The following is a 55,851-nucleotide window of genomic DNA, read 5'->3' as shown; positions in this document are numbered from 1 at the left end:
GTCTTGACTGCGGTGGCATCGCGGGCGGACGACTCGCCGGTCGGCCTGCCGGCAGGAGTTTCGTCGGATCCCGTGTGCTCGCGCCCAGGCTCGGAGCCCTCCTCCTTGATGACGTCCTCGCCCCTTCGGGTGGTGCTGACACCGACGTCGGCGGGAGCCGGTGCCGCGTCCTCCGGGGTTTCGTCCGCTCCGGGCTGGGCGGGTTCCTTCAGCGGCGGTTCACTGCCGAAGGCCCGCGCCGTACCTGGTGCGGTGCCCTGAGGGGTGCCCTGTTGCCTGTCGTCGGAATCAGGCTGGTTCGTGGGTGACATGCTGCCCTCCTTGGGGTGGTTGTGCCGGCTGGGATCCGGGTCCGCTGTCCGCCGGGCGGCCCATCAGTTCCAGTCCGTCCATGGCCTGTGCTGCGCCCGCGGCGTCCACGCGTTCCAGCGCGAAGCCCATGTGGATCAGGACCCATGTCCCGGGTTCGAGAGGGCCCTTATCCAGCAGCCCGATGTTGATCTTCCGCTGCACTCCGGCTACGTCCACGAGCGCGAGCTGGCCGCCGTAGCCCTCGAGGAGTTCAACGACCCTGCCGGGTATTCCGAGGCACATGTACGGACACCGCCTTAGCTTGGAGTGGAGGAGCTTGGAGTGGAGGAGCTTGGAGTGGAGATCTGCCGGCCGAGCAGGGACCCGACGGCGGCGGCCGCCTCGGACACCGCCGCGGCCACTGCTGGCGAGAGGCCGATGCCCTCGGACAGGTCTGCCGGGACACAGCCCACCACATACGTGGCAGGCAGGCTGCCGCCCATGGACCGAAGCCTGCCCAGCACGGCCGCCGGGTCCATGCCGTGCGGATCGAGCACGGCCCTGCCGTCCAGGTCCGCCGCGCTGACCTGCAGCACGCGGATACTGCCGGGGGCCGAGTTCCCGTCCGCGGGCACCGTATCCACGAGGACCAGGACGTCGACGCCGGCGAGCAGGTCATAGGCCAGGTGCATGCCGCGGATGCCGTAGTCCACCACCCGGACGCCGGGGTCCAGCGGCTGCGGGCGGGCGGCGAGGTGCCGCGCCACCTCGGGACCGAAACCGTCGTCGTGCAGGAACATGTTCCCGACGCCGGCCACGAGGACGCAGCCGGTGCGCTCGCCGGAACCCCGCGGGACGGAACCCTCAGGGACGGAACCCTGCGGCACTGTCCCGACCCTGCTCGCGCCGCTCACATCCGCCGCACTTTCATGTACCGGCGGATGTCCGGAACCGCGCGGATCCCGATGTAGATGCCCCAGAGGGCCATCGCTGCCAGCACTGACACAGTGGCCATTCCTATTGCCTTCATTGCGGGTTTTCCTTTCCCTCCAGCGGTTCCAGTTCGTCGGGCGCGTAGTAGAAGGACCGGCCGTAGCCCTCATGGAGATCGGCCGCCGGATCCTGCTCAAGGACGAGCCCGACGTGGGTACTGCCGTCGACGTCGAAATGTACGCTGGTGACCCGCCCGGTCTGTCCGCCGAAGAACAGGTCCTGGGCGTCGGCGCGCCGCTTCGGGTGCACCTTCACCCGGCTGCCGCGCGCCACCGCCACGCCGTTGATCACGACGGCGTCCTCGTCCGGCCGGACACTGGCCTCCGCCTCAGGATTCCACCAGGGAACGTCCTGGCCGGCTGTGGTCCATGCTTCCGCGGGTTCCGCTGCATCGGCGGGATCCGCGGCGAACGCGTGCGGGTTCCGCAGAGCGCCGTGCAGCTGCTGGAGGTCCTCCGGCGACATCGCCTCGCACCGGTCGATGACGGCGGCCGCCCGCGGGTCCGTCGCCCGCGCTTCGGCCTTTTCCTCGTCGGTCAGCGTCAGCACCCGCAATGTGAGGATCTCGTCGATCTCGGTGGAGTCGTACAGCGCCACCGAACTTTCCGGGGCGACGGCGGGGTGGTCGTACAGGATGATGGGTGAGATCAGCAGCACGTCGGTCTGGCCTTCCGGGCCCGCCAGCACGGGCCAGCAGCGGTGCTGGGAACACCGCCGTGCTGCCGGCTGCGCCCACCCTGGCGGGTCCAGCAGAGAGACGAAGTCCCCGTCCCGCACGCAGAGCAACACGTGTGCCCCGATGAAGGAGACCGCGGTGGCGTCCTGCCGGTTCCCGGCAGGCAGGGGATGGGCAGGCAGGGGATGGGCCGGCGGGGGACCTGCCGTGTTGGCAACGGTGACGCTGAGCCGCAGCCCGCCGGAATCTTCGGCGGCGCTTAGCCGCAGTTCACCGCGGAGAGCACGACGGCGGCGCACCAGTCTGCCGGCCGGCCTCCCGGCGTCGTCCTTGAGTTCCTCTACGTCGAGTCCCTCCGGGACCTCCACGGGCAGGACCTGTCCGGCCCGGAGCTGGGCCACGGAGAAAGGCCCGAACGACGTTTCCTGTTCGACGGCCTCGTCCCAGCTCAGCCAGTTCGCACCGCCGACGGCGAGGCTGTCCACGGGAGTGAACCGGCCGCCGTCGTCCGCTTTTTCTGCCGTGCGCGCCTGCAGCTGCAGGAAACGGAAGTGGATTTCGAGCCCGGACTGGGCTCCCGGGGCAAGCAGGCAGTCGGCTGACATGGACGGCTCCTCTCCGCTGCCGTCCTCGGCGGCCCCCGGCGGACCCAGGATCCCGAACTGCCAGCGGGCCTGGTTCTTCTGGGCGGAGGCACGGTAGGGGTAGAGCAGGTAGCCCTCATAGAGGACGGCGTCGGCGACGGCACGGGCAAGGGCCAGGCTAGTGTTCATGGCCGGTCCCCGGATGCATCGGCGGTGACCTGGGCGAGCAGTTTCTCCACCGCGGCCTCCCAGGACGTGAGGCCCCGTGAGGACTTGTACTGGGCGAGTGCTGCCAGGACGTCCCGGTCCAGACGGATCCATCCGGCGTTGGGGAAATACTGGTCCATGAGGCTGCGCCAGGATGCGACGGGCAGCCGGTAGGACGCCTCAAGGTCCCAGGGCACCTGTTCCACGGTGAACCCCGTCTGCCCCCTGGTGAACACCGTGCCGGAGAACAGCAGCTCCAGTGGTATCTCGCCGTCGTGCAGCGCATGCAGGTATTTGGCGGCGGCAACGTCGAAATCAAACGTGCAGGGCAGCGGGAGGTCCACCTCGGTGCTGCCCGTGAAACCCTGCACCATGGTGCTGCACTGCATCCAGACGAACGACTTGAGGGTGGTGGGCCAGCGCCCCCGGTCGCCGAAGAGGTCCAGCAGGCCGGCCTCCTCCTCGGGCGCGTAGCCGCGGCGCTGCGGCAGGATCCGGACCTGGCAGCGCAGCGCCACGGCGTGCACCACGGCACCGGTGCCTTCCGACACCTGCAGCCGGGCCGTCAGCTGCGGGGCGGCGGCGTAGGGTTCGGGCCGGATCTCCAGGACGGCGAAGGAAAGGTCAGTCACCGGAAGCCTCCCGTGCCGGACGCGCGGCTGCCGGACGCCGTGCCGCGTGACGCCGTGCTGCGTGATGCCGCGCTCGCAGATGCCTCGCCGGCGGGGTCTGCCGGTGCCGGAATGCTGCGGCGGCCGATCCGGTCGAAGAAGGCGGTGAGCTCATCACGCGCCTCCTGGCCGCCGTCGAACCCGCGCCAGAGGCGGCGCAGCCGGCCCACCAGCTCGTAGCAGGCGTCCACCGGAACGAGGTGGCAGTCCGCGGCGGCCCTGCCCGGACCCGGGCCGCGGATCAGCAGCGCCTCGGTGTCCGGCGCCGCGAGGCCGAGGGCAGGGTTGCGGGCCAGCACGCCGTCCCAGGCGGCGAGGGGCAGTTCCGATTCCGTGGCCCCTGCCGGGCCAGGGTAGAACGCCACCGTGCGGCCGAGCCTGGAGCTGCGGAAGAAGAATGCGAGGCCTACCGGGATTTCCAGTTCGTCCCACTGCCCCGGGCCGAGATCGAAGTCGGGGAAGGAGAGGTATCTGTCCGGTACGGAGCGGTAGCGCATGTGGGCGGTGGCATCGGTGAAGAGGAGGTAGCAGGGCCGGCAGGTGCACATCATCGCGTGGCTCTCCAGGTCCACCACGTGCTGGTGTGCGTCGGGGATCGGTTCGCCGCACATTTCGCAGCATTCCCCGGCGGCGGGAGCGGGCCGGTTCGCGGAAATCCGCCGCAGCAGGGCCACCGGCAAGGCGCCGCTGGCCTGGCCGTTCCCCGCGCCACGCCCTGTACCTCCTCCGTTTTCCGCGTTCATGTCAGCTGTCCTGTCCCGCGGCTGCCTGCAACGCCGGTGCCATGGCGGCCGCCGGCGCAGGGGCAGACACGGCCGGTGCCATGGCGGCCGCCGGCGCAGGTGCGGGCACGGCCGGTGCCATGGCGGCCGCCGGCGCAGGTGCGGGCACGGCCGGGATGTCCAGGCTGGCCGGTGTCACCAACGGGAGTGCTTGCACCGGCGTTACCTCTGCCGGGGCCACCGGTACGGGTGGAACCGGCAACGGCGGGGACTGCACGGACACTGTCGGGACCGCCACGGACATGACTCCGCTACGGACCAGCAGCGGTAGCGGCTCCAGGTGCAGGTCCTTGTCCTCGAGGCAGGCGCCGGCGCGCCGTACGTCAAAGTGGCCGCGGCAGGTGGGGCAGGTGAGCAGGCCTCCGCCAACGGGTGCCGCGAGGGCGCGTTGCAGCACGGCGCCGGCCATCGAGCCGGTGCAGCGGGGGCAGTAGTCGCGGTAGGCGTAGATGTCCTGTCCGGTGCGGCAGGCCAGCACCGGGTAGCCGCCGACGAGGAAACCTGCCACCTCGCCGGGTTCGAGCCCGGCGATCTCCGGAACGGGTTCCCACGTGCCGCCGGACATGTCGTGCCAGGCTTCCGCGGGCGTGCCGCCCGCCGGGTTGTTCACCCGGACCAGCAGCGAGTCCACCGGAATCAGCGCCGGCGCACCCGGCTGCTTTTCCGCCTCGACGACGTCGATGGCCGTCACTTCGGGGGCGGCGTTCTGGATTGCCTCCTCAACGGCGTACTTGAGGGTGACGGACGACGACGGGCAGCCCTGGCAGGTGCCCAGCAGCTTGAGCCGCACCACGCCGTCGGGGCTGATGCCTTCCAGTTCCACGTCACCGCCGTGGGAGCCCAGGTAGGGCCGGACGCTGTCCAGCGCCGCGGCCACCCGTGCCTCCAACGAATGGGGGTGCAGCCCGTGGATGACCAGGATTCCGGCCACCAGGCTGTCAGCGGTCAGCGCTTCCAGAGTGGCGCCGTCGAGCTTTCCCTGGTCCTGCAGGATCTCCATGATCCGCTGCAGCCCGGCGCCGTAGAGGTCTGTCACCTGCCGGACCAGGTCCTCGGCACGGCCGCGGGCCACCGCCCCACCGGCGCCGAGGGCGTCAAGGAGTGTGCCGATTTGGTCGCCGTTCTGCAGCGGCGGCCGGTCCCCGCCGAGCATGGCCTACTCGCCGGTCAGGGTCTGGGTGGGGGAGTGCAGCATGTCCAGCGTCTGCCCGTTGCCCAGGTACATGTGGACACCGCAGGGCAGGCAGGGGTCGAAGCTGCGGACGGTGCGCATGATGTCGATGCCCTTGAAGTGCTCCCGGTCGTTCTCCTCGAAGATCGGCTGCCCCTGGACCGCGTCCTCATAGGGGCCGGCCACGCCGTTGGAATCGGTGGGACTGGCGTTCCAGGGGGTGGGCGGGTAGGGGTGGTAGTTGGCGATCTTGCCGTCGCGGATCACCATGTGGTGGGACAGGACCCCGCGGACCGCCTCAGTGAAGCCGCAGCCGATGCCTTCATCGGGGACCTCGAAGGTTTCCCACGTCTTGGTGCGGCCGGCCCGGATTTCCTCGAGGGCCTTTTCCGCGAAGTGCAGCGCAGCGGCCGCGGCGTAGGCCTGGAAGTAGGTGCGGGCGCGGTTGCGTTCGAGCGTGTTGCTCCACTGCGGGATGTTCCACTCGAAAGTGACCGGTCCCTTCAGCGCGGTTTTGGGCAGATTGATCTGGACACTCCTGCCGGTGGCCTTGAGGTAGCCGATGTCCAGGAGTCCGGCGAGCGCCGTGGCCCAGAGCCGTGCCAGCGGGCCGCCGCCGGTGTCCAGGGCGAGGTTGTTTTCGCCGTCGAACCACCGCGGGGACATGACCCAGCTGTACTTCTCCTTCAGGTCACGTTTCTGCGGCCGCGGGTTGGTGTGCTGGTTCCAGGGATGCCTGCGGTCCACCGGGTTGCCCAAGGGATCGTGGGTGACGAACATTTCCTGGTCTTCCCAGTCCTCGTAGTACGAGGAGCCGAGCATGATCCGCAGGCCCAGGTTGATCCGCACCAGGTCGGTGGTGACCAGCTTGCCGTCCACCACCACGCCCGGGGTGACGAACATCTTCCGGCCCCACTCGGTCATGTCCTTGTACTCGAAGTTGCAGTAGTCCGGGTCCTGCAGCGATCCCCAGCAGCCCAGCAGGGTCCGGCGCAGCCCCACCTGCTCGTAGCCGGGCAGGGCTTCGTAGAAGAAATCGAACAGGTCGTCGTGCATCGGGACGACCTTCTTCATGAACTCGACGTAGCGCATGAGCCGGGTGAGGTAGTCCGTCATCAGCTGGATGGTGGCCACTGTCCCCACGCCGCCCGGATAGAGCGTGGAGGGATGCACGTGGCGTCCCTCCATGAGGCAGAACATTTCACGGGTGGCGCGGCTGACCTGCAGCGCTTCCCGGTAGAACTCGCCGGTAAACGGATTCAGCGAGCGCATGATGTCGGCGATGGTCCGGTAGCCGTGGTCGGCCTCGTGCGGTGCCCTGGTGTTCTCGGCTTTGGCCAGGACACCGGGGTTGGTTTCCGAGACCATCTTTTCGCAGTAGTCCACGCCGACCAGGTTCTCCTGGAAGATGTTGTGGTCGAACATGTACTCGGCGGCTTCGCCCAGGTTGACGATCCATTCGCCCAGGTTCGGTGGCTTGACGCCGTAGGCCATGTTTTGCGTATAGCAGGAGCACGTGGCGTGGTTGTCGCCGCAGATCCCGCAGATGCGGCTGGTGATGAAGTGGGCGTCCCTGGGGTCCTTGCCCTTCATGAAAATGGAGTAGCCGCGGAAGATCGAGGAAGTGCTTTTGCATTCCACGACTTGGTTATTCTCGAAATCGATCTTCGTGTAAATGCCGAGGCTGCCGACGATTCTGGTGATGGGATCCCAGTTCATCTCCACCAGGTTGTTGTTGCCCGTTCCGCTTCCGGAACCCATGGGAATTGTTGACGTCATTGTCTTCGCCTGTCTGGAATGGGGTGGATTACCAGGTGCGCCGGGCCCCGGTGAGGAGCTCGGTTCCGGGCCGGCGCCACTTGGGCTCCTGGTCCAGCGTGTGCGTCGTGATGCCCCGCAGGGTCCGGATGGCGGAGCCGTAGGGCCGGATGGTGCTGGTGGAGAACTTGCCGCCGGGCGGCTCATCCATGAAGGGCATGAACTTGTCCGGGAAGCCCGGCATGGTGCAGCCGATGCAGATGCCGCCGACGTTGGGGCAGCCGCCGATGCCATTCATCCAGCCGCGCTTGGGCACGTTGCATTTCACCACGGGACCCCAGCAGCCGAGCTTGACGATGCACTTGGGGGAACCGTACTCGGTGGCGAAGTCACCCTGCTCGTAGTAGCCGGCCCGGTCGCAGCCCTCGTGGACCGTCTTGCCGAACAGCCATGTGGGACGCAGTGCCTCGTCCAGGGGAATCATCGGCGCCTGGCCGGTGGCCTGGTACAGCAGGTAGGTCATGGTTTCGGAAAGGTTGTCCGGCTGGATCGGGCATCCGGGCACGCAGACAATGGGAATGCCGGCCTTGGACTTCCAGTCGTAGCCGAGGTAGTCCGGCACGCCCATGGCGCCGGTCGGGTTGCCCGCCATGGCATGGATGCCGCCGTAGGTGGCGCAGGTTCCGGCGGCGATGATGGCGGTGGCCTTCGGGGCCAGGCGGTCCAGCCACTCGCTGGTCGTTATCGGCTGGCCGGTCTCGAGGTCATTGCCGAACCCGCACCAGTAGCCGCCGGGGTCATGGAGTTTTTCGTTGGGGATGGATCCCTCGACCACCAGCACGAACGGTTCCAGTTCGCCCCGGTCCGCCTTGCGGAACCATTCCAGGAAATCGTCGGCCCCTTCCTGCGGACCGCATTCAAAGTCGATCAGCGGCCAGTGCATGGCGATCTTCGGCAGCCCGGGCAGTGCGCCGAGGGCGATTTCCTCGACGCTCGGCTGGGTAGCCGCCGTCAAGGCGACCGAGTCGCCGTCACAACTGAGCCCTGCATTGATCCACAGCACGTGGATGAGGGCTTCTTCGGCCTTTAGGGAAGTTTCCGTAGGCATCGTTGCCTCTTTCGGTGGCCCTTGCGGGGCTCAGTGTGCTTCTGTCAGGGAGCCGGCCAGTGGAACTGACCGGGATGTTCCGGAGGCGGGCGCCGCCGCCGGGGAGGTGGCGCCGTCGAGCCAGCCGTACCAGCCGGCGAGGCCTTCGCCGCTGGTGGCGGACAGGGTGAGGAATTCGGCCCGCGGATTGATCTGCCGGATGCGGCGCAGGCACTCGTCGACGTCGAATTCGACGTAGGGAAGCAGATCCGACTTGTTGACGATCACGAGGTCGGCTGCCATGAACATGTGCGGGTATTTCTGGGGTTTGTCATCACCTTCCGTTACCGAAACGATCACCACCTTGGCTGTTTCGCCGAGGTCAAAAAGCGCGGGGCACACGAGGTTGCCCACATTTTCAATGAACACCGTCGAGCCCGGCTCCGGGGACAGCGCATCGAGGCCGTGCCGCAGCATGTCGGCATCGAGATGGCAGCCGGCTCCGGTGTTGATCTGGATGACCGGGCGCCCCGTGGCGCGGATGCGGTCCGCGTCGAGGGACGTCTCCTGGTCCCCCTCGATGACGCCCGCGTTCAGGCGCCCGCCAAGCTCCCCCAGGGTGCGGACCAGCAGGGTGGTCTTGCCGGCACCCGGTGAACTCATGACGTTGAAGGCACGGACTCCCCGGCCCGCGAGCCAGCCGCGGTTCGTCGCGGCCAGCAGGTCATTCTTGGCCAGCAGGTTCTGCTCGAGCAGGATGGTCTCCTTGCCCGGATCCGCATGGTGATGCCCGTCGGAATGCCCGTGATCGTGCTGATGGGAGTGCTCATGAGTGTGCCCGTGCGTGTACGTGCGCCCGTGCTCATCGGTATGGCTGTGCAGGTGCCCCTGCCCGGGCGTCTGCAGTTCCCCTGCGAGGTTTGAAATGCGGGTGCCGGCCTCGTCGCCGCAACCGCATGTTGTACACATGTCCTATGCCACCTCCACAGACATCAGCATGAGCTCGCGGCCGCTGAGGACTTCGACGTCCGCGCTTCCGCAAGGGCACAGCAAAATGAGATCGCTCAGGGTGAATTCGTCCTGGCAGCTGCGGCACCGTCCGCGGCCCTGCGGTTCCTCGATCCGCAACCGCGCGCCGGCCAGCGGGGTGCCGGCCGTTGCCACGTCAAAACAAAAGCGCACGGCATCAGCCAGTACGCCGGAGAGGGGACCGATCCTCAGGTTGACCGCCGTGACCGTCCGTTCGCCTGTGCGGTTGAGAACGGCGTCGACAAGGCCCTGCGTGATGGAGAGTTCGTGCATAATCGCGCCCCTTCCTGCCAAGATAGGCTCGCGCCAGACAAAACGCAACCGTCCCAATACCCGCCCGCCGTTCCTCGGCGCGAACGGACGGTTAAGGCCCTGCGGGGCCTGAATTAGGGCGTCAAGTGTACGTTCACGCAGTGTCCTTCGCGCCGGCGCTAGGGTGGGATGATGCCGTCCTTCCAGACCAGACTCAAGATCACCGGGCTGAAGCCGGGCAACCCTCCGGAGGCCGTGATGGACACCGCTGTCGAGGCGCTGCGGTCCCGGCACCACGTGGAGTCGCACCAGCTGGAACTGGCCGGCGGCGTGCCGCAGCTGAACCTGCGGTTCCTCGTGGAGGCCACCGAATACAACAGTGAGAACAGCGCGGCCCGGGAGTCTGCAGCAGTGATGCGCGACGCCGTCGAACGCGTTGCGCTGACAGGCTCGCTTTCGGTGCTCCGCCGCAGCCGGGGCCGCTGGGCGCCCGTCTAAGGTTCGGGGGGCAGGGCTTAGCCGGGCGGACCTTAGTCGCCTGGGCCAGGGACATCGCCCGGTTCGTCCACGGGCGAGCGGTCGCCGCGCCGGCGCGTCACGATCAGACCCACGACGGCGCCGATCACCAGGCCAACGGCAACACCTATCAGCGAACTCGCCCAGAAGGGCAGCCGGGTGGTGGAGCCGGTGAAGTAGCCAAGGCCGACGAGCCACGTCGCCCACAGGACACCCCCCAGCCCGGCACACAGGCTGAAGCCCGGAGTGGAAACGTCGGCGATGCCTGCGGCCGCGGACGTGGCAAGCCTTCCCCCCGGGATGAAGCGTGCCCCGATGATGGTGCCGTAGGTGGAGGACCGTCCAGCCTTGGCGATGGCCTCGTGGATGCCGTGGTGGATTTTCCTGCCCCATGTCCAGCGGTCCAGGATATGGCTCAGCCGCCGCTTGAACAGCTGGAACACCACCACGTCGCCCAGCCATGATGCGGTGGCGGAGAGGATGCCGACCAGGAACAGGTTGGCCCGCCCTTCGGCGGACAGCGCACCGCCCGTGATCAGGACCATCTCGGACGGAATGGGCGGAAAAATGGCATCGCCGAGGACAGCGGGAATGATCCAGAAATAGATTGCCGTGCTCCAGGTGTCCGGATTACCGAAGTCCATCTGCACAAGGTACCGCACCTCCAACGGGGAGCGCCGGGAAACCTCCGCGCCGGACGGAGCCGTTCGCCGGCCCACCCCCTCCACCGGCCCGAACCTCTACGCCTGGCCGTATGAGGGTGCCACACTGGCTGCATGCGGATAGAGATCGTTGAGGGTGACATCACCGGGCGGCCGGTGGACGCGGTGGTGAATGCGGCCAATTCATCGCTGCTGGGCGGTGGTGGCGTGGACGGGGCGATCCACCGGGCCGCGGGGCCGGAACTGCTGGCCGCCTGCCGCGAACTGAGGGCAACGACGCTCCGGGACGGGCTGCCGGTGGGCGCTGCCGTGGCCACCCCCGGGTACGGGCTGCGGGCTCAGTGGGTCATCCACACCGTCGGCCCCAACCGCCATGCCGGGCAGACCAATCCCGCATTGCTGGCGTCCTGCTTCACCGAGAGCCTGCGGGTTGCCGAGGGCCTGGGTGTCCGGTCTCTGGCCTTCCCCGCTGTGGGCGCCGGGGTCTACGGCTGGAACGCCGGCCAGGTGGCGCAGGTGGCCTTCGACGCCGTCCGGTCGTACGCCGCCGCCCGCTCTGCCGAGGGCGGGGTGGAGCTGGTGGAGTTCGTGCTCTTCGGCCCGGAAACCGTGGCGGTCTTCCGCAGCGTCCTTGAGGGTGCTTCCTAGCGGACGTCGCTCTGGTTAGCGGACTTCGCTCAGCTGGAGGCGGCTGCGGTACTCGACGGGTTTCTTCGTGATGGGGTCCACGAAGCGGATGCCGCGCGCCAGCAGTTGGAGCGGCCTGGTGTAGTCGTCCGGGGCCTTGTCCAGCAGCTCCGGGTAGAACGAATCGTGCAGGATGCCCAGGCCCAGCGATGCCATGTGCACCCGGAGCTGGTGGGTTTTCCCGGAGTGCGGTTCAAGCCGGTAGAGCGCGCGCCGTTCCGGGGCACCTGACGGAGTCCCGGCGTCGAACGTTCGCAGCAGGTCCATGCGCGTCTCCGCGTTCGGCTCGCCGTCGATGACCTCCGCCAGAAGATAGCTGCGGGACTTGGTCATCCGGTTGCGGACCACCACCGGGAAGTCGACGGCGGGATGCCCGGCAGCCGGTTCGGCGGCGGACACACATTCGTATTCCTTCTGGACCTGGCGCTTCTCGAATAGCACCTGGTACTTGCCCCGTGTCTCGGGGTTGGTCGAGAGCAGGAGGATGCCTGCGGTCATCCGGTCCAGGCGGTGCATGGGTATCAGATCCGGAAGGTTCAGCTGGTTCCGCAGCCGGACCAGCGCCGATTCCTGGATGTACGTTCCGCCGGGCGTGGTGGGCAGGAAGTGCGGCTTGTCCACCACCAGGATGTGCTCGTCCTGGTGCAGGATGTTCAGCTCCACGGGCAGCCGGGTTTCCGGCGGGAGCGTGCGGTAGTACCAGATGAAGGTGTGGTCCTCGAGCCTGGTGCCGCGGTGCAGGGGGATGCCGCCTTCGCCCACGATCTCACCGGCGTCGAACCGGTCCTCGATGCCCTGCGGGTCGATGTGCCCCCAGCGGTGCATCATGTAGTCCATTGCGGTGTCCCAGGGGCCTTCGTCCGGGAGGCGCAGGCGGGTCGCGTTCACGCCGTCGCGCACGGGAAGGGGGGATTGCATCACCGGTCCATTCTACTTTGCCCATGCCGGCGTCGAGTTCGCCGGAACCGTGCGAGGTCGCCGGAACGTTCCGGCGACTCCGCACCATTCCGGCGAACTCGGTGACGGACGAGAAAAAAGTTCTTGACAAATAAAATTGTCGGTGAAGATACTTGAAGCATGTTGGACATCGAAGTGATCGAGGACCCGGCGGCGGCCGAGGCTTCGCTGGATCCGATCCGGACCCGCATACTCCAGGAGCTGGCGGAGCCCGGGTCGGCCACACAGCTCGCCGCGAAGGTGGGGCTGCCGCGGCAGAAGGTGAACTACCACCTCAAGGCACTCGAGCGGCATGGCCTCGTCGAGCTGGTGGAGGAGCGCCGCAAGGGCAACGTCACCGAACGCGTGCTTCGGGCCACGGCAGCCTCCTACCTCATTTCCCCGGTGGCGCTGCAGTCGGTGGCACCGGATCCGCACCGATTTGCGGACCGCTTCTCCGCCTTCTGGCTGCTGGCGCTCGCCGGCCGCATGGTCCAGGAAGTGGGCAAGCTCATCGCCGGTGCCGCCGCCGCGCGGCAGAAACTCGCCACGTTCGCGATCGACGGCGAGATCACCTTCCGCACCGCCGCGGACAGGGCCGCGTTCGCCGAGGACCTCGGCGTGGCGGTCACGCGGCTTGTGGACCAGTACCACCACGGCGGTGCCGGAGGGCGGAAGCACCGGCTCGTCGTCGCGCTTCACCCCGCACTCAAGCCGGAAGCACACGACTCAACCACAACCATCCCAGCCAAGGAGCAGGACAATGACTGACGACAGGGAATTCGAGATCGTTTTTGACACCGAGCTGCCCGGCACCCCGGAGCGGGTCTGGGAAGCCGTAACCAAGGGCACCCCGGGCTGGATGTTCCCCACGGACCAGTGGCCGGATGTGAAAACCGTGGAGGAGTATCCGCAGCACCTGGTGTCGCGCATGGACGGTCCGGATGGCTGGTTCAACCAGCTCGAGCATGTACTGGAGCCGGTCGACGGCGGCCGGGCCAGGCTCCACTATGTCCACAGCGGCATCTTCGCGGACAGCTGGGACCAGCAGTACGACGGTGCCAGCAAGCACACGGAGTTCTACCTGCACACCCTGGGCCAGTACCTGAGGCACTTCGACGGCCAGCCCGTGGTTTTCACGGACGTCCAGGGGCCAGCAGAATCGCAGACGCCACATGGCTTTGTGCGGCTCAAGAAAGCCCTGGGCGTGGACAATGCGTCGCAGGGCGAGAGTTTTGATGTGGAGGTCGACGGCGTCGGGCGGCTTAGCGGGCAAGTGGACTTCTCCAACGAGAACTTCCTGGGCCTGCGGACGGCGGACACCATGTACCGGTTCTTTGGCCGCAACGCGTTCGGCGCACCCGTGGGCATGACCGTCCACGACTTCGGCGGCAGCGGGGATTCCGTGGCGACTGCCAATGCCTGGGGTTCATTCCTCGGAAAGGTCTACGCGTAGACCAGCCCGGGACTCGTCGTCTGCCTGACGACGCGCAGTCGTCGTGGAGCCGCCAGGCGTTAGGCGATGGCGGCGGCGGGGGAGTCCCTGAGCGTCCGCCTAAGCTGCGGGGCGGCCTCCAGCCTGTCCTGGGCGGCCCGCAGTGCGAGGACAGCCGTCTCCAGCTGGTCCGGCGGCAGCGTGAAGGGAATGCGAAGAAAATTCTCAAACACGCCGCCCACACCGAAGCGCGGGCCGGCAGCTAGCCTGATGCCGAGTTCCGGGGCGATCACGGTCAGTGCCGTGCTGCTCGGGGACGGCAGCCGGCACCAGACGGCCAGGCCGCCGTCGGGCCGTTCCGCCTCCCACTGCGGCAGGTGGACCTTGAGCAGCTCCAGCAGTGCGGAGCGGTTCTCGCGGAGCGCGGACAGGCGGGCCGGCAGGGGATCGGCAAGGCTGCGCACCAGGTGGGCTGCCGCGAGCTGCTCCACCACCGGGCCGCCAAGGTCCATCGTGGTCCGGACGGCTGCGCATCGCTGAATCAGGCTCTCCGACGCGCGGATCCAGCCCGTCCGCATGCCCGCCCAGTGGGACTTGCTCAGCGATCCGATGGACACCACCGCCGGACTGAAGGAAGCCAGCGGAGCCGTTGTGCCGCCGTCGAGGTTCAGCTCACGGAGCGTCTCATCCACCACCAGGACCGTGCCCGACGCCGCGGCCGCGCGGACCAGCCGGCGGCGCTGCGCGTCGGGCATCAGCCGGCCGGTGGGGTTGTGGAAGTCGGGAACCGTGTAGGCCATGCGGGGACGGTGCTGCACCAGGGCGGATTCGGTCGAGTCCAGATCCCAGCCCCGCACCGACGCAGGGGGAAGGGGGACCGGAACGATGCGGCATCCAGTGGCACGGATGGCGTCGAGCGCGTTCGGGTAGGTCGGCTGCTCCACGAGGACCTTGTCCTGCTTGCCGACCAACGCCCGCAGCACGATGTTGAGGGCATGCTGCGCGCCGGACGTCACCAGGATCTGTCCGGGCGAGGTGGGAACCCCGGCGTCGGTATAGTGGCCGGCAATCGCTTCCCGCAGGGCCGGCACGCCCAAGGCATCGTAGCCGAAGCCGGGCAGCAGGGCGGGAAGCTCGGTGAGGGCGGCTGCGAAGGCCTGGTGGACCGCTTCACCGCTGGCCGGGAGCGACGCGTACGCGAGGTCGATGACGCCGTCGGGAACCGCCAGGCCCGGCGCCCCCGACAACCCAGCCTGGGAATCCCGCTGTTTGCCTGTGCCGTACGCCGTTCGCGGCAGGCACGTGCGGCCACGCGTGCCCTGGCCGCTGCTCAGGAACCCCTGCTCGCGCAGGCTGGAATACGCCGCTGTCACCGTGGTGCGGCTGACCGCGAGGGTGGCGGACAGTGTCCGTTCGCTGGGCAGTGCCGTCCCCAGCGGGATGCGCCCGTCCAGAACCAAAAGGCGCACGACGTCGGCCAGCTCGCGGTAGGCGGGAGCGTTGCCGTGGTGCCACTGGCCCAGGAGGCGGGCGAGGGCAGTGGGGGAGAGTGATCCGGACATGAGGCCAGTATTTCAAACTGGCCATGGAAAATAAGGCCAGTTCTGCTTCAGGATGGTTCAATGATGACTCGCAGACTTGTACAGCTCTTCACCGGCCTCGCCATGTACGGCATTTCGCTGGCCCTGTTCATCCGGGCCGGGCTCGGGCTGGACCCCTGGGACGTGTTCCATCAGGGCGTTGCCGGCAGGACAGGCCTGAGCATCGGCGCGGTGGTCATCATTGTCAGCTTCCTGGTGCTCCTGCTGTGGATTCCGCTGCGGCAGCGGCCGGGCTTCGGCACGCTCTGCAACGCCATCCTGGTGGGCGTCTTTGCCGACGTCGGGCTCGCCCTGATCCCCCCGTTCTCCCACCTCGGGGGCCAGATCGCGCTGCTGGGCGGTGCAGTGCTGCTCAACGGGATCGCCTCAGCGTGCTACATCGGTGCCCGCTTCGGCCCAGGTGCCCGTGACGGGCTCATGACGGGCCTGGCCCGGCGCACCGGCTGGTCCGTGCGCGTGTCCCGCACGCTGATCGAAGTGGTGGTGCTCGCCGCGGGATGGCTCCTCGGCGGCTCGGTCGGCGTAGGCACGGTTGTTTACGCCCTGGCGATCGGACCGCTGGTCCAGCTCCTGCTGCCGTACTTCCTGGTACCGGCCGCCCGCGGAGGCGCCCGGCAGGCTGCCGATTCACAATCCGAGGACCGCGAGGACCGCGAGGACCGCGAGGACCGCGACGACCGCGAGGACCGCGAGGACCGCGACGGCCAGTCCGCGGCACCGGCGGCCGCATCCTGACACCGCCTACCTGTGTCCGTCTTTCCTCTCAGGCGTCGGAGCCGCCCAGCAGGGGCTGGCACGTCGGACAGAAGTAGATGTCGCGTTCTTCCGTGACCGCCGCGGACACGCTGCCGGGGCTGCCCGCCGCAGGCATTCCCGCACCGCTTTTGCCAAGCACACCCTTGCCCGGCACACTCTTGCCCAGCACGGCGTGACGGATGGGGGTCCGGCAGCGAAGGCACGGCTGGTGCTCGCGCCGGTACACCCAGTAGCCGGGGCGCCCGGCCGCCCGGCCCACCGGAGTTCCACGGGCGTTGAGCAGTGTGGTCCGGCGGCCCGGTCCGAGGTTCGCCTCAAGGAGCTGCTTGGCGTCGGCAAACATGGCGGGCCAGTCCCTCACCGCGGCAACGGGCGACGCCGGATGGATGCCGGCCAGGAAACACACCTCGCAGCGGTAGATGTTCCCGATGCCCGCGAGGTTGCTCTGGTCCAGCAGCGCCACGCCGACCGGCACGTCCGGCCTCGCCGCCACGCGGCGCTCGGCCTCGGCCGGGTCCCAGTCCGGGCCCAGCAGGTCGGGGCCCAGGAACCCCACAGCCTTGTCCTCTTCGCTGGTCTTGATCACCTCAAGCAGGCCAAGGGAAAATCCGACGGCGTCGGCAACGGCCGTGCGGAGCACGCACCGGGCCGTGAATCCCGGCTTCCGCCACCTGCCACCGGGCGGGTAGACCTGCCAGCTGCCCTCCATTTTCAGGTGTGAGTGGATGGTCAGGCGCTCGTGGGCCGGGCCGGCGAGCCGCATCAGCAGGTGCTTGCCGCGGGGGACAACCTCCTCCATGGTCCAGCCGGCCAGGTTCAGCGTGGCGAAGCGGGGCACCCGGAAGTCGGACGCGAGAAGTTTCTGCCCGGCGAGGGCAGTGTGCAGCTGGTTGGCGGCGCGCCAGACGGAGTCGCCTTCAGGCACGGATCCTCAGTCCCTTCGGTGTGGAGTAGGCGCCGGCGGCCGTCAGCGCCGATGCCGCAGGGGTATCGAGGATGCCGTGGCCGTTGACCTTTTCCATGACGAGCTTGTCCACGGCCCCGCGCTTCACCACGTCCACGAGAGCTCCGGCAGCGGCGGCGAGGACGGATTCGTCCTCCGTGAAGACCAGCAGCGTCTTGCCGCCCCGTTCGACATACAGCACCAGGGCGCCGTCGACCAGCACCACCAGCGCGCCGGCTTTCCGGCCCGGGCGGTGCCCGCTGCCGGCTTCGACATTGCCGGCGGGCCACGGCAGGGCGGCGCCGTAGGGGTTGGCCGGATCCGTTGCCGCCAGGGCCAGAGCCACGGGTTCCGGCTTGGCCAGCTGGGCGTCCTCGGTATATGTGCGCAGCCGGTCGACGGTGGCGGGCACGGCGAACTGGGCAGCACCGAGATGCTCGATGAAGTACCCCCGCCTGCACCGTCCGGCCTCCTCCAAGCGGGCCAGGACCTTGTACATGAGCCCGAACCCGCCCAGGATGTTCTCGGCCATGACGGATCCACGGGTGACCACCCCGTACCTGTCGAGCAGAAGCTCCGCGGTGGCGCGGGCGTGGATGGTGGGATCGAGCTCGGGCATGGGCAGCGCGGACCAGCGCCCGGCCGCGAGGGGCGGGGTGGGGACGGCGCCGCCGACCGACCCGTATCGTCCGCCGGACAGTCCCGGCGAGCCAAGCAGGCCCGTGCCGTGCGACCGTCCCAGCCGGCTGAGGCGCGGCGCCCTGGCCCGCGGCGCGCGGGCAACTTGCCGGTGGGCGGTGTGCCCGCCGGCGATCAGGGACCGGACCGGGGCGAACGTGTCCCCGGTGATCCGGCCCGCCCAGGCCAGATCCCAGATGGCGGACACGACGTCCTGGTCGCCCAGTACCGCGTCCATGCCGCCGGCAATGTCCGTCAGCTGGCGGAAAAAGTAGCCGCCTCCGTTGGCCTGCAGGTGGTCCAGCAGCCTGCGCTGGGCGTCACCCGGTTCAAAGTCAGGGGCCGGGTTCAGCGTCAGTTCCACTGAATCCGCCAGGTGCAGGCTGATCCAGCCGTCGTTGCCCGGCAGCGCACCGGCACCTGACCAGAGGACCTCCCCGGCGGCCATGAGTTCGTCGAGCATGGCGGGCTGGTAGTTGGACACCCGGCTGGCGAGCACCAGCGGTTCCCAGGCCGACGCGGGTATGGGCACGCCGGAGAGTTGGTCCACGGCGGTGATGATGCCGTCGAGTCCGCGCAGCGCCGGCTGTCCCCGTCCCGCGCCCGGCGTGCGGACATGTTGCCAGGCCGGCAGGAACCTGCCGTAGGCGGTGATGTCCACGGGCTCCACCTCCGCCCGCAGCGCGGCGAGGGAGCGGCGGCGAAGCTTGCGGAGGACTTCGGCGTCGCACCATTCGCTGCCGGCCAGGGCCACTGCGGCCGAGGCAGCGGCCGACGCAGCCGCAGCTTCCGCGACGGGGTCAAGCCCGGAACCGGCATCGGAATCGGACAGAGCGGCTGCCGGGCTTTCGCCGGCAGCGGACTCGGCGTGGGGCCGGAATTCACCTTCCACCACGCGGCCATCGGCTGCCAGCCGCTTCAGGGCAGTCCCGACGACGGCGGCACCAAGTCCCAGCCTGGCTGCGGCTTCGGTGGCGGTGAACGGACCATGGGTGCGGGCATAGCGCGAGACGAGGTCGCCCAGCGGGTCCGCCACAGGCTCGATGAAGGCGAGGGGAACGCCCATGGGCAGCGGGACACCGATGGCGTCGCGCAGCCTTGCGGCGTCTTCCACCGCGGCGAAGCGTTCGACGCCGGCGAGGGTCACCTTGATGGCCCGGTTCGCCCGCTGGAGGGCTGCGAGGTGGGCGGCGGCTTCGGCCGTTGTTGCCTCGGACGGCGGGGTTTCGACGGGCTCAGCCGGCGGGGCTTCCGCGGTTTCGACGGGCTCAACCGGCGGGGTGTCGACGGACTCAACCAGCGGGGCTTCCGCGCGTTCAGCCGGTGGGGCAAGCCTGGCGGCGACCTCCCCGGGGTCCAGCGGTCCGAGCAGCCGGAGAAGATCGGCCACACCTTCCACGCCCCGGACTTTCCGGTCCGGGGCAAGGCGCTGAAGTTCGCGTTCAGTGGCGTCGATGACCCTGGCGTCCAGGAGCTCGCGCAGTTCCACGCGGCCCAGGAGTTCGTTGAGCAGCGTGGAGTCCAGGGCCAGCGCGGCTGCCCGGCGTTCGGCGAGCGGGGAATCGCCTTCGTAGAGGAACTGTGCCACGTAGCCGAAGAGCAGGGACTTGGCGAACGGGGACGGCTGCTGGGTGGTGGTCTGCACAATCCGGAGTTCGCGCCGTTCAACCGAAGCGGCGATGTCCTTCAGGGCCGGCAGGTCGTACACATCCTGGAGGCACTCACGGACGGTTTCCAGCACGATCGGAAATGCTGGGTATTTCCGCGCCACGTCCAGCAGTTGGGCGGACCGTTGCCGCTGCTGCCACAGCGGCTGCCGCTTGCCGGGGGTCTGCCGGGGCAGCAGCAGGGCACGCGCAGCGCACTCGCGGAACCGGGAGGCGAACAGGGCACTGCCACCCACCTCTGCGGTGACAATCTGTTCCAGTTCCTCGGGGTCGAACAGGAACAGCTCGGCGCCGGGCGGTTCGTCCTCCATCATGGGGACGCGCAGCACGATGCCGTCGTCGGCCGCCATGGCGGAGCCGTCCAGGCCGTAGCGCTGGTGCAGGCGCTGGCCCACGGCCAGCGCCCACGGCGCGTGGACCGGCATGCCGAACGGGCTGTGGAGAATGACCCGCCAGTCGCCGAGTTCGTCGTGGAAGCGTTCCACCACGAGCGTCGTGTCGCTGGGAACCACCTCTGTGGCCAGCTTCTGTTCCGACAGGTACTGCAGCAGGTTGTTCGCGGCGAAGTCGTCCAGGCCGCTCGCCTTGCAGCGTTCGGTGGCAGGGCCGACGTCGGACGCTGACAGTTCGCGGACAAACGCGCCGAGGGCGCGGCCCAGGTCAACCGGGCGTCCCAGCGAGTCGCCCTTCCAGAACGGGAGCTTCCCGGGCTGGCCGAAGGCGGGCGAGACGAGCACGCGGTCGTGCGTGATGTCTTCGATTTTCCAGCTCGTGGCCCCGAGGGCGAAGATGTCGCCCACGCGGGATTCGTAGACCATCTCCTCGTCCAGCTCGCCGACCCGCCGGCCTCCCTTGGCCGGGGCCGCGCCGGATCCCTTGCCGTCACCCGCTCCGGCCGGGGACGCCGATCCCTCGGTCTCCGTGCCGATGATGTAGACGCCGAACAGCCCGCGGTCCGGAATGGTGCCGCCGGACGTGACGGCCAGCCGCTGGGAGCCGGGCCTGCCCTCGATGGTCCCGGCGTTGCGGTCCCAGACGATCCGGGGGCGGAGCTCGGCGAATTCATCCGAGGGGTAGCGCCCGGCCAGCAGGTCCAGCGTGGCCTCGAACGCGGACCGGGGGAGCGTGGCGAACGGAGCCGAGCGGCGGACGGTAGAAAACCATTCCTCCACGTCGATGCTGCCGAGCGCGGTGGCCGCGACGGTCTGCTGGGCCAGGATGTCCAGGGGGTTGGCCGGGACACTGAGCCGCTCGATCTTGCCGTCCAGCATCCGCTCAACGGTGATGGCGGTGTGCACCAGGTCTGCCCGGTGCTTGGGGAACAGGTAGCCCTGGGAAATTTCACCCACCTGGTGCCCGGCGCGGCCCACCCGCTGCAGCCCGCTGGCCACGGAGGGCGGGGACTCGACCTGCACCACGAGATCCACGGCACCCATGTCGATGCCGAGTTCCAGCGAGGATGTGGCCACAACGCAGCGCAGCCGGCCGGACTTGAGGTCGTCCTCGATGAGGGCCCGCTGGTCCTTGGATACTGAGCCGTGGTGGGCCCGTGCCAGCAACGGTTCGGCCCCTGAGGTGCTTCCGGCCTGCGCCATCATGTGGGCAGGGGTGCCGGTGGACGTGGGCACGCCTCCCTGCGCCGGCGGAGCAGGGTCATCCCAGCCTCCGCCCACCGTCAGGAGTTGGCGTTCCGCGTGGATCTCGTTGAGCCGCGCGGTCAGGCGTTCCGCAAGCCGCCGCGAGTTGGCGAAGACGATGGTGGACTGGTTGGCCAGCACCAGGTCCACGATCTTTTCCTCCACATGGGGCCAGATGGAGGCCTGGGGCTGCAGTCCCGACGCGGGCCCGGAATCGAAAGCCCCGGCGGCGCCCTGAAGATCGGACATGTCCTCCACGGGTACAGACACCGTGAGGTCCCAGTTCTTCCGCGAGGGAGGGGCCACAATCTCCACCGGGGCGGAACCTGCCAGGAACTGCGCCACGAGTTCCCGCGGCTCCACGGTGGCGGAGAGCCCGATCCGCTGTGCCGGCGCGGGCAGCAAAGCATCAAGGCGCTCGAGTGAGACGGCGAGATGTGCCCCGCGCTTGGTGCCGGCCACGGCGTGGACCTCATCCACGATGACGGTGTCCACCTCGCTGAGCGTTTCCCGGGCCCTGGAGGTCAGCATCAGGAACAGGGACTCGGGGGTGGTGATCAGGATGTCCGGCGGGTTGCTCAGCAGGGCACGGCGGTCGGAGGCGGGGGTGTCGCCGGACCGGACTCCGACGGTGATCAGGGGAGCCGGCAGGTCCAGCCGTTTGGCAGTCTGGGTGATGCCTATGAGGGGAGCGCGTAGGTTGCGTTCGACGTCGACGCCAAGCGCCTTGAGCGGGGAGATGTACAGTACGCGGGTTTTCCGCTTGGGCTTCCGTGCCCGGGGCTGTTTGGGCTTGGCGCCGGCAGCAGGCTCTTCAAGGCCCGGCAGCACCTCAGCGTCGGGCGAGACTTCAGCGCCAGCCGCGGCGGCCTCGGGTGCAGCGGATCCGGACACCAGGAGCCGGTCCAGCGCCCAGAGGAACGCGGCCAGGGTCTTGCCTGAGCCGGTGGGCGCGACCACCAGGGCGTGTGAACCGGATGAAATCGCGTTCCAGGCCCCCTGCTGAGCGGGGGTGGGCTCGGAAAACGCACCGAGGAACCACTCCCTGGTGGGCCGGCTGAACTGGTCCATCGAGTCCCCGGTGGACGTGCCGGTGGAGGTACCGGCGGGCTCCTGCGACTGCATGCCTCCATCATGCCTCACGGGACTGACAGCTATAGGAACATCAGGTATGCCCTACCCGGCCGGGGGAAGGTCGCGGGTGGCCGGCCCCTCAAGGACCTGCCCGTCGCTGCTGAACCGGGAGCCATGCAGCGGGCAGTCCCAGGACTTCTCGTTGTCGTTCCAGTGCAGGATTCCGCCCAGGTGCGTGCAGACCGCGGACAGGCTGCACGTCGTTCCGTTAACCGTGGACGTGGCCACGGGCTTCCGGTCGCGCAGCGCCACGGTGCCCGTGCCCTCGGCCGGCGCTGCGCCGTCCGCCGGGGGAAGCTTTTTCAGTCTGCCCCAGTCCTTTGCCAGCGTGGCGGCCACTCCGGCATTCAGGGTCACGGCCGAGGCTGCTCCCGGAGGCGATGTCACCCGGCGGTGGATGGTGTTGGCCCACGGCAGTTGGCCTCCGAGGATGTCCGCGGCGATGCCCAGGGATGCGGCCACCGCGTTGGTCATGCCCCATTTGTTGTAGCCGGTGGCGAAGAAGATGCGCCCGCGGCCGCGGGGGAGCTTGCCGAAGAACGGCATGAGGTTGGTGGCCTGGTAATCCTGCGCGGACCACGTGTGGGTGACGGCGGCAACGGGGAAGTGCTGCCGCGCCCAGGACAGGACATCCTCCAGGTGCGCCTGTTCCGAGCGCGCCTTTCCCACCGGGTGCCCGTTGCCGCCCACAAGGAGCAGATTCCGGCCGTCCGCCGGATAGTCCCGGATGGAACGCACGGGCTGCTCGACGGACAGGTACATGCCTTCGGGCGGTGTCGCATCTCCGGTCAGCTCCAGGGCTGCGGCGTAGGAGCGGTTCGGCTTGAGCTTGGCGAAGTAGAGGCCGCGGTTCAGGATTGGGCTGCCCGTGGCCAGCACAACCGAGTCGGCCTGGACCGAGCCCCGGTCAACGTGGATGGTTGAGGGCCCCGCGCCGGTGACGTTCCGGACCCGCACCCCTGTGACAATCCGGCCCCCGTGGCTCCGGACGTCCTCGGCCAGTGCAGTGAGTACATCCATGGGGTTGATCTGGGCCTGACCGCGGAGGCGCACGGCTCCCCGCACGGGAAACGGCAGGCCCGCATCCCGGACGTAGTCCACGTCCAGGTCGGCGCTGAGGGCCGCGACGAGCTCCCCGCGGACCGCTTCCGTGCCCTGCGGGGTGGCGGCGTACGTGTAGGCGTCGCGCACCTGGAACGGCACGCCCCGCTGTTCCATGTACCGCAGCAGCCACGCCTGCCCCTCCCGGTTGCCGGAGACGTAGGCGTCCACCACCTTCTGGGGGTACTGCTGCCGGAGGGCGGACAGCACCGTGCCCTGCAGCAGGGTGACTTTGGCGGTGGTGTTGCCGGTGGCCACGGCGCCCAGCCCGCGTGCCTCCAGGACAAGCACGTCCTGTCCCGAGCGGGCCAGCAGCAGCGCCGTGGTCAGGCCGGTCAGTCCCGCACCCACCACCACGGTGTCAAAGGACTCGCCGGGGGTGAACGGATCGCCGGTGAAAGTATCGGTACGGTCCAACCAGAGTGACGTCACGTGTCTCAACCTGCCTTTGGCCTGCGTCTTTGCCACGAGGCGTTCCCGCGGCAGGCCCGGTGCTGCCAGCCAGGACCCCGACGTAATCGCAAGTGTACTTACGGAGTTGGGGGCCGAACAGGCTTGGAACGGGGCAAGATGCTCCCGGCAAGCTTTGCGTCAGCGGGCCTGGAATGCCCCGATGCTCAGGAGCTCAATGGAGGCATTGCTGCAGGCATCCGAGGGGCGTGCCACGAACAGCGATGCGGTGTCCTCCGGCGGGTAGACCCGGAACCCGGCGGCAGCGGTCTTCTTGCAGTCCGGGTAGTTCCCGGCCTGCGTGTAGCGGAGCACCGCCGTGCCGGACTTCCCGGGGGCCAGCAGGACGTCCTGGACGGCGACGGAGGTGTCGCGCTGGGCCGGCGCTCCGATCGGCTGGCCGTTGGGCCCGGTGGTCAGCGACACGCCGGCGAACCCCTTCAGGTGGCAGGCGGCCTTGCCGGTGTTGGTCAGGATCAGTTCCATATAGACGCTGCCGGCCGCCCCGCCGCCTGTGGCGTCGGTGGTGGCTTTGAGGCCCGAGGCCTTGCACAGCTGCATGCCGGCGGCAGTGGACTGCGGTGCTGCCGAAGTCGGAGCCGGCGAAGCCGGTTGCGATTGGGAAGGCGAGGCAGAGGACGACGGCGGCGCGGAAGTTTCGGGGGCGGCCTGCGTGCTCGGGGTGGCTGGGCCCGTTGCCGGTTCGGTTGTCCCCTGGCTGGCGGGCTGGCTTGGTCCGCAAGCGGCGAGCAGCAGCGCCAGTGCGGCAGCCGCCGTCGTACCTATTAGTCCGTTGGTGATTCGCTGAGGCCTCATGGCTCTAACATTGCGGGCGTTTCCGCCGGAGTCAACGAAGGCGCGGCGGACACCCTGATTTGATGCTCGGATTGTGACATCAGCCCGCAGACTCCGTCCGTTCGGCTCAAACCCGCTTCTGCCGACGGTGATGCAACGATAAACCTGTTCTGTCGGGCAAAATTGGCTAATTTCGGAATAAATGTTGCGTTGATCTGCAGATTTCGGTGTGCCAAACTGATCTTGGTCTCGCACGTCCATATTTGCGTAGGAATCGAAAAGCCGGCAGGAAATCCGGCAAGGAAATAACGCTCATACTCTGGCCGCGGTCCATCATCATTCCCGTGGCCAGAAGTGTCCTCCGCTAAGGGGGATGCGCAGGGTTGAGGGGAGACAGCTCGGCATTCGTCCACGGCAACGCCGCTGCGGACGTTCCTGAAGAGGCGCATCAGTCATTGGTTTCCGGCAACGCCGCCGAAGCCAATAACGATGGGGGCTGAGGTTATGACCGGTTGGCTTGTCCGCTGGAGTCTAAAGTTTCGATTGATCGTTTTAGCCACTGCTGCCGGCATTTTGGGGCTCGGATTAACGAGCCTGCCGTCAATGTCAGTGGATAATCTTCCAGAATTCTCTCCACCGCACGTGGAGATACAAACCGAGGCACTGGGCCTGTCCGCCGTAGAGGTCGAACAGCTTATTACCTCGCCCATGGAGGCCGACCTCCTGAACGGGGTTGCCTGGCTCGACGAAATACGTTCGAAGTCAGTCCCGGGCCTGTCCTCGATTGAGATGGTTTTTGAGCCCGGCACCGATCTTCTCCGCGCCCGGCAGCTCGTTGCAGAGCGCCTGACGCAGGCTTTCGCGCTGCCGAACGTGTCGTCTCCGCCGGTACTGATGCAGCCCCTCTCCTCGACGAGCCGCGTCATGATGGTGCAGATGACCTCCCAGGACGTGTCACCCATCGACATGTCCGTCCTGGCCCGCTGGGACGTCAAGCCGGCACTCATGGGTGTCCCGGGGGTGGCAAACGTCTCCATCTACGGCCAGCGCGAACAGCAGCTGCAGGTGCAGGTGGACCCGAAGCAGCTCCGCGCGAAGAACATCACCCTCAACCAGGTGGTCGAGACCGCCGGCAACGCGGTGTGGGTGTCCCCCCTGAGCTTCCTGGAAGCTTCAACCCCGGGCACAGGCGGTTTCCTCGAGTCCGCCAACCAGCGCATCGGCATCCAGCACGTGCTTCCGATCCGGACCCCCGAAGATCTCGGCAAGGTCAGCGTTGAAGGCGCCTCTGACAAGACGCTGACGCTGTCCGACGTCACCACCCTGAGCGAGGACCACCAGCCCCTGATCGGCGACGCCGTCACCGGCAAGTCGCCCGGCCTGCTGCTGGTCATCGAGAAGTTCCCGGATACGAGTGTTGGGGACGTGACGCAGGGCGTCGAGGCGGTACTGGACGGGCTGCGTCCGGGCCTTTCCGGCATCACTGTGGACTCCACTGTGTTCCGGCCGGCCTCGTTTGTGGAGTCCGCCGTAGGCAGCCTGGGACTTGCCCTGCTGGTCAGCCTCCTGGTGGTCACCGCGGCGATCGGTTTCGCGTTCCGCTCCTGGCGATACGCCCTGCTGGCCTTCGTGGCCATCTCCGTGGCGGCAATGGCTGCTGCGCTCGTGCTGCAGTTCCAGGGAGCGGTCCTGAACATCATGGCGTTCGCCGGTCTGGTCCTTGCCCTGGTCCTCGTCATCGGCGATGTCATCACCGACCTCCACAGTTTCCGGAGGGAATCGGCCGACGACCGGGTGTCGCGTGAAGCCCTCCTTGCCCACGGTCTGCAGCGATCCCGCGTGCCGGTCCTGTTCGCCGGCCTCACCGCGCTGCTTGCCCTGGCACCGGCGCTGTTTGTTCCCGGCGTGGAAGGGGCGTTCCTGAAGCCCCTGGTGCTGTCTTACCTGCTGGCAACTGCCGTGGCGATGCTCATCGCCCTGACGGTCACGCCGGCCCTTGCGAGCCTGCTGCTGCGGGGTCACAGGCGGCCCAGGCGCAGCCTTTCGGTAATCCGGAAGGCCCGGCTCGGCTATGAGCGCTCGGCGAGGGCGTTCACGGGAACGGTGGCCACAGTGTTCGCCCTTGCGGCTGCGGCGATGGCAATCGCTGCACTCGCAATCGTCCCCGGCGCCACCAAGGAGCTTCCCGTTGTGGCGGCAGTTCCCGACCGGACCCTCCTCGTGGAATGGGAAGCGGCGGCCAGCACAGGGGCCGACGTGATGAACAGGGTGATGACCAGCGCCAGCGAAGAGCTCAGCGGAATCCGCGGAGTCTCCTCGGTGGGCGGCCATATGGGACGTGCCATTACCTCCGATACCTCCTCAGATGTCAACGGCGGCGAACTCTGGGTGACCATGGAGGACGGCACCAACATCAGCAGGGTGCGCTCTGAGGTGCGGGAGATTGTTGAGGGGTACCCGGGCCTGACGGCCAAGGTGACCACCTACCCGGAGCAGCAGGTTGCTGCCGCCAGCGAAATCGACAACCGCCAGTTCAGGGTGCGCGTTTACGGCGTGGACCTGGACATCCTGCGCCAGAAGGCAGACGAAATCCGCGGGATCCTCTCGCGTACGAACGGCGTGGTTGAGCCGCAGGTGGATGTCACGGTAGACCAGCCCGTCGCGGAAATCGAGGTTGACCTCGCCAAGGCGCAGAAGCAGGGCATCAAGCCCGGCGATGTGAGGCGGGCGGCTGCCACCGTCCTGCAGGGCATCGAAGTCGGGTACCTGTTTGAGCAGCAAAAGGTGTTCCAGGTGATCGTCAAGGGCACGGAATCCACCCGCAACAGCCTGACCAGCGTTACCGACATGATGGTCGACAAGCCTGAAGGCGGGCAGGTCCGGCTGGGTGACGTGGCCACGGTCACGCTCCGCCCGAACCAGACCGTGATCCATCATGACGACACCTCCAGGCGCATCGACGTCGTGGCCAACATCCAGGGCCGCAACCTCGGTGACGTTACCAAGGACGTTCAGGCAGCCATCAAGGGAATGCAGTTCCCGGTGGAGTACCACGCCGAGATCCCGCCGCAGTATGCCGAAAAGGAGGCCGCCGGCGCGTTTATCTGGTGGCTCGCCCTGGCGGCCGCGGCCGGCATCCTTGTCCTGCTGCTGACGGTCCTCGGCAACTGGCGGCTCGCGGGGCTGGTCTTCGTGCTGCTTCCGGTTGCACTGTCCGGCGGCATCCTTGCCGCAGACCTGGCCGGCGGTTTCGGCTCGGTCTACGTGCTGGTGGCCCTGGCGGCGGTGCTCGCCCTGGCAGTCCGGGACGTGATCATGCTGATGGGAACGTACCAGTCCCTGCAGTCCCGTGCCCCGTCGGAGTCGCCCGCGCATCTCATGCGGCAGGCGGCCGGGGAGCGGCTTATGCCAACTGTTCTGACTACCGTGATCACCGGACTGGCGCTGGTGCCCCTGGTGCTCCTGGGAGGGCCGGTCGGCGGAGGCATGCTCCTTCCGCTGGCGCTGGTTGTGTGGGGCGGGCTAATCACCTCGGCCCTGCTGACCCTATTTATTCTGCCGATCCTCTTCCTCCGCATTGGTCCACGGACCAACACGGACTGGGGGAGCTCATTGGTGATCAACAATGGACCGGTTCTGGCAGAGAGGTCGGAATTGTCATGAAAAGCAAGAGTGGTTTTGGGGGCTGGCGTTCTGTTCTCGTGCTGGCCTGCGCAGCATCAATCGGCCTCGCCGGGTGTGCGACGGTGAAGACTGCCGCGACGCCCGCCGGGCAGGCAGCGTCAACCATGGAGAAGGCCGGCCCTGACCTGAACAAGCTGACGCTGACGGACAAGGCAGTGGAAAGGCTGTCAGTGACCACGGTCAAGGTGGCCAAGGGCGAAGGCAGTCCGCTGCAGGTGCCCTATGGAGCACTGGTTTACGATGCCAACGGCAAGACCTGGGTTTACACCAACCCCGAGCCGCGGACGTACATCCGGGCCGCGGTAACGGTGGAAAAGATCGCCGACAACAAGGTCCAGCTCCGGTCCGGTCCGCCTGCAGGAACCGATGTTGTCACCGTTGGTGCAGCGGAACTGTTCGGCGCCGAATTCGGCACTAAGGGTCACTGACATGCGCCGGATTGTCGGGTTCAGCCTGAAATTCCGCGCCTTGGTGGTGGCCATCGCGGTGGCAATGATGGCGTTCGGCGGCGTCCAGCTCAGCACGGCCTCGGTGGACGTCTTTCCCGAATTTGCCCCGCCGAAGGTGGAAATCCAGACCATCGCCATCGGCCTCACCGCTGCCGAGGTGGAGCAGCTGGTGACCGTTCCGCTCGAAGACGCCCTCAACGGCGTCGAGGGCCTGGACGAGATCCGCTCCAAATCCGTGGAGCAGCTGTCCTCGATCGTGCTCATTTTCGCCCCGGGGGCGGACCTGCTCAAGGCCCGCCAGCTCGTCTCGGAGCGGATCGCCACCGTCACGCCGTCGCTCCCAACCTGGGCGGCTCCGCCGGTGATGCTGCAGCCGCTTTCGTCCACCAGCCGGGTCATGAAGATCGGTCTGACATCGGATCAGCGCTCGCTCATGGAAATGTCCATGATCACCTACTGGAAGATCCGCGCCCACCTGCTGCGTGTCCCCGGTGTGGCCAACATAGCCATCTGGGGTGAGCGCCTGCAGATGCTGCAGGTGCAGGCGATTCCGGAGAAGCTGAAGGCCAACGATGTCAGCCTGAACCAGGTCATGGAAGTGACCGCCAACGCCCTTGACGCGGGCCTGTTGCAGTATTCACCGGGGTCCGTCATCGGCACCGGCGGCCACATTGAGACGCCCAACCAGCGGCTCAACATCCAGCACGTGCTGCCGATCACCACCCCGAAGGATCTTGCGGAGATCACCATCGAGGAGAAGAACGGGAAGCCGCTCCGCCTTGGTGACGTGGCCAACGTGGTGGAGGACCATCAGCCGCTCATTGGCGACGCCGTGATCAACCAGGGCGAAGGGCTGATGCTCATCGTTGAGAAACTTCCGTGGGGCAACACCCTGGAAGTCACCAGGGGCGTTGAGGCGGCCCTGCAGCAGATGGAGCCGGGACTCAGCGGCATCACCGTTGATACAGAGATCTTCCGGCCGGCTACCTTCATCGAGGAATCCCTGAACAACCTCAGCCGCGCGCTGATGCTGGGCTGCATCCTCGTGGTCCTGGTGCTGGGTGCGTTCCTCTTCCAGTGGCGGACGGCGCTGATCAGCCTGATCGCCATCCCGCTCTCGCTGGTGACGGCGGCCTCCGTCCTCTACCTCACTGGAGCATCGGTGAACACCATGGTCCTGGCGGGGCTGGTGATTGCCGTCGGGGTGGTGGTGGATGATGCGATTATCGACATCGAGAACATCATCCGAAGACTCCGGCAGCACCGGGCGGAGGGCGGGACGCGGTCCACGGCCTCGGTGGTCCTGGAAGCCTCGCTTGAGGTCCGCGGGCCGATCATCTACGCCACGCTGATCATCATCGCCGCGGCGGTGCCAATCTTCTTCCTCCAGGGACTGACAGGGGCCTTCTTCAGGCCGCTGGCCATCTCCTACACCCTGGCGGTGCTGGCATCGATGCTCGTGGCACTGACCGTCACACCCGCGCTGGCCCTGATCTTCATGCGGAAAGTTCCGCTGAAGGAGCAGGAACCGCCCCTGGTGCGTGTACTGAAACGCGGCTACCGCGCTGTCCTGAGCAAGATGGTGAGGCGGCCCGTGGCGGGGTACGCGACCTTCGGGGCCATGGCGGCCATCGGTGCCGTCACAGCACCGCTGCTTGGGCAGTCGCTGTTGCCTGACTTCAAGGAACGCGACTTCCTGATGCACTGGCTGACCCAGCCCGGCACGTCGGTGTCGGAGGAGTACCGCGTCAGCCAGAAGGCCTGCGAGGAACTGCTCACGATTCCGGGCGTCCGGAACTGCGGCTCGCACATCGGGCAGGCCTTCAACGCCGACGAGGTCGTGGGCGTGTACTTCGGTGAGAACTGGATCAGCATCGACCCCGCAGTGGATTATGACAAGACACTGAAGTCCATCCATGAAGTTGTGGATGGCTATCCCGGGATCGTGCGCGACGTCCAGACCTACCTGAAGGAGAGAATCCGTGAGGTTCTCACCGGCGCCAGCAACGCCGTCGTGGTCCGGCTTTACGGGGACGATCTTGCGCTGCTGCGTTCAAAGGCGGCGGAAATCCATTCCATCTTTGACGCGACGGAAGGGGCCATTGACGTCCAGACGGCGCTGCAGAAGGATATTCCGCAGCTCAATATCGAGGTTGACCTGGCAAAAGCCCAGAGCTACGGGCTGAAGCCGGGCGACGTCCGGCGGGCCGCGGCAACGATGGTGGCGGGTGAAGAAGTCGGCGACGTTTACCGGGGCGGCAAGGCGTACGACGTCCAGGTCTGGAGCCCGCCGGAGGTGCGTTCCGATATCAGCGCCATCCGGAACCTCCCCATCGATACGCCGAGCGGGCGCAAGATCCTGTTGTCCGATGTGGCGAGCGTCCAGGTCAAGCCGACGCCGAACGTCATCCAGCGCGACTCACACTCCAGACGGATTGACATCCAGGCCAACGTAAAGGAAGGCCAGCTGGCACCCGTAGTTACGGCCATGGAGGAAGGGCTGAAAAAAGTTGAGCTGCCTCCGGGCTTCCGCACGCAGATACTGGGTGAGTTCCAGGAGCGCCAGGCTGCGACCAACACCCTGCTGACACTCGCCGTTGGGGCGCTGGCCGTGATCTACCTGCTCCTGCAGGTGGCCTTCGGGAGCTGGCGGCTGGCGACGCTGGTGATCCTCACGCTCCCGATTGCCCTGGTGGGCGGAGTGTTCGCCGCCTTCATTGGCGGAGGCGTGCTGTCGCTGGGGTCCATTGTGGGCTTCCTGACGGTCATGGGCATCGCGGCCAGAAACGGCATCCTGCTCGTCAACCACTGCCAGCACCTGGAGAAATATGAGGGTGAAAAGTTCGGTCCCGAACTGGTGCTGCGGGGCGCCGGGGAACGGCTCTCGCCGATCCTCATGACCACGCTGGCCACGGGGCTTGCCCTGGTGCCGCTGGTGGTCCTGGGGAACATCCCCGGCCATGAGATTGAACATCCCATGGCCCTGGTGATCCTTGGCGGGCTGGTGACGTCCACGCTGCTCAACCTGTTCGTGGTCCCGTCGCTGTACTTGAGGTTCGCCAAGCCGAGGGCCAGCCGGAACCAGGCACCGCCGGAGCCCGTACTGGCTAACGCCTAGCCACGGCCCGCAAGTCCGGCCGCCGCCCACGCCCCGCCACCCGCGGGAACGTGGGCGGCGGTGGCGCGGGGACGGAATGCGTACCGGTTCCCGCCCGCCGGCGCCGCAGTTCCAGTGCCAGGCTTTCCTGCCCACGGGCCATCGCCCAGCGGTGGTTTGCCTCGAAGCCGGGCTTCAGCAGCCAGCTGAGCCGCCTCAGCAGCGGCTTGGTGGCACTGACCCGCCAGTCATAGGTGATCTCCACTTCCGGACCGTCCTGCTCAAACGTCCACCGCCCGGTCCCGTCCAAGTCTCCCGTTGCCCGGATTGCGAAGCCGCTGGCGGTGATCGGTTCCGTGACGGTCAGCGTCCAGAGGAGGGTGTAAGGGAGCCAGCCCTTGGTATGGAGCCTGGCCATCCGCCCCACACCGTTCTCCTTGCCCGGATGGATGAGGTCAACCCTGAGGTATACGGACGGCCACCACCTGGCCAGCCCGACGGGGTCGCCCAGGAGCTCGGCGACGTCGTCCGTGGTCCCGGCCACCCGCCAGACAGTGAAGAAGGCGTAGTCCGTGCTCCTGGTGCCCTTGGCGTTCATGTGTGCCTCCTGCCCGCGAAAACATCTGCAACCATTCAAGCGCGTGCCGCCCGTCCGCCATAGACTGCTGGCGTAAGTCACCACGCCCAAATTGAGGAGTAGCGATGAACTACAGCGGAAGCCAGTATGAGAAGGCCGTGACGGCGGGGGAGCTTGACCGCAGCCACGTCGGCCACACGGTGAGCTTTCAGCCGAACGATTTCACCGTGGTGTTCGGCAGGATCGCCGGAATCGCCCGCACCGATGCCCAGGTGTACCTGAGCCTGGAAGGGGTCGGCGGCGGGACTCATCTGAAGGATGAGTACGACCTGCCCGTGGCGCACGAGGTATTCGTGCAGCTGGATCCGCTGAGCAGCGCAGGGAAGACCATCTCGGATGCGGAGCGGGTCATCAAGGAGAAGCTGGACGAGATCAAAAAGAACCTCCTCGACCGGGAACAGAAGTCCGGCCCGGAGTAACAGCCCAGCTGTTCGCGCAGACAGCGAAGAACCCCGCTGCACCGGAGTGCAGCGGGGTTCTTCTAGGCAACCGCTCCGTATATGGGGGAACACGGAGCGTCCCTGTCAAAACTAATGGAAAGCCTGCTTAGGTTTCAAATCGGCGCCACTTTTTCCCAAGCCCGCGGCGGTACTATCCAGCTACCGTCGCCGTAACGGGTCTCTTGGATCTACGGCCTCGGTAGGCGGCCCGCTCTACGAACCGGGGAATGAGCGGGCCGCCGCCCCGGGGGCTGTACCAGCCACTACGGTCCAGGTTCGCCCGTGGTACATCACGAGCTTTACCCCTTTTCGCTCATCGAACAGCAGGGATACCGGCTTTTCCAGTTTCTGGTGCCTGCAGTTCCGCTCCGGCGGTGTTTTCATCCGGCTGTTCGGATACATTGGCGCCACCGTTGAATGCCGCGAGCATGGCATCGCGGTCGAACTGGCCTTCCCATTTCGACACCACGAACGTCGCCACGCAGTTGCCCAGCAGGTTGACCGCCACACGCATTGAGTCCATAAGCCGGTCAGCGCCCAGCAGCAGCGCGACGCCCGCAACGGGGAAGATGCCCAGCGCCCCGGCCGTTGCCGAGAGGGCAAGGAAGGCAGAGCCGGGAACGCCGGCCATGCCCTTGGAGGTCAGCATGAGAATGCCTAGGGCTGCCAGTTGCTGCCCGAGGTCAAGGCTGTGTCCGAATGCCTGGGCGAGGAACAGCAGTGAAATGGACAGGTACAGCGCTGCACCGTCCAGGTTGAAGGAGTAGCCGGTTGGCACCACCAGTCCCGTGGTTGCGCGGGAGCAGCCCGCATTTGTCAGCTTGGCCATGATGCGCGGAAGCACCGATTCTGTGGAGGCAGTCCCGAGTGCAAGAAGGAACTCTTCGCGTGAGTACTTGATGAATTGCCACAACGGGACCCGCGGGTAGACCCACGCCACGATGAACAGGAGGCCGATGAAAACAAGTGCGGACCCGTAGCAGGCGGCAATCAGGAGGGCGTAGGTACTCAAGGAGCTGAGCCCGTACTGGCCGATGATGAAGGCCATCGCACCGAAGGCACCAACCGGGGCAACCCGCATCACCCAGGTCATGATCTTGAAGAACAGTTCGAGGGTGGTCTCCATCAGCTCAATGACGGGTTTGCACTTTTCCCGGCCGACGACCACGATGGCCGCCCCGAAGAATACGGAGAAACACAACACCTGAAGCAACGTGTTGGACGCAAATGCTCCAACGACGCTCGTGGGGATGATTCCCAGAAGGAATTGTCCCGCGTCCTTGGGTGGTGCCGTGGCGGTCTTCGCGCTGAGGGCGTCCTGGGAGAGGCTGGCCGGGTCGATGTTCAGGCCGGCGCCCGGCTGAACAACATTGGCCACAACAAGCCCGAACGCCAACGCGAAGAGTGTGGCCGCAGTGAAGTAAACCAGCGCTTTGACGCCCACCCGGCCGACGGACTTCACATCGCCTACGGCCGATATTCCGGTGACGATCACCAGGAAGATCAGCGGAGCGATGATCATCTTGATGAGTTGGATAAAACCGTCACCGAGCGGCCGCAGCGCGGAGCCGACATTGGGCCAGAAGAAGCCGATGGCAATTCCAAGCACGACCGCCACCAGGATTTGGATGAACAAGGACTTGTACAGGGGTCTGTTCGGAGCGGGGAGTGCAGCTGGGGATACAGGTGACGGGATCTTCATGGTGGCGCCTATCTGTGTGAGGCCAGGAATGATTGGCTGAGGTCACAGATGACGCTATGTGCGGCTTGTTTCAGCCGTGCTACGCAGCAGCGGCAGCCGCGTAAACAATGGAAGCTCAGTTCCACAAAGCGGAAAATGCGCAGAGAAGTACCGATAGTGTGGCGGACCCGAGCTAGCTGACGCGGCGATAGCGGATGTGGGTGGCCAGCGGGGAGTGAAGCACCTCGGCAGGTTCGAAGCCGAAGGATTCAACCCCGTCGAAGATGCGCTCGCCCGAACCGAGCAGGACCGGTGCGATGTCGAGGGTGAGTTCGTCGATCACGCCGGCGATCAGTGCCTGCCGGACGGTCGAGGCCCCGCCGGCGATGTCCACGCCCTTGTCCCCGGCGGCCTGGCATGCTGCGGAGTAGGCGGCGTCGAAGCCCTCGGTGATGAAGTGGAAGGTCGTCCCGCCGTCCATCTGGATCGGGTCATGTCCGTGATGGGTCAGCACGAACACCGGCGCGTGGTACGGCGGTTCGGCTCCCCACCACCCCCTCCATTCCTCATCCCAGTCCCCGCGGATCGGGCCGAACATGTTGCGACCCATCACATACGCGCCCCGCGGGCGCATGAGCCACTCGTTCGCGACCTCGTCGGCATTGTTTGCCCGCGCATCGCCGATGTGCCAGCCGTGCAGCTCCAGCCCCCGCTTGCCCAGGGGGTCCTCCCGGCTCTGGTCCGGCCCGGCAACGAAGCCGTCCAGCGAGATCGACATGTGGCAGGTGGTATCCGGCATCGCGAACCTCCGAGTGATTGCGACTTGCATGCAGTGTGCGGATCGTAGCACGTGCTGGCATCCCCGCCGACGGATACGACGTGGGCGAGAAAATCTTGTATTCGCTGGACACCTTGGAGATGAAGAAAGACCCCGGTTCCCTCTGTTACAAGGGAACCGGGGCCTTTCTCATTGGCGGTGACGGTGGGATTTGAACCCACGTTGGCTTTTACACCAAACAACATTTCGAGTGTTGCACCTTCGGCCGCTCGGACACGTCACCAACCTGAATAGGGTACCGGAGCAAGGCCCGCATCCCCAAAACGGCATACTTTTTGCCCGCGGCACAGTCCGCTGCCCAGCGTTCGGAGCGGGCACGCCGGGACGCATGTTCCCGGAAATCGTGGCCGGGCACTAGATTCATAAGCAAGATGAGTACTTCCCAGCAGCACACCAAAGCAACCGCATATTGGACCGTGGGCCCCAGCCGGGGTGAACTCCGCAGCGAGGAGCTGCCTGTCCCGGGCCCGGACGAGGCGCTGGTGCGCTCGCTCTACTCGGGCATCAGCAAGGGCACCGAACTCGTGGTCCACCAGGCCGCCGTTCCCCCCTGCGTCGCCGAAGAGATGCGCGCGCCGCACCAGGAAGGCTCCTTCCCGTCGCCGGTCAAGTTCGGCTACCTGTCCGTGGGCGTGGTGGAGCGGGGTCCGGATGACTGGGTGGGGCAAACGGTGTTTTGCCTGCATCCGCACCAGGACCGCTACGTGGTGCCGGTGTCCGCGCTCACCCGCGTTCCGGACGGCGTTCCTCCCCGCCGCGCGGTCCTCACCGGCACCGTGGAAACGGCCGTGAACGCGCTGTGGGAGGCGGGGCCGAGGCTGGGCGACCGCGTCGCCGTGATCGGCGCCGGGCTGGTGGGCGGCATGGTGGCTACGCTGCTGCGCACGTTCCCCCTCTCGCGGCTCCAGCTGGTCGACCTCGACCCCGACCGCAAGAACCTCGCCGACGCGCTGGGCGTGGACTTCGCGCATCCGGACGACGCCCTGCCGGACTGCGACATCGTGTTCCACTGCTCCGCATCCGAAGGCGGGCTGGAACGCAGCCTGAAACTCGTGGGGGACGAGGGCGACATCATCGAGATGTCCTGGTACGCCGACCGGAAAATCACCATCCCGCTCGGCGAGGACTTCCATGCCCGCAGGCTGTCCATCCGGGCCAGCCAGGTGGGCGCCGTGGCACGCGCCCGCCGGCACCGCCGGACCAACGCCGACCGGCTGGAGCTCGCCGTGTCCCTGCTGGCGGATCCGGTGTTCGAGGCCTTCCTCACAGGTGCCTCCGCGTTCGCCGAGATGCCCGGCGTGGTCCAGGACCTGGCCGGCGGCCGGCTCGAGGCGCTCTGCCATGTGATTGAGTATCCCGCCACTGATGATCCCCTGACTGAAGACCACCAGATCCCAACGACCGAAACAGCGAGGTAACCATTGTTCAGCCTGACCGTCCGCCGCCACTTCATGATCGCCCACAGCCTTCCCCGAGAGGCGTTCGGGCCTGCCCAGGGCCTGCACGGGGCCACCTTCGTGGCGGAGGTGACGTTCCGCCGTCGTGCGCTCAACGAGGATGCCATCGTGCTGGACATCGGCGCCGCCGGCAGCATGATCGAGGAGGTGCTCGCCGGGCTCAACTACCGCAACCTGGACGACCACCCGGACTTCGCCGGGAAATTGAGCACCACCGAGGCGCTGGCGCAGTACATTGCCGGCGCCGTATCGGAGCGCCTGCGGGAGGACAGGGACGGCCGGGAACTCGCCGGCCTGGACGTCACCCTGCGCGAAAACCCCGACGCCTGGGCGAGCTATACCCTCGAGTTCCAAGCCACCGAGTTCCGCCGCGATTAAGGCCGCCATGCTGCCCCCGCCAGCCATCCGGCTCCTGGTTCCCGCGAACATCCGCCATAACTCCGGCGGCAACGTCTACAACGCCGCGCTGGCGCAAGGTCTGGAGCAACTGGGTGCCGGGGTAAGCATCGAGCCGGTCGCCGGGGACTGGCCGGTGGGCAGCAAGGAAGAACGACGGCGGCTGGCCGGCTTGCTCGGTTCAGGAACCGCTGCAGGGGGCCAGGCCGGGGTGCCGACCAACACCGTCACGATCGTTGACGGTCTGGTGGCCTCCGGCGCCCCCGACGCGATGGAGGCGGCCGCCGCCGGCGGCCACGCGCCGTGGGTCCTGCTGCACATGCCCCTGGACGAGCACCCGGAACTGGAAGCCCGGGCACTCCGGGCGGCTGCCGGCGTGATCTGCACCAGCGGTTCAGCCGCCGCCGAGATCAGCCGGCGGCACGGCCTGGCCGGTGTCCGCGCTGCGCTGCCCGGAACCGGTCGTGCCCGGGTGGCGGGCGGATCCGAGCCGCCGCGCCTGCTTGCCGTGGCGGCACTGCTGCCCAACAAGGACCAGCTTGTTCTCCTTGGTGCGCTGGCCCGGCTGCAGGATCTGGAGTGGACGGCAGCCCTCGTAGGGTCGGCTACGGCGGACCCCGACTACGCCCGCCAGGTCGCGGCGGCGGTCGACCGGCTCGGGCTGCGTCGCCGGGTGCAGCTGCCCGGCGAACTGACAGGCCAGGAGCTCGAGCAGCAGTGGCACGCCGCTGATCTGAGTCTGCTGGTCTCCAAGGTGGAGGCATTCGGCATGGCGGTCACCGAGTCTGTGGCCCGCGGGGTGCCCGTTATCGTCCGGGCCGGCACCGGCGCGGTGGAGGCGCTGGAACTGGGTGCAGAAGCTGCGCCAGGGCGTCCGGAAGGCGCAGCGCCCACCCTGCCTGGCGCCGTCGTCGAACTCGGTGCCGCCGGGGAGGATGATGGCGGGGATGTTGAGCCCGGGGAGGGGGACCCGGAGCCGCTGGCGGTCCTGCTGCGCAGCTGGCTCACGGACCCCGCCCTACGTGCCGAGTGGCGCCTGCGTGCCCTCGCCGGCCGGGAACTCCTGCCTGGCTGGGATGCCACTGCACGGCACGTGCTCGGCTATGTGGTGCCGGAATCATCGCAGGGCGGCCATTCCTCGCAACCGCCTGCTGATGGAGAATGAGGCATGACCAGCCACGTCCCGTCTGCCGCCACCCTGGAAACTGCCACGGCACTCACCCCGGAGCTGCTCCGCGCCTGGGCATGGCACCGGCAGGGCCTGGACGGCACGCTCGAAGGCCGCACGTCCCGGGAGGTGCTTGCCACGGCGGGCTGGGCGAGGTCCGTGGGCGGCGCCAATCCGTACCTGACCCTCTTTGCCCGCGCCGGAATCCGCCGCGACCAGGTGGACGCGGACGTCCGCGAGCTAAGGATCCACGAACTGCCCACCGCCCGCGGTTGCACTTACGTGCTGGGCCGGGAGGACTTCGACTGGGCGCTGAGCCTTGGCAAAAGCGCTGAAGAGGCTTTCCGCGTACTGGCCCGGCTCGGCGTGGACCGGGGCGAGATCACGCTGCTGGCGGAACAGATCCTGCACGTTCTCGGCGAAGCCGACAGTCCGCTCGACCCCAGGCAGCTGAAAGAGGAGCTCGGGGAATCGGTGCGAAACCTCGGCGAGGAAGGCAAGAAAAAGGGGGCCGCCACCACGCTGCCCACGGCGCTGGGGCTGTTGCAGGCAGCCGGCCGGGTCCGCCGCGTTCCGGTCAACGGGCGGCTGGACCAGCAGCGCTATGCCTACACGCCGTGGGGCCTGCCGCCCAGCCGGCTCGGCCCGGAGGGCGCCCGCGAGGAACTGATCCGCCGCTACCTTGGCTGGACGGGCGGCGCCACCATCAAGCAATTCCAGTGGTTCACCGGCTTCACCCTCACCGACACCAAGGCGGCGCTCGCCGCCGTCGGGGCCGTGGAGGTTCCCACCGCCGCCGGCGACGCGCTCTGGATGCTGCCGGCCGACGTCGAACGCCTCGCGGACTTCAGTCCGCCGGACGGGGAACAGATCCAGCTGCTGGCCGGCACCGATTCGCTCGTGCTGCACCGCCGGAATGCCGGTGACCTGTTTGCTGGTGAGGACCGGGACCGGAAGCTGCTGAACACCACCCTGGCGCTGCAGGCGGACCTGCCGGACCACCCCATCTTTGACCGCGGCACGATCATCGGACTCTGGCAGTATGATCCCGGCAGGGAAAGGATCGCCGCCTGGCTCTTTGCCGGCCGGACGCCCGCCGTCGAACAGCGCATCGCCGAGGTTGAGGCGTGGATCCGGGAGGACCTGGGCGACTTCCGCTCCTTCAGCCTGGATTCGCCGGCGTCCCGCCAGGAGCGGATCGACGCGCTCGACGCCGCCGCCGGCGTCTAACTGGCCGGCGTCTAACTGCCAGTGCGGTGGGCTGCGAAGAACTCCCGCAGCAGTATGCCGCATTCCTCCTCCTGCACGCCGGCGTAGACCTCCACCCGGTGGTTCAGGCGGCGCTCGCGCAGAATGTCGAACACTGAGCCCGCCGCCCCGGCCTTCTCGTCCCAGGCCCCGAACACCACGCGGTGGATCCGGGCCAGAACGATCGCCCCGGCACACATGGCGCACGGTTCCAGAGTCACCACCAGCGTGCAGTCCTCCAGCCGCCAGCCGTCGCCGCTGCCGCCGTCGAGCGCCGCGCGGTCCCGCAGCCGCGCGGCGGCTGTCCGGATGGCCACCACCTCGGCGTGCGCGGTGGGATCCCCCAGGGCCTCGCGCTCGTTGCGTCCGGTACCCAGGACCGTCCCGTCCGGACCGATCACGACGGCGCCAATCGGCACGTCCTCCGTTGCCAGGGCCCGCCGGGCTTCTTCGAGGGCAAGGCCCATCCATTCCAGGTGTTGCGGATCTGCCGGGGCCATGGGTCAATGATAGTTTCGAAGGATACTTAGCATCGGACACGCAAGCGCCGGGAGTAACGATGAAATCCCTGACTGAGCGGTACGGCAGGTGGCTGGGGCCCTACGCGGCCCTGTGGATCACCCTCGTCATCGGCGGTTTCCTGGTGGTGGTCCTGACGCTCCTCAGCGCCGAGGTATACAACAGCGTTGTGGACCAGGACGGCGTTTCCGGACTGGACAGGCCCGCCCTCCAGCTGGCCAAGGAATACCGGAACCCCGGACTCGACTCGGCTGTTACGGCCTTCACGAACATCGGCGGCGGCATTGGCATGCCCATCCTGGCGAGCCTGCTGGTGGCCTGGCTGATCTATGTCAGCCGCAGCTGGCGGCCGCTCATCCTGGTGGGCGGCGCGGCGGCAGTCTCCGTCACCGCCACCAGCGTAGGCAAGACGCTGCTGGGCCGGACCCGTCCTGACCACATCGACGCCGTTCCGCCGTTCGAATTCTCGCCGTCATTCCCCAGCGGGCACACGCTGAACACCACCGTGGTGATCGGCATCGTGGTGTACCTGGTGTGCCTGGAGTTCCGGAAGACCTCGGCGCGGACGTGGGTGATCATCGCGGGGGCGGTGTTCATCATCGCCATGGGACTGAGCCGCGTGTTCCTGGGCCACCACTGGCTGACAGACGTGATGGCAGCCTGGCTGATCGGGGCGGCCTGGGTAGGTGTGGTGATCCTGGCCCACAGACTGTTCCATGTCGTCCGCCGGCGGGAGCACGCTGGCCCCGCGCCCACGTTCGAGCACCCGGCCCATCTGAAGGACAGCAAAGCCGAGCAGGCGGAGCGCCTCCAGGGGACCCCCGATGCCGGGGGAGGAACCGGAAACCGGGGCGGGTAGCCAAGGCCCGGGTGATAGTTTTGACCCATGCGCACACTCGTCGTGGACCATCCGCTGGTCGCCCACAAGCTCACCGTCCTGCGGGATAAGAACACCTCCTCGCCGGTCTTCCGCCAGCTCACCGAGGAACTGGTCACGCTCCTCGCCTACGAGGCCACACGCGACGTCCGCACCCAGCCGGTCACCATCGAAACCCCGGTCGCCACCACGGTCGGCACCGCGTTCACCAAGCCCACGCCGCTGGTGGTCCCCATCCTCCGTGCCGGGCTGGGCATGCTCGAGGGCATGACCAAGCTGGTCCCCACCGCCGAAGTGGGTTTCCTGGGCATGGCCCGCGACGAGGAAACCCTGGACATCATCACCTACGCAGAGCGCCTGCCGGACAACCTTTCCGGCCGCCAGATATTCGTCCTGGACCCGATGCTGGCCACCGGCGGCACGTTGCGTGAGGCCATCAAGTTCCTGTTCAAGCGCGGCGCCGCTGATGTCACCTGCATCTGCCTGCTGGCAGCTCCGGAAGGCCTGGCCAAGCTGGAGGAGGAACTCAAGGGCGCCAACGTCACCATCGTCCTTGCCTCCATCGACGAGAAGCTGAACGAGAAGGCCTACATCGTGCCGGGCCTGGGTGACGCCGGCGACAGGCTCTACGGCATCGCCGGGTAGGCCTGCGCGCCTGCGTCCCGCGCGCCTCGAACCGGCGGCGGGACCAAAGTCCGGCACCGCCAACCTCGCGCGCAGCAAAGTTCACCGGCGGAGGCCTTCCGGAACGCAGGGCGCCCCGGCTAGCGTGTGCAGCATGGACTGGAAACTTGAACTTGTCTTCGTACCCGTGTCCGATGTGGACCGCGCCAAGGATTTCTACGTCAACAAGGTCGGTTTCAACGCCGACTATGATGAGCGGCCCATGGACGGCATCCGCTTCGTCCAGCTGACCCCGCCTGGATCAGGCTGCTCGATCGCCATCGGGGAAGGCCTCAACGAGGCTCCTCCGGGCACGGCGCCCAGCCTTCAGCTGGTGGTGAGCGACATCAACGCCGCCCACAGCCAGCTCAAGGCGAACGGCGTGGACGTCAGCGACGTGGACATCCAGGACTGGGGCCACTTCGTCTACTTCGCCGACCCGGACGGCAACAAGTGGGCGGTACAGTACCTCCCCAACCGGCCGAACGGCTGAGTTCCGAAGTCCGCGTTTGCCGCGAGGATAGTGCAGGATGGAAGCCATGAGCCATCCTGCCGAATCCGCCACCATCACGCTGACAGCCCGAGCCGTCCTGTTCGACATGGACGGCACCCTGGTGGATTCCACGGCCATCGTGGAGCGCGTGTGGACAGAATTTGCGGGACGCTACGGCCTTGATATCGCGGAAATCCTCCGCACCTCCCATGGCGTGCAGGCTCTGGATACGGTCCGCCGCTTCGCTCCGGAGGGTGCCGACATCTACGCCCTGGCCGCCGAGCTGGGACACATGGAACTGACCGAGACCGAGGGCATCGTGGCCGTTCCGGGTGCGCTGCAGCTGCTCGACCTCCTGCCGGCCGGCGCCGTGGCACTGGTGACCTCGGCGTCGCGCGACCTCGCCGCAGTCCGGATGGCGGCGGCAGGGGTGGCGATGCCGGCGGCGGTTGTCACTTCCGAGGACGTGTCCCGCGGCAAGCCGCATCCCGAGGGCTACCTGCTCGGCGCGTCCCTGCTCGGGGCCGCCCCCTCGGAGGCGGTTGTGTTCGAGGACGCTCCCGCCGGCATCGCAGCAGGAGTCGCGGCCGGCATCCGGACCGTCGCGGTGGGCCCGAACACCGGCATCCTTCCCGACGGCGTGCTGCACATTCCTGACTACACCGGCGTTTCCGCGTCGGTGGAGACCGGTGAGGACGGGCTCCCGGTGATCTCCCTGCGGCTGTAGGCCGCCTGAATGTCTACGGGCCGGACGGCCCGGACCCGTCAGGACAGGTCGTACACCGTGGCGCCGCCGATGGTTCCGGCCTGGAAGTTGGCAGCCACCCACTCCGAGATGCGCGCCGCCGCGTCGGACCCGGTTTCACCCTGCATCATGCTTCCGCCGATGAAGTAGTGGATCTGGCCGTCCGCCACGAGCTGCTGGAACTCCTCCAGTGTGGGGGCGGGATCGGTCCCGTTGAATCCTCCAACGGCCATGACCGGAAGTTCGGCGGCAAGCTGGTAGCCTGCCGCGTTGTTGGAACCCACGACGGCGGCGGCCCAGGTGTAGTTTGCCGCGTCGGTCTGGAGTGCGGTCACCAGGGCGTCCGACGGCGTGCTGGTGCCCAGGAGGCCGCCCATTCCACCGCCGCCTCGGCCGGCGAATCCGCCCGGTGCCCGGGTGCCGGAATTGGCCGTGCCCGGGTTCGCGGGCGTGCCCGGTCCGGCGAGGTTGCCCTGCCGGCCAAAGTTGCCCAGCCCGGCCAGGTTGCCCCGGGCTCCCGTCGCGGCTGGCCCGGCGCTGACAATCGCACCGGAATGGGCGGTTGCCGCGGTGTTCATGGAGTAGGCCAGCGGCGCGGCGAGGGCCGCCGCAACGGCGACGGCCGCCGTCGTACACTGCAACGCCCTGCCGGGTCCGCCGCCGCGTGCGGGCGGGACCAGCAGCAGGACCACGGCCAACAGCGCGGCGATCAGCACTGTCCAGCGGAGCCACGGGAGGTAGGCAGGGGAACGGCCCAGCAGCTGGAAGGCCATGGTGCCGGCTGCCGCCACCGCTGCGGCGAGCGGTACCGCCGCAGCCGGAAGCCCCCGGCGCTGCCAGAGCAGGACGCCGCCCAGCCCGGCCAGGCCTGCGATTCCCGGCGCCAGGGCCACCATGTAGTACGGGTGGATGATGCCGGCCATGAAGCTGAATGTCAGACCGGTGACCACCACCCACAGGCCCCAGACCACCACGGAGGCCCGGACGGCGTCGGTCCGCGGTGCCCGCCTGCCGATCCACAGCAGGGCGCCTCCGAGGACCAGGACTGACGGCAGGAGCCAGGCGATCTGCCCGCCGAACTCGGTGTTGAAGAGCCGCAGCAGGCCCGGAGTTCCCCAGCCGTTCCCGCCGCCGACGCTGCCGGTCTCGTCGCCGTTGAGCCGGCCCAGGCCGTTGTACCCGAACGTAAGTTCCAGGATGGAGTTCGTCTGCGAGCCGCCGATATAGGGCCGGTTTTCCGCGGGGATAAGCTCGACGGCGGCCAGCCACCACCCGGCTGAGACCACCAGGGCGGCCCCGGCACCCGCTAGGTGCAGCAGGCGCTTCCCGAAGCGGACCGGGGCAGCGAGCAAGTATGCCGCTGCCAGTCCCGGCACCACCAGCAGGACCTGCAGCTGCTTGGTCAGGAACCCGAAGCCCAGGAACACACCCGACAGCAGGAGCCAGCGGAAGCGCGCGTCTTGGATGGAGCGCAGCACCGCATAGGCGGCCGCCGTCATGAGCAGCACCAGCAGCGCGTCGGGGTTGTTGAAGCGGAACATCAGGGTGGCTACCGGCGTCAGGGCCATCACCGCTCCGGCCAGCAGGCCGCCGAGGTGGGCCAGCCGGTCGTCGCCGGTGGCGGGCCTGGCGGCGCGGCGCACTGACAAATAGAGCAGCCATGCCGTGGCCACGCCCATCAGAGCCTGGGGCACCAGGATGCTCCACGAATTCAGTCCAAACAGGCGAACGGAGAGGCCAGTAATCCAGAGGGCGGCCGGCGGTTTGTCCACCGTGATGGCGTTGGCGGAATCGGACGAACCGAAGAACCACGCCGTCCAGTCCTGGGACCCGGCCTGGGCCGCCGCTGAGTAGAAGGCATTGGCCCAGCCGGAGGCGCCCAGGTTCCACAGGTACAGGACGGCCGTGCCCAGCAGGAGTCCGGCAACTTCCAGCCGGGGCCGCAGCCTCTCCCGGGGCTGCCGCTTCAGTCGCTGTTGCAGCGGAGTCCGTGGCTGCCGCCGGGTTGGCTTTCCGGTGGGTGATTGCTGCGCAGGGCCGTGGTTCTGGGGTCCGGCCGCAGAACGTGGAATGGTGTTGGTCATGATTGCCTAGGTGGTCAGCTTGTAGACGGTGGAGTTGCCCACGGTCTGGGCTTCGAAGTTGGCGGCAACCCAGGTGGCCACCTCGGAGTTTCCTCCGCGTCCGCCGCCTCCGCCCATCCCGCCGCCGGAGATGAAGTAGCCGATCTCGCCGTTGGCCACCATCTCCTGGAACTGCGCGAGCGTGGGGTAGGGGTCGCCGCCGTTCCAGCCGCCGAGGGCAATCACGTTGGTGCCCGTGGCGAGTTCCAGGCTGGCTGCCTGGCTGGCGCCGGAAACAATCCCGGACCACTTCGCGGTGCTGGCCTTGAGCAGCGCGGTGAGTTCGGAGTTCGCCGTGCCCGCGCCGTCCGCCAGCCCCGAGCCGGAGGTGCCCGGGCCGGAGGTGCCCGGGCCGGAAAAGCCGGCGCGTCCTCCCTGCCCGCCTGGTCCGCCCATCGCGGAGGCGGTGGGGCCCGACGTCGGAATCGACCCGGAGTGGGGCTGGGCTGCCGTGGCGAAGGTCCAGGCCGTGCTGCCCAGCCCGCCGGCCAGCAGCGAAACCGCCACCACGGTAGCCGTTGCCGTCCTGCGGAGCCGGGCGGGAACAGCCTGGAGCGAGTCGAGCCGGAGCAGCAATGCGACGGCGGCCAGCACGCCAAGGATCACCACCGCCACCCTGATCCAGGGCAGCCACGTGGCGTCGCGTCCCAGGAGCGCCGCGGACCAGGCCGACCCCGCCAGGACCGTGGCGGCCAGGGTAATCCGCGCAGGCCAGTAAGCACGGCCCCGCCATAGCTCCACGGCACCGATGCCCACCAGTGCGGCGATCGCCGGCGCCAGCGCAACAGCGTAGTACGGGTGGACGGTGCCGCTCATAAAGCTCAGGATCCCGGCGGTGACCAGCAGCCAGCCGCCCCAGAGGACCAGCGCCGCGCGCGTCCGGGACGTGCGTGCCTCGCGGCGGGTGAACCACAGGCCGGCACCGAGCAGGATCAGTGCCGACGGAAGCAGCCATGACACCTCACCGCCGAAGCTGGTCCCGAACATCCGGGTGATCCCCGCGGCTCCGCCGAAGCCGACATTCCCGCCCATGCCGCCGCCACCGCCGGGCATGCCTCCGCCCATGCCGCCTTCGGATCCGGTGATGCGGCCGAGGCCGTTGTAGCCGAAGGTCAGTTCCAGGAAGCTGTTGGTCTCGGACCCGGCCATGTAGGGCCTGGCTGAGGCAGGCGTGAGCTGGAACAGGGCGATGTAACTGCCGGCCACCAGCACGATGCCGCCTGCCGCGGCGAGCAGGTGCAGGAAACGCCGGCCGAGGCTCGTGGGGGCAGCCCAGAGGTAGGCCAGTGCGAGGCCGGGAACGATCAGGAAGCCCTGGAGCATCTTCGTCAGGAATGCCAGGCCGATGACTGCACCGGCGGCGGCAAGCCACTTCCAGCCAGCCTTTTCAACGGCACGGGTGGTCAGATAGGCGGCCAGCACCAGGCACAGGGTGAGCAGTGCGTCAGGGTTGTTGAACCGGAACATCAGCGCGGCCACCGGAGTCACCGCCAGCACGCCGCCTGCGAGCAGTCCCGCCGCGGGGCCGGATGTGCGCCTGACCGTGAGGTAAAGGAGTCCGACGGCGGCCACGCCCATGAGTGCCTGCGGCAGCAGCATGGTCAGCGGCGAGAAGCCGAAGACCCGGCCCACGAGGGCAGGAATCCACAGCGCCGCCGGGGGCTTGTCGACGGTGATCGCGTTTCCGGAGTCGAGGGAGCCGAACAGCAGCGCCGTCCAGTCCTTGGTGCCCGCCTGGATGGCGGCGGCGTAAAAGGAGTTGGCGTACCCCGTGGCTTCAAGGTTCCACAGGTACAGCACGGCGGTGAACGCCAGCAGCGCCGCCGCCGACGGCCGGATCCAGCTGGGCTGGTTTCCCAGCAGGAGCCGGGATGCCCTGCCGGTGCGGCGGATCCGCTCCGGGGTGACTTTGGGCTCACCAGGTGCGGCCGGCGCGGAGTGCGCGGCGTTCGCCGGCCCGGGCTCTTGCGGCTGGTCGGTCGTCCGGTGTGGGGGAGTGGCAGTGGTGCTCATGACTGTGCCATTTCTGTGGTCGGGGCGGATGCCTGCGGGAGGGATGGCTCGGAAACGGCAGGATCTGCGGAAGCGTTGGTGGGGGAAGCGGCAGGATCTGCGGAAGCGTTGGGGACTGGCCGCCGTCGGAAGACCCACAGCCGGAACAGCAGGAACTTCACCGCGGTGGCCGCGAGGTTCGCGGCGGTGACGGTTGCCAGCTCAAGCCAGCGGTCCGGCGTCGTGCCTCCCGGCAATGCGCCGCTGTGCACCAGGGCGAGCGCGCCGGACGTGAGGGCCAGCCCGATTCCGAAAACCAGCAGCCCTTCGAAGTGGTGCCGGGCAACATCGCCGTTGCCGGCGATGCCGAACGTGAAGCGCCGGTTCGCGGCGGTGTTGGCCACGGCCGTGGTGAGGAGGGCCAGCAGGTTGGCAAGCTGGGCGTCCATCAGGTTGCGGCAGAGGTAGAAGAGGACCAGGTACGCCAGGGTGGATGCCACGCCGATGGTGCCGAACCGCACCAGCTGGCCGAACAGGCTGCCGCCCGGACTTTGCTCCTGGCTGCGTGATGCGGCGGGGAGCGGGCCGCGGGCCAGGGCTGCGCGGAGTTCGGCGATCGGGATGCGGCCGGTGACCATGTCCTTGCTGAGCCGTGCCATGCCGCGGACATCGGCAAGGGCGGTCTGGACGATGTCCACGCTGGAGTTGGGGTCGTCGGTCCAGTCCACCGGCACCTCGTGGACCCGCAGGCCGCAGCGTTCGGCAAGGACCAGGAGCTCGGTGTCGAAGAACCAGGCGGTGTCCACGGTGTGCGGGACGATCTGCTGGGCGATGTCGGCCCGGATGGCCTTGAAACCGCACTGCGCATCGCTGAAGTGGGCGCCCATCAGGGACTGGAGCATGAAGTTGTAGCTGCGCGAGATGAATTCGCGCTTCGGCCCGCGGACCACCCGCGAGTTGCGGGTCAGCCGCGTGCCGATGGCCAGGTCCGAGTGGCCAGAGATGAGTGGTGCCAGGAGCGGACCCAGTGCGGCCAGGTCGGTGGAGAGGTCCACGTCCATGTAGGCCAGGACGGGTGACGGCGAGGCCAGCCAGACTTTGCGCAGGGCGTTGCCGCGGCCCTTCTCCTCGAGGTGTACCACGGTGACCTCACGGAGTTCCCGGGCCACCCGCTCGGCGGCCTTGAGCGTGCCGTCGGTGCTCGCGTTGTCCGCAACGGTGATGCGGAACGAGTGCGGGAACGTACCGCGCAGGTAGGCGTGCAGCCGGCGCAGGCACTCCTCCAGGTCGCGTTCTTCGTTGTAGACCGGGATGGTCACGTCCAGGACCGGGACCGCGGTGGCGGTGTCGATGGGCGACCGCCGCGCGTGCCTGATGAGGGTCTGCGCCGGGGCATGTCCGGCCGCACCGGCTCCCTGGAGCGCGTGCGGCTGGGTGAGCAGCGGTGCGTGCGGCTGGTTTCCGGAGGCCTGGTCAGTGATGGTCATGCATCAACAGTGGCGGCCCCTGTTATGAGGGTTTTAGGGCGAAGCTGTGCGGGGGCTGTGGAAGTGGCTTCTGCACCAAATTTGCCCAGCGCCGGAACTGCCGGGACGCCGAAGGGCTCCTGATCCTGGCGGATCAGGAGCCCTCAGGGCAGCCTAAAGACTCGGGGAAGCCCATAGAACTAGGTAGCAGCACAGGGCGTTCCCAGCCGTGGGAACGCCCTGTGCTGCTACTCAGTTGGGTTGGAGGTGCAGAAATGCTCGCCGTCAGCCGGTTCGGCCGCGGCAACCTGTCAGTACCAGTTGTGGGCCAGGTGCCAGTTCAGCGCGCCGCACGGGGAGTCGTAGCGCTCCTTGATGTAGTCCAGGCCCCAGTTGATCTGGGTGCGGTAGTTGGTGCGGTAGTCCGCCCCGGCGCTCGCCATCTTCTCGGCGGGCAGCGACTGGACGATGCCGTACGCGCCGCTGCTGGCGTTGGTGGCCGTGGTGCGCCATTCCGATTCCTTGGTCCAGAGCCGCTTCAGGCACTGCATCTGGTCTGCGGACCAGCCAAAGGAGCCAAGCTTGCTGGCCGCGTAGGCCTGAGCGCCGGCGGGATCGTTCAAGGCAACAGGGGCCGCGGCCTTGGCCCTGGCGGCGGCGGCAGCCTTGGCAGCGGCGGCCTTGGCAGCAGCAGCCTGGGTGGCGGCAGCCTGGGCCTTGGCAACTGCGGCGGCGTTGGCCGCGGCAGCATTCTTAGCAGCGGCTGCCTTGGCAGCGGCGGCTTTCGCGGCGGCAGTCTTGGCGGCGGCAGCCTTGGCAGCGGCAGCCTTCGTTGCCGCCGCAGCCGTGGCCGCGGACTCCTTGGCGGCCGACTGCGGAGCGATGGACGCCGCGGACGGGGCGGGGAGGGCGGAGATCAGCGTCTTGTCGAAGCTCAGCGTCTGCCCCGCGTCGGCGGTGGCCGCGGACGTCGCGGAGGCGGACGGCGTAGCCTGATCGGCCGCGTGGCCGGCGGCGCCGACACCAACGAGCACGGCGGCGGCGGTGGTCAGGACAGCTGCCCGGCGCCCGAAGGACGGAAGGCCTGCGGCGAAACGGCCAAATGCACTCTTAGGCTGGGCAGGCTCGGCGCGGTGACGGGAAATCTTGCTGTCGGACTGCTTGGAGGCGCGTTCAGGGCGCGCCTGAGTCTTAAATTCAGACATGGTGGATTGCCTCTCAACACCTGCGGAGTTAGCTGTCGGGTTCGGATGAGGTCATCCGGCCGCACGGAAAATTCACGTGTCGGCTTCACCCCAAGGGCTGATGCGGAAAGCCCGGGACTCTGGTTCCCCCGCCTCTGCCTGATCTAGCGGAATCCGGGAAGCGGCAGAGCTGGGCGTCAATCCGGACATGCGGTCCTAGTGGCGGCCGCACGCTATCGACGGTACAGGAGGCTTTTGATTAAGTCACATTTAGGTAACGGACATCACGACGCCGGCGCGGCGCCTTGCGTGGGCAGGCGGACGGCAAATTCCGTCCGGCCAGGCCGGGACGTGACCTCCACTGTGCCGCCGTGCGCCGCCACAATGGACTGCACGATGGACAGGCCCAGGCCGCTGGTTCCCTCGGCCGACGCGACCCCCGGTTCTCCCCGTGAAGCCGCGGTATGGAGGGCCGTTCCCGCGGTTCCGCTGCCGGCAGCAGAACCCGTAGCCGCTGCGGCTGCCGGCGCCAGGGACGACTGCACCGGCGTCGCCCGTGACGCGTCTGCGCGGGCGAAGCGCGCGAACACTTTGTCCACGAACTCAGGCGGGATGCCAGCGCCGTCGTCCGTGACCGTAATCACAGCGCTGCCGTCGGCCGACCGCATCACGCCGGTGGTCACCGTGGTGCCGGGCGGGGTGTGCTTGCGGGCATTGGAGAGCAGGTTCACCAGGACCTGGTGCAGCTGTGAGGCATCGCCCCGGACTGACACGGGTTCCTCCGGAAGATCGAGGTGCCACGCCCGGTCCGGCGCCATGACTTTTTCGTCGCTGACGGTCTCGATGACGAGCTGCGTGAGGTCGACGTCGCTGAGCTTGAGTGGCTGGCCCTCGTCGAGCCGGGCAAGCAGCAGAAGGTCCTCCACCAGGGCGGTCATGCGCTCCGACTGGCTCTGCACTCGTGCAAGGGACCGCTGGCCGTCCGGGGTGAACTTTTCGGTCATGCGCATCAGCTCGGTGTAACCGCGGATGGCGGTGAGCGGCGTCCGGAGCTCGTGGGAGGCATCCGCCACGAACTGCCGCACCTTCATTTCGCTTTCCTGCCGCGCTTCCAGCGCGTTGGAGACGTTGTCCAGCATCTGGTTCAGGGCGTGCCCCACGCTGCCCACTTCGGTTCCGGGATGGGCGTTCGACGGCGGGACACGGACGGCGAGTGCCACCTCACCGGCGTCCAGCGGCAGGCGCGACACCTGGGTGGCCACCTCGGAGAGCTGCTCCAGCGGTTTCATGGTGCGGCGGATGAGCACCGTCCCGGCCAGGCCGATCAGCACGAGTCCGCCCAGCGAGACAATCGTGATGGTCCAGACGAGCGAGGTCAGGGTGTTCTGCTTTTCCGCCAGGGGGAGCCCGGTGACGATGACGTCCCCATAGGGGGTCTGCGTGGCAATCAGGCGGTAGGCGCCGGACGAAAGCGTGCGGTCAACCGGGGCACCGTCGGTGCGCAGGCCCAGGAGGAGCTGGTTGTCCCCCGACGACAGCGAGGAGCGGGTGGCATCGGTGGCCAGGAAGCCCGCGCTGCTGACATTGCCGTTCTCAATCCGGGCGATGAGGGTGCCGACTCTTTGGCCCCGCGCGTCCAGGGGATCAGGCCTTCCGCTGGGGTTGCCAATCGGAGGCCGGCCGAACTCACTTGAGCGGTGCGAGGCATCGCTGAGCTGCTTGTCCAACTGCTGGGTCAAGAATGAGTCCATGCTGGCGTAGCTGAACAGGCCGATGGCGCCGCAGATGGCCACGAGCAGTGCCATGGCCACCAGGACCAGGCGGGTGCGCAGATGCCAGGTACCCGGCTTCAGCCAGCTTCGGCGCTGGCTACGGACTGCGCCGGAAAGGTTTGCCACGGCCTACTCTGCCGGCTTGATGACGTAGCCCGCGCCGCGGACCGTATGGATCATCGGCGGATGGACGGCATCCACCTTCTTGCGCAGGTAGGAGATGTACAGTTCCACGATGTTGGCCTGGCCGCCAAAGTCGTAGTTCCACACCCGGTCCAGGATCTGGGCCTTGCTGACCACGCGCTTGGGGTTCTCCATGAGATAGCGCAACAGCTCGAACTGGGTGGCGGTCAGTTGCAGCTCGTCGCCGGCTCGGGTGACTTCGCGCGTGTCGAGGTTCAGGACCAGATCGCCCACCACGAGCTCAGCGGAATCCATGGCGGCAACGCCGGAGCGCTGGACCAGCCGGTGCAGGCGCAGCAGGACTTCCTCCATGCTGAACGGCTTGGTGACGTAGTCGTCCCCGCCCGCGGCGAGGCCCACGATGCGGTCCTGCACCGCGTCCTTGGCGGTGAGGAACAGGGCCGGGACTTCCGGTGCGAAGGCGCGGATCCTGCCCAGGAGCTCGACGCCGTCGAACCCGGGAAGCATCACGTCGAGCACCAGCACATCCGGGCGGAACTCCTTGGCGAGTTTCACGGCCTCGGGGCCGTCGGCAGCGACGGCGACCGACCAGCCGGCCATACGCAGGCCCATGCTCATGAGCTCGGAGAGGCTCGGTTCGTCGTCAACCACGAGGGCGCGGATGGGGGAGCCGTCCGGGTGGGTCAGATGGGGAAGGTTGTTGGTCATGGAGTGCGAAGTGGCCATGTGACAACTCTCCGTTCTGGTGTTTAGCCGCCGCTTTGGCAACCCTGTGCGCCAGCTGTGAATCCCAGCCTAGCGAGCTGAAAGACCCCCTGTGCGCATTTTTCAGGTCACAGCCATGGCTCTTGCGCCGCACAGGCCAAACACAGGAAGGCTTTCCAGTCTGGAACGGACACTTCCGCACCCTAAGGAGATCGCAATGAGCGGACAGCAGCACGCACCTGTTCCAGAAACCACACCCCTGCCTCCGGCGCCGCTGCCGGACGGGCAGGCCTTCCCAACCGAAGCCGCGACTGAACCGGTGACGTCCCTGGGCACGTTCTCCTCGGGGAGCACCGCTACATATGCCGCACCACACGCCGTCGCGCCGAACTCTTCCGCCCCGAACTCTGCCGCCCCGAACTCTGCCGCCCCGGGTGGCGACCCCAGCTCCCAGGCCGCGAACTCTCCGGCATCCACCTCTCCAAACGCGGGCTGGGGTGCCGGCGCAGCCCAGGCTCCCGCCGACGGCGCCGCGGGCGCCGCGGGCGCGGGTTGGGGCGCGGGCTGGGGAGGGCCGCCGTCGGCCGAAAAAACCGGAGGGCCGGCAGCCGGCGGCAAGCCCTGGACCATGAAGCGCGGACTGGTCGTGGCCGGTGCGGCAACCGTTCTGGCGGCAGGTGCCGGAGCCACCGTGTATGGCCTGGGCAGCAACGCTGCCGCTGCCGGCGGGACTGCCGCCGGGGCCCAAGGCGGGTTGGCGCAGGGTGGTCTGAGCCAGGGCGGCACCCAGGGTGGCCAGCCACAGGACGGCGGGTCGATGGGCGGCCCGGGCGGCATGCAGGCCCCGGGCAGCGGCACCGTGCCCGGCCAAGGAGGCGACTTCGCGCCCAACGGCCTCGGCGGCATGGGCAGCGGGGTCTCGGCGGCGGTGCATTCGGAGTACGTCGTCGAGGAGAACGGGCAGTACGTCACCAAGGTGGCGCAGCTCGGCACCGTTTCCGACGTTTCCTCCGGTTCGGTCACGGTGAAGAGTTCCGACGGCTTCACGCGCACCTACACACTCAGCGGCGAAACGGTGGTGAGCAACCTGCTGCAGCGGCGCCAGCAGTCAGCAACCGGCGACCTGACAGTGGCTGACATCGTTTCCGGAGCCGCAGTCCGGATTGTGGCCGGCAAGGATGGCTCGGCTTTTGCGGCCGAGAACGTGCAGGTGAGCGGGGCCACCACACAGTCGGGCGGAAGCACCGGATCGGGCGGAACCGGCAGCTCGAGTCAGTCCAGCTGATTGGTGCGGGAAGGCTCGGCGCCCAGTCGAAGCGGGCGCTGCCGCCGCCGTCGTGGCGGATTTGACCCCGGCCGCTCCCTGCGCTTGGGCAAAAAACTTTCTTCCTGCCTGCGTCATAGCTGGACAAGCGGCGTATCGCGGCGGCGGGTTTCCGGCATTTCAGATGTCATTGAATATTCAGCGCGTATTTATCGAAAAATCGAAGAAGATTCCGTAAGAGCAGCTTTCCGACCGTCCGTTCAGGAAAATAGATCAAAAAATCGACGGCCGGCAAAACTGTGATTTACCACACAAACGAGCCATTTGTCTCAGCATGCGGACGGTTTAGTCCATTGTTACTTGCAAGTTTTCATTGTTACGTTGCACACTTTCAAATGTGAACAAGAACTCAACAGCACCTGCAGCCGCAGAATATTGGCCCAGCACACCCGCTGCTGCCGACATGCGCTGTTGTCGAATGCACGCCTAACTTTCACCACCCACGAAGTTTTTAGGCATTCGCCCCCAGCCCAGCGTAGGGCGCCCCTCCCCAGAATCATTGCGGGGACCCAAGCATTCGAGCCGCGATGACGGCCATTCACATTGAGGTAAGCATTCATGTCAGTTGCATCCGGATACGTCCACATCTCAGTCCGTAACGCCAACAAGGCAGGTCAGGCGCAGGGACTGCGCCAGGGATTCGGCGCCCGCCCCGCCTTCGCCCCGGCAGGCCCGGCCAACACCGTTCCCGCGGCCCCGGGCTACGCACCGCAGGGCTATAACCCGAACTCGTACGGCCAGTTGCGCGCCGTGCAGGCTGACGAAGCCGCGCCGCTGACCGCGCCCACACCTCTTGTGGCCCCGGCTGCCACCGCCCCGGTCCGCCCCGTGCCGAACGAAAACGTCGCCCGCGGGTTCGTCCTGTACATGGGCATTGACGAGGAAACCGCGGCCGCCGCCGGCACCTCGATCGCCAAGCTTGCCCAGGAGATCCGGGCCTACGCCCAGTCTCTGGTTACCGGTGCCGAGAGCTACGCCGCCGTCGCTGTGGCGCCGGCCACCGCGCCTGGCTCGGCGCTCGACGTCGTCCGTTCCACCTTTGGTGACCCCACCGTCAATGCCCGGCAGCGAACGGAGACTGCCCGGGTGCAGCCGGCCCAGGATCCCCGTCCCTCCGGTGTCCTGATCGACCTCGCCCGCCGCGAGGTGCACCTCGACGGCGAATCCCTGAATCTGACGTTCAAGGAATTTGAACTGCTCAACTACCTCGTGGAGAACGGCACCCGTACTGTGGGCCGCGACGAACTGCTCGAGGGCCTGTGGCGCAACGCCGAAGAAGTGCCGAACGAGCGCACCATCGACGTCCACATCCGCCGCCTCCGCTCCAAGCTCGGCCGCCTCGCCAACACCGTTCGCACGGTCCGCGGCCAGGGCTACCGCTTCTACGAGCACCCGGAGGTCGTTGTCTGGGCCGCTCCGGAGTACTCGATCTAGTCTTCTCCGCCCGGATACGGCCTTTCGCCGTGCCTTAGCGTTCGCTGGCTTCGGCCAGCTCTCTTCCTCCTTCGTTCCTCGGGGCCACCGAGCACTGGCCTCCGCGGCTGATAGTAGGGTGAGTCCATGAGTGCGCACCATAAGAAGCGGCTGGTCCTTATGCGCCACGCCAAGGCCGACTGGCCGGGCGGGGTGGCGGACCACGAGCGTCCCCTGGAGGAACGCGGCCACCGCGAGGCTCCGCTTGCCGGTAAATGGTTGCTCAAGCACAACATCGTCCCGGATTTCATCCTGTGCTCGAGTTCCCTGCGGACACGGCAGACATGCACGTGGGTGTGCAGTGAACTCGGTGAGAAGGCCCCGACGCCGAAACTTGAGGACGGCCTCTACGGCGCCTCCGCGCTGCGCATGCTTGCGGTCATCAACCACGTGCCGGACACCGTAACCACGCTGATGGTGATTTCCCACATGCCCGGCGTGCAGGACCTGGCCATGCACCTGGCGTCGCGGGATTCCAACCACGACGCCTATATGGATGCCGCCACGCGCTTTCCCACGAGCGGCCTGACCGTGCTGGAGACGGAGAAGCCCTGGGCCGAACTGGATGGCCAGGACGCCAGGCTCACGCACTTCAAGGTCCCGCGCTCACACTAGCCGGGACGAGTAGGCTTGTCCCCAGCGTCGATTTTGTGGGGAAGGGCCGCCATGCTGAATTCCGTATCCGCCCGGTGGCGGGCCTGTACCCTACGGGTCGCTGCCGCCGTCGTCGTTCTGATGATGCTGTCCGCCGGGGCGCAGCAGGCAACCGCGGCACCT

50 protein-coding genes, 1 tRNA gene and 1 riboswitch (2 of these 52 running past the window's edge) are annotated in these 55,851 nt (G+C 67.7%); of the genes, 21 read left to right on the top strand and 30 right to left on the bottom strand.

The genetic code is table 11. The features are described 5' to 3' along the window. The 12 genes in view from AC57BR_RS03565 to AC57BR_RS03510 are tightly spaced (at most 30 nt apart) and all read right to left on the bottom strand, a layout consistent with a single transcriptional unit that may run on beyond the window. Positions 1-311: the 5' portion of a hypothetical protein gene (locus tag AC57BR_RS03565; protein ID WP_496358381.1), read on the bottom strand. Its footprint begins 40 nt before the window's first position; the window shows 311 of its 351 coding nt (coding positions 1-311); the start codon lies at positions 309-311; its stop codon lies beyond the left edge, outside the window. Further along, positions 289-594 carry a HypC/HybG/HupF family hydrogenase formation chaperone gene (locus tag AC57BR_RS03560; protein ID WP_496358380.1) on the bottom strand — a complete coding sequence of 102 codons (306 nt, stop codon included), beginning with the start codon at positions 592-594 and terminating at the stop codon, positions 289-291. The genes AC57BR_RS03565 and AC57BR_RS03560 overlap by 23 nt, the downstream gene beginning before the upstream one ends. Before the next feature lie 14 nt (positions 595-608). Further along, the gene (locus AC57BR_RS03555) at positions 609-1,205 is read right to left on the bottom strand and encodes a hydrogenase maturation protease (RefSeq protein ID WP_496358379.1); all 597 of its coding nucleotides are present in this window, start codon (positions 1,203-1,205) and stop codon (positions 609-611) included. Next, the gene (locus tag AC57BR_RS03550; RefSeq protein ID WP_377951729.1) at positions 1,202-1,321 is read right to left on the bottom strand and encodes a DUF6893 family small protein; all 120 of its coding nucleotides are present in this window, start codon (positions 1,319-1,321) and stop codon (positions 1,202-1,204) included. The genes AC57BR_RS03555 and AC57BR_RS03550 overlap by 4 nt, the downstream gene beginning before the upstream one ends. After that, positions 1,318-2,733: a hypothetical protein gene (locus AC57BR_RS03545; RefSeq protein WP_496358378.1), complete on the bottom strand. Its 1,416-nt coding sequence runs from the start codon at positions 2,731-2,733 to the stop codon at positions 1,318-1,320. The genes AC57BR_RS03550 and AC57BR_RS03545 overlap by 4 nt, the downstream gene beginning before the upstream one ends. Beyond that, entirely contained in the window at positions 2,730-3,383 is a 654-nt protein-coding gene (locus AC57BR_RS03540) for a DUF6084 family protein (protein WP_496358377.1), read from the bottom strand. The genes AC57BR_RS03545 and AC57BR_RS03540 overlap by 4 nt, the downstream gene beginning before the upstream one ends. Then, entirely contained in the window at positions 3,380-4,165 is a 786-nt protein-coding gene (locus tag AC57BR_RS03535) for a DUF5947 family protein (RefSeq protein ID WP_496358376.1), read from the bottom strand. Before AC57BR_RS03535 ends, AC57BR_RS03540 begins: the two co-directional genes overlap by 4 nt. Position 4,166: 1 nt before the next feature. Next, positions 4,167-5,357, bottom strand: coding sequence for a NifU family protein (locus AC57BR_RS03530; protein WP_496358375.1), 1,191 nt, complete (start codon positions 5,355-5,357; stop codon positions 4,167-4,169). A 3-nt stretch (positions 5,358-5,360) separates the two neighbouring features. Further along, positions 5,361-7,154, bottom strand: coding sequence for a nickel-dependent hydrogenase large subunit (locus AC57BR_RS03525; protein ID WP_496358374.1), 1,794 nt, complete (start codon positions 7,152-7,154; stop codon positions 5,361-5,363). 28 nt (positions 7,155-7,182) lie between these two features. Then, entirely contained in the window at positions 7,183-8,241 is a 1,059-nt protein-coding gene (locus AC57BR_RS03520; RefSeq protein ID WP_214854920.1) for an NADH-quinone oxidoreductase subunit B family protein, read from the bottom strand. A 30-nt stretch (positions 8,242-8,271) separates the two neighbouring features. Further along, positions 8,272-9,189, bottom strand: a complete 918-nt coding sequence (gene hypB / locus AC57BR_RS03515; RefSeq protein WP_496358373.1) for a hydrogenase nickel incorporation protein HypB — start codon at positions 9,187-9,189, stop codon at positions 8,272-8,274. Between the two features lie 3 nt (positions 9,190-9,192). After that, complete coding sequence (locus tag AC57BR_RS03510; protein ID WP_496358372.1) at positions 9,193-9,522, bottom strand: hydrogenase maturation nickel metallochaperone HypA/HybF; 330 nt, start codon at positions 9,520-9,522, stop codon at positions 9,193-9,195. A 171-nt stretch (positions 9,523-9,693) separates the two neighbouring features. On the opposite strand from AC57BR_RS03510, the gene AC57BR_RS03505 reads away from it, so the two are divergent. Next, positions 9,694-9,999 (top strand): hypothetical protein, encoded by a 306-nt coding sequence (locus tag AC57BR_RS03505; protein WP_496358371.1) that lies wholly within the window; start codon positions 9,694-9,696, stop codon positions 9,997-9,999. A gap of 32 nt (positions 10,000-10,031) precedes the next feature. Here AC57BR_RS03505 and AC57BR_RS03500 read toward each other — a convergent pair whose 3' ends face one another. After that, on the bottom strand, positions 10,032-10,661 hold the full coding sequence (locus AC57BR_RS03500; protein ID WP_496358370.1) for a DedA family protein: 630 nt from the start codon (positions 10,659-10,661) through the stop codon (positions 10,032-10,034). Positions 10,662-10,793: 132 nt separating this feature from the next. On the opposite strand from AC57BR_RS03500, the gene AC57BR_RS03495 reads away from it, so the two are divergent. After that, positions 10,794-11,327 carry an O-acetyl-ADP-ribose deacetylase gene (locus AC57BR_RS03495; protein ID WP_496358369.1) on the top strand — a complete coding sequence of 178 codons (534 nt, stop codon included), beginning with the start codon at positions 10,794-10,796 and terminating at the stop codon, positions 11,325-11,327. 15 nt (positions 11,328-11,342) lie between these two features. On the opposite strand, the gene AC57BR_RS03490 is transcribed toward AC57BR_RS03495, so the two are convergent. After that, positions 11,343-12,284 carry an RluA family pseudouridine synthase gene (locus AC57BR_RS03490; RefSeq protein ID WP_496358549.1) on the bottom strand — a complete coding sequence of 314 codons (942 nt, stop codon included), beginning with the start codon at positions 12,282-12,284 and terminating at the stop codon, positions 11,343-11,345. Between the two features lie 159 nt (positions 12,285-12,443). Between AC57BR_RS03490 and AC57BR_RS03485 the strand changes: the two genes are divergently transcribed. Further along, positions 12,444-13,073, top strand: a complete 630-nt coding sequence (locus AC57BR_RS03485; protein WP_496358368.1) for a helix-turn-helix domain-containing protein — start codon at positions 12,444-12,446, stop codon at positions 13,071-13,073. Beyond that, entirely contained in the window at positions 13,066-13,758 is a 693-nt protein-coding gene (locus tag AC57BR_RS03480; RefSeq protein WP_496358367.1) for an SRPBCC family protein, read from the top strand. Before AC57BR_RS03485 ends, AC57BR_RS03480 begins: the two co-directional genes overlap by 8 nt. Positions 13,759-13,817: 59 nt before the next feature. On the opposite strand, the gene yczR is transcribed toward AC57BR_RS03480, so the two are convergent. Continuing rightward, positions 13,818-15,299: a MocR-like transcription factor YczR gene (gene yczR / locus AC57BR_RS03475; RefSeq protein WP_496358366.1), complete on the bottom strand. Its 1,482-nt coding sequence runs from the start codon at positions 15,297-15,299 to the stop codon at positions 13,818-13,820. Positions 15,300-15,359: 60 nt separating this feature from the next. Between yczR and yczE the strand changes: the two genes are divergently transcribed. After that, positions 15,360-16,073 carry a membrane protein YczE gene (yczE, locus tag AC57BR_RS03470; protein ID WP_496358365.1) on the top strand — a complete coding sequence of 238 codons (714 nt, stop codon included), beginning with the start codon at positions 15,360-15,362 and terminating at the stop codon, positions 16,071-16,073. Between the two features lie 28 nt (positions 16,074-16,101). Here yczE and AC57BR_RS03465 read toward each other — a convergent pair whose 3' ends face one another. The 4 genes from AC57BR_RS03465 to AC57BR_RS03450 form a co-directional block, all read right to left on the bottom strand. Beyond that, complete coding sequence (locus AC57BR_RS03465) at positions 16,102-17,019, bottom strand: Fpg/Nei family DNA glycosylase (RefSeq protein WP_496358364.1); 918 nt, start codon at positions 17,017-17,019, stop codon at positions 16,102-16,104. Continuing rightward, on the bottom strand, positions 17,012-22,144 hold the full coding sequence (locus tag AC57BR_RS03460) for an Lhr family helicase (protein WP_496358363.1): 5,133 nt from the start codon (positions 22,142-22,144) through the stop codon (positions 17,012-17,014). The genes AC57BR_RS03465 and AC57BR_RS03460 overlap by 8 nt, the downstream gene beginning before the upstream one ends. Before the next feature lie 51 nt (positions 22,145-22,195). Continuing rightward, positions 22,196-23,686 (bottom strand): FAD-dependent oxidoreductase, encoded by a 1,491-nt coding sequence (locus AC57BR_RS03455; protein ID WP_496358362.1) that lies wholly within the window; start codon positions 23,684-23,686, stop codon positions 22,196-22,198. A 159-nt stretch (positions 23,687-23,845) separates the two neighbouring features. Further along, positions 23,846-24,520 (bottom strand): DUF4232 domain-containing protein, encoded by a 675-nt coding sequence (locus AC57BR_RS03450; protein WP_496358361.1) that lies wholly within the window; start codon positions 24,518-24,520, stop codon positions 23,846-23,848. A gap of 468 nt (positions 24,521-24,988) precedes the next feature. Between AC57BR_RS03450 and AC57BR_RS03445 the strand changes: the two genes are divergently transcribed. Genes AC57BR_RS03445 through AC57BR_RS03435 form a run of 3 tightly spaced genes read left to right on the top strand, consistent with a single transcriptional unit; the run spans position 24,989 to position 31,750 of the window. Then, positions 24,989-28,162: an efflux RND transporter permease subunit gene (locus tag AC57BR_RS03445; protein WP_496358360.1), complete on the top strand. Its 3,174-nt coding sequence runs from the start codon at positions 24,989-24,991 to the stop codon at positions 28,160-28,162. After that, positions 28,159-28,611 carry a hypothetical protein gene (locus tag AC57BR_RS03440; protein ID WP_496358359.1) on the top strand — a complete coding sequence of 151 codons (453 nt, stop codon included), beginning with the start codon at positions 28,159-28,161 and terminating at the stop codon, positions 28,609-28,611. Before AC57BR_RS03445 ends, AC57BR_RS03440 begins: the two co-directional genes overlap by 4 nt. 1 nt (position 28,612) lies before the next feature. Next, complete coding sequence (locus AC57BR_RS03435; RefSeq protein WP_496358358.1) at positions 28,613-31,750, top strand: efflux RND transporter permease subunit; 3,138 nt, start codon at positions 28,613-28,615, stop codon at positions 31,748-31,750. Here AC57BR_RS03435 and AC57BR_RS03430 read toward each other — a convergent pair. Then, positions 31,740-32,327, bottom strand: coding sequence for an SRPBCC family protein (locus AC57BR_RS03430; RefSeq protein ID WP_496358357.1), 588 nt, complete (start codon positions 32,325-32,327; stop codon positions 31,740-31,742). The genes AC57BR_RS03435 and AC57BR_RS03430 overlap by 11 nt on opposite strands. Positions 32,328-32,431: 104 nt before the next feature. Here AC57BR_RS03430 and AC57BR_RS03425 point away from each other — a divergent pair, with 104 nt between their 5' ends. Then, positions 32,432-32,785 carry a hypothetical protein gene (locus tag AC57BR_RS03425; protein WP_496358356.1) on the top strand — a complete coding sequence of 118 codons (354 nt, stop codon included), beginning with the start codon at positions 32,432-32,434 and terminating at the stop codon, positions 32,783-32,785. A gap of 334 nt (positions 32,786-33,119) precedes the next feature. Here AC57BR_RS03425 and AC57BR_RS03420 read toward each other — a convergent pair whose 3' ends face one another. The 3 genes from AC57BR_RS03420 to AC57BR_RS03410 all read right to left on the bottom strand — a co-directional run bounded on the left by AC57BR_RS03420 (position 33,120) and on the right by AC57BR_RS03410 (position 35,548). Continuing rightward, positions 33,120-34,508, bottom strand: a complete 1,389-nt coding sequence (locus AC57BR_RS03420) for a cation:dicarboxylate symporter family transporter (RefSeq protein ID WP_496358355.1) — start codon at positions 34,506-34,508, stop codon at positions 33,120-33,122. Positions 34,509-34,680: 172 nt separating this feature from the next. Then, positions 34,681-35,286, bottom strand: coding sequence for a dihydrofolate reductase family protein (locus AC57BR_RS03415; protein ID WP_496358354.1), 606 nt, complete (start codon positions 35,284-35,286; stop codon positions 34,681-34,683). Positions 35,287-35,458: 172 nt separating this feature from the next. Beyond that, positions 35,459-35,548 (bottom strand) — tRNA-Ser (locus AC57BR_RS03410). A 148-nt stretch (positions 35,549-35,696) separates the two neighbouring features. Here AC57BR_RS03410 and AC57BR_RS03405 point away from each other — a divergent pair. From AC57BR_RS03405 to AC57BR_RS03390, 4 genes are read left to right on the top strand one after another with little or no spacing between them, the layout of a single operon-like run. Next, positions 35,697-36,743 carry a zinc-dependent alcohol dehydrogenase gene (locus AC57BR_RS03405; RefSeq protein WP_496358353.1) on the top strand — a complete coding sequence of 349 codons (1,047 nt, stop codon included), beginning with the start codon at positions 35,697-35,699 and terminating at the stop codon, positions 36,741-36,743. A gap of 3 nt (positions 36,744-36,746) precedes the next feature. Continuing rightward, positions 36,747-37,160, top strand: coding sequence for a 6-pyruvoyl trahydropterin synthase family protein (locus AC57BR_RS03400; protein ID WP_496358352.1), 414 nt, complete (start codon positions 36,747-36,749; stop codon positions 37,158-37,160). A gap of 7 nt (positions 37,161-37,167) precedes the next feature. Continuing rightward, positions 37,168-38,343 (top strand): glycosyltransferase family 4 protein, encoded by a 1,176-nt coding sequence (locus AC57BR_RS03395; protein WP_496358351.1) that lies wholly within the window; start codon positions 37,168-37,170, stop codon positions 38,341-38,343. 3 nt (positions 38,344-38,346) lie between these two features. Then, the gene (locus tag AC57BR_RS03390) at positions 38,347-39,576 is read left to right on the top strand and encodes a DNA glycosylase AlkZ-like family protein (protein WP_496358350.1); all 1,230 of its coding nucleotides are present in this window, start codon (positions 38,347-38,349) and stop codon (positions 39,574-39,576) included. An 11-nt stretch (positions 39,577-39,587) separates the two neighbouring features. Here the strand turns inward: AC57BR_RS03390 and AC57BR_RS03385 are convergent, their stop codons facing one another. Next, positions 39,588-40,094 carry a nucleoside deaminase gene (locus tag AC57BR_RS03385; RefSeq protein ID WP_496358349.1) on the bottom strand — a complete coding sequence of 169 codons (507 nt, stop codon included), beginning with the start codon at positions 40,092-40,094 and terminating at the stop codon, positions 39,588-39,590. A gap of 59 nt (positions 40,095-40,153) precedes the next feature. On the opposite strand from AC57BR_RS03385, the gene AC57BR_RS03380 reads away from it, so the two are divergent. The 4 genes from AC57BR_RS03380 (at position 40,154) to AC57BR_RS03365 (ending at position 42,873) form a co-directional block, all read left to right on the top strand. Then, the gene (locus AC57BR_RS03380; RefSeq protein ID WP_496358348.1) at positions 40,154-40,972 is read left to right on the top strand and encodes a phosphatase PAP2 family protein; all 819 of its coding nucleotides are present in this window, start codon (positions 40,154-40,156) and stop codon (positions 40,970-40,972) included. 27 nt (positions 40,973-40,999) lie between these two features. Beyond that, positions 41,000-41,635, top strand: coding sequence for a uracil phosphoribosyltransferase (upp, locus tag AC57BR_RS03375; RefSeq protein WP_314194759.1), 636 nt, complete (start codon positions 41,000-41,002; stop codon positions 41,633-41,635). Between the two features lie 133 nt (positions 41,636-41,768). Next, positions 41,769-42,146, top strand: coding sequence for a VOC family protein (locus AC57BR_RS03370; protein ID WP_496358347.1), 378 nt, complete (start codon positions 41,769-41,771; stop codon positions 42,144-42,146). Positions 42,147-42,192: 46 nt separating this feature from the next. Next, entirely contained in the window at positions 42,193-42,873 is a 681-nt protein-coding gene (locus AC57BR_RS03365; RefSeq protein ID WP_496358346.1) for an HAD-IA family hydrolase, read from the top strand. A 38-nt stretch (positions 42,874-42,911) separates the two neighbouring features. On the opposite strand, the gene AC57BR_RS03360 is transcribed toward AC57BR_RS03365, so the two are convergent. The 6 genes from AC57BR_RS03360 to AC57BR_RS03335 all read right to left on the bottom strand — a co-directional run bounded on the left by AC57BR_RS03360 (position 42,912) and on the right by AC57BR_RS03335 (position 52,298). Continuing rightward, positions 42,912-44,975, bottom strand: coding sequence for an ArnT family glycosyltransferase (locus tag AC57BR_RS03360; protein WP_496358345.1), 2,064 nt, complete (start codon positions 44,973-44,975; stop codon positions 42,912-42,914). A 6-nt stretch (positions 44,976-44,981) separates the two neighbouring features. After that, positions 44,982-47,027: a glycosyltransferase family 39 protein gene (locus AC57BR_RS03355; protein ID WP_496358344.1), complete on the bottom strand. Its 2,046-nt coding sequence runs from the start codon at positions 47,025-47,027 to the stop codon at positions 44,982-44,984. Further along, entirely contained in the window at positions 47,024-48,493 is a 1,470-nt protein-coding gene (locus AC57BR_RS03350) for a bifunctional glycosyltransferase family 2/GtrA family protein (protein WP_496358343.1), read from the bottom strand. The genes AC57BR_RS03355 and AC57BR_RS03350 overlap by 4 nt, the downstream gene beginning before the upstream one ends. 290 nt (positions 48,494-48,783) lie before the next feature. After that, positions 48,784-49,677 carry an aggregation-promoting factor C-terminal-like domain-containing protein gene (locus AC57BR_RS03345; protein ID WP_496358342.1) on the bottom strand — a complete coding sequence of 298 codons (894 nt, stop codon included), beginning with the start codon at positions 49,675-49,677 and terminating at the stop codon, positions 48,784-48,786. A 5-nt stretch (positions 49,678-49,682) separates the two neighbouring features. Next, a riboswitch (cyclic di-AMP (ydaO/yuaA leader) is annotated at positions 49,683-49,846 on the bottom strand. Positions 49,847-49,940: 94 nt separating this feature from the next. After that, the gene (locus AC57BR_RS03340) at positions 49,941-51,554 is read right to left on the bottom strand and encodes a sensor histidine kinase (protein ID WP_496358341.1); all 1,614 of its coding nucleotides are present in this window, start codon (positions 51,552-51,554) and stop codon (positions 49,941-49,943) included. A gap of 3 nt (positions 51,555-51,557) precedes the next feature. Beyond that, on the bottom strand, positions 51,558-52,298 hold the full coding sequence (locus AC57BR_RS03335) for a response regulator transcription factor (RefSeq protein ID WP_496358340.1): 741 nt from the start codon (positions 52,296-52,298) through the stop codon (positions 51,558-51,560). Positions 52,299-52,494: 196 nt separating this feature from the next. On the opposite strand from AC57BR_RS03335, the gene AC57BR_RS03330 reads away from it, so the two are divergent. The 4 genes from AC57BR_RS03330 to AC57BR_RS03315 all read left to right on the top strand — a co-directional run. Then, entirely contained in the window at positions 52,495-53,562 is a 1,068-nt protein-coding gene (locus AC57BR_RS03330; protein WP_496358339.1) for a hypothetical protein, read from the top strand. 597 nt (positions 53,563-54,159) lie between these two features. Further along, the gene (locus AC57BR_RS03325; protein ID WP_496358338.1) at positions 54,160-55,035 is read left to right on the top strand and encodes a winged helix-turn-helix domain-containing protein; all 876 of its coding nucleotides are present in this window, start codon (positions 54,160-54,162) and stop codon (positions 55,033-55,035) included. A 126-nt stretch (positions 55,036-55,161) separates the two neighbouring features. Beyond that, positions 55,162-55,689 (top strand): SixA phosphatase family protein, encoded by a 528-nt coding sequence (locus AC57BR_RS03320; RefSeq protein ID WP_496358337.1) that lies wholly within the window; start codon positions 55,162-55,164, stop codon positions 55,687-55,689. 51 nt (positions 55,690-55,740) lie between these two features. Beyond that, positions 55,741-55,851, top strand: the beginning of a protein-coding gene (locus AC57BR_RS03315) for a D-alanyl-D-alanine carboxypeptidase family protein (RefSeq protein WP_496358336.1). 1,317 nt of this gene lie beyond the right edge of the window; 111 of the gene's 1,428 nt are visible here — the first part of the coding sequence; it begins with the start codon at positions 55,741-55,743; its stop codon lies beyond the right edge, outside the window.

It is taken from the genome of Arthrobacter sp. BGA-UO-ETr-C19 (genome assembly GCF_059568005.1).
Note: the sequence above shows the minus strand (reverse complement) of the source record. Positions and strands in the feature narration are given on the sequence as shown.

Bases quoted from the DNA above. Each gene is read 5' to 3' on its own strand.
- AC57BR_RS03545 (WP_496358378.1), bottom strand. From the start codon at position 2,733: ATGAACACTAGCCTGGCCCTTGCCCGTGCCGTCGCCGACGCCGTCCTC.
- AC57BR_RS03380 (WP_496358348.1), top strand. From the start codon at position 40,154: ATGAAATCCCTGACTGAGCGGTACGGCAGGTGGCTGGGGCCCTACGCG.
- AC57BR_RS03425 (WP_496358356.1), top strand. From the start codon at position 32,432: ATGAACTACAGCGGAAGCCAGTATGAGAAGGCCGTGACGGCGGGGGAG.
- AC57BR_RS03345 (WP_496358342.1), bottom strand. From the start codon at position 49,677: ATGTCTGAATTTAAGACTCAGGCGCGCCCTGAACGCGCCTCCAAGCAG.
- AC57BR_RS03330 (WP_496358339.1), top strand. From the start codon at position 52,495: ATGAGCGGACAGCAGCACGCACCTGTTCCAGAAACCACACCCCTGCCT.
- AC57BR_RS03370 (WP_496358347.1), top strand. From the start codon at position 41,769: ATGGACTGGAAACTTGAACTTGTCTTCGTACCCGTGTCCGATGTGGAC.
- AC57BR_RS03390 (WP_496358350.1), top strand. From the start codon at position 38,347: ATGACCAGCCACGTCCCGTCTGCCGCCACCCTGGAAACTGCCACGGCA.
- AC57BR_RS03440 (WP_496358359.1), top strand. From the start codon at position 28,159: ATGAAAAGCAAGAGTGGTTTTGGGGGCTGGCGTTCTGTTCTCGTGCTG.
- AC57BR_RS03550 (WP_377951729.1), bottom strand. From the start codon at position 1,321: ATGAAGGCAATAGGAATGGCCACTGTGTCAGTGCTGGCAGCGATGGCC.
- yczE (WP_496358365.1), top strand. From the start codon at position 15,360: ATGATGACTCGCAGACTTGTACAGCTCTTCACCGGCCTCGCCATGTAC.
- AC57BR_RS03395 (WP_496358351.1), top strand. From the start codon at position 37,168: ATGCTGCCCCCGCCAGCCATCCGGCTCCTGGTTCCCGCGAACATCCGC.
- AC57BR_RS03360 (WP_496358345.1), bottom strand. From the start codon at position 44,975: ATGACCAACACCATTCCACGTTCTGCGGCCGGACCCCAGAACCACGGC.
- AC57BR_RS03350 (WP_496358343.1), bottom strand. From the start codon at position 48,493: ATGACCATCACTGACCAGGCCTCCGGAAACCAGCCGCACGCACCGCTG.
- AC57BR_RS03480 (WP_496358367.1), top strand. From the start codon at position 13,066: ATGACTGACGACAGGGAATTCGAGATCGTTTTTGACACCGAGCTGCCC.
- AC57BR_RS03355 (WP_496358344.1), bottom strand. From the start codon at position 47,027: ATGAGCACCACTGCCACTCCCCCACACCGGACGACCGACCAGCCGCAA.
- yczR (WP_496358366.1), bottom strand. From the start codon at position 15,299: ATGTCCGGATCACTCTCCCCCACTGCCCTCGCCCGCCTCCTGGGCCAG.
- AC57BR_RS03435 (WP_496358358.1), top strand. From the start codon at position 28,613: ATGCGCCGGATTGTCGGGTTCAGCCTGAAATTCCGCGCCTTGGTGGTG.
- AC57BR_RS03530 (WP_496358375.1), bottom strand. From the start codon at position 5,357: ATGCTCGGCGGGGACCGGCCGCCGCTGCAGAACGGCGACCAAATCGGC.
- AC57BR_RS03405 (WP_496358353.1), top strand. From the start codon at position 35,697: ATGAGTACTTCCCAGCAGCACACCAAAGCAACCGCATATTGGACCGTG.
- hypB (WP_496358373.1), bottom strand. From the start codon at position 9,189: ATGTGTACAACATGCGGTTGCGGCGACGAGGCCGGCACCCGCATTTCA.
- AC57BR_RS03525 (WP_496358374.1), bottom strand. From the start codon at position 7,154: ATGACGTCAACAATTCCCATGGGTTCCGGAAGCGGAACGGGCAACAAC.
- AC57BR_RS03535 (WP_496358376.1), bottom strand. From the start codon at position 4,165: ATGAACGCGGAAAACGGAGGAGGTACAGGGCGTGGCGCGGGGAACGGC.
- AC57BR_RS03490 (WP_496358549.1), bottom strand. From the start codon at position 12,284: ATGCAATCCCCCCTTCCCGTGCGCGACGGCGTGAACGCGACCCGCCTG.
- AC57BR_RS03415 (WP_496358354.1), bottom strand. From the start codon at position 35,286: ATGCCGGATACCACCTGCCACATGTCGATCTCGCTGGACGGCTTCGTT.
- AC57BR_RS03500 (WP_496358370.1), bottom strand. From the start codon at position 10,661: ATGGACTTCGGTAATCCGGACACCTGGAGCACGGCAATCTATTTCTGG.
- AC57BR_RS03365 (WP_496358346.1), top strand. From the start codon at position 42,193: ATGAGCCATCCTGCCGAATCCGCCACCATCACGCTGACAGCCCGAGCC.
- AC57BR_RS03335 (WP_496358340.1), bottom strand. From the start codon at position 52,298: ATGGCCACTTCGCACTCCATGACCAACAACCTTCCCCATCTGACCCAC.
- AC57BR_RS03560 (WP_496358380.1), bottom strand. From the start codon at position 594: ATGTGCCTCGGAATACCCGGCAGGGTCGTTGAACTCCTCGAGGGCTAC.
- AC57BR_RS03385 (WP_496358349.1), bottom strand. From the start codon at position 40,094: ATGGCCCCGGCAGATCCGCAACACCTGGAATGGATGGGCCTTGCCCTC.
- AC57BR_RS03420 (WP_496358355.1), bottom strand. From the start codon at position 34,508: ATGAAGATCCCGTCACCTGTATCCCCAGCTGCACTCCCCGCTCCGAAC.
- AC57BR_RS03510 (WP_496358372.1), bottom strand. From the start codon at position 9,522: ATGCACGAACTCTCCATCACGCAGGGCCTTGTCGACGCCGTTCTCAAC.
- AC57BR_RS03430 (WP_496358357.1), bottom strand. From the start codon at position 32,327: ATGAACGCCAAGGGCACCAGGAGCACGGACTACGCCTTCTTCACTGTC.
- AC57BR_RS03460 (WP_496358363.1), bottom strand. From the start codon at position 22,144: ATGCAGTCGCAGGAGCCCGCCGGTACCTCCACCGGCACGTCCACCGGG.
- AC57BR_RS03485 (WP_496358368.1), top strand. From the start codon at position 12,444: ATGTTGGACATCGAAGTGATCGAGGACCCGGCGGCGGCCGAGGCTTCG.
- upp (WP_314194759.1), top strand. From the start codon at position 41,000: ATGCGCACACTCGTCGTGGACCATCCGCTGGTCGCCCACAAGCTCACC.
- AC57BR_RS03495 (WP_496358369.1), top strand. From the start codon at position 10,794: ATGCGGATAGAGATCGTTGAGGGTGACATCACCGGGCGGCCGGTGGAC.
- AC57BR_RS03520 (WP_214854920.1), bottom strand. From the start codon at position 8,241: ATGCCTACGGAAACTTCCCTAAAGGCCGAAGAAGCCCTCATCCACGTG.
- AC57BR_RS03450 (WP_496358361.1), bottom strand. From the start codon at position 24,520: ATGAGGCCTCAGCGAATCACCAACGGACTAATAGGTACGACGGCGGCT.
- AC57BR_RS03320 (WP_496358337.1), top strand. From the start codon at position 55,162: ATGAGTGCGCACCATAAGAAGCGGCTGGTCCTTATGCGCCACGCCAAG.
- AC57BR_RS03445 (WP_496358360.1), top strand. From the start codon at position 24,989: ATGGGGGCTGAGGTTATGACCGGTTGGCTTGTCCGCTGGAGTCTAAAG.
- AC57BR_RS03505 (WP_496358371.1), top strand. From the start codon at position 9,694: ATGCCGTCCTTCCAGACCAGACTCAAGATCACCGGGCTGAAGCCGGGC.
- AC57BR_RS03325 (WP_496358338.1), top strand. From the start codon at position 54,160: ATGTCAGTTGCATCCGGATACGTCCACATCTCAGTCCGTAACGCCAAC.